The sequence below is a fragment of the Gordonia metallireducens genome (genome assembly GCF_021245825.1).
GTDB lineage: Bacteria > Actinomycetota > Actinomycetes > Mycobacteriales > Mycobacteriaceae > Gordonia > Gordonia namibiensis.
In genome coordinates this window covers 1-57,671 of the sequence record NZ_JAJQJP010000021.1, presented here as the reverse complement: position 1 = coordinate 57,671, position 57,671 = coordinate 1, and the positions used below count along the sequence as shown (strand labels likewise).

The window sequence follows — 57,671 nt, the reverse complement described above, 5'->3', positions numbered from 1 at the left end:
AGACCGCCCTGCGCGAGTTCCGGAAGCGGGAGGGCAAGGGCCTCAAGCGATTCGCCACCTGGTGTGCTCTGGCCGAGCGCTATGACGCCGACGACCCCCGCTGGCAGGACAAGTTCCTCGATCCGGCATACCTGAAGAAGAAGCGCCGGAAGCTGGCTCGGCGCATCGACTTCCACATCTGGTTGCAGTGGATCTGCGACGAGCAGCTCGCCACCGCGGCACATGCCGCGGAGTCCGCGGGGATGTCCATCGGCGTGATGGCCGACCTCGCCGTCGGCGTCGGCCGGCACAGCGCCGACGCCTGGGCGCTCGGCCACGTGCTCGCCTCCGGTGCGACGGTGGGCGCACCGCCGGATGGTTTCAATCAGCAGGGCCAGGGCTGGGATCAGCCGCCCTGGCATCCGCGCCGACTGGCCGAGGCCGGTTACGAGCCCTACCGCGACATGATCCGCACCGTGCTGCGCCATGCGGGCGGCGTCCGCGTCGACCACATCCTGGGACTGTTCCGGCTGTGGTGGATTCCCGACGGCATGGGCCCGGCCGGCGGCACCTACGTGCACTACGACAGCGAGGCACTGATCGGCATCCTGGCCCTCGAGGCCCAACGGGCCGACGCGGTGGTCGTCGGCGAGGACCTCGGGGTCTTCGAACCGACGGTGCAGGACACGTTGCGCGAGCGCGGAATCCTGGGCACCTCGATCCTGTGGTTCGAGCAGGACCGCAAGGCGGCGATCGCGCCGGAACGCTACCGGGAACTGTGCCTGACGTCGGTGACGACCCACGACCTCCCGCCGACGTCGGGTTACCTGGCCGGGGACCACATCGCGCTGCGCGCACGGTTGGGTCTGCTCGAGACCGGGGAAGAGGCCGAACGGGAGCGCAACGAGCGCGAACGCGACGCCGTCCTCGAACTCGCCTATGAGCGCGGACTGCTGTCGCGGGACACCCCGCTGTCGGAACCGGAGGTCGTCGACGCCCTCTACGCCGTCATCGCGCACACGCCGTCGGTGCTGTTGAGCGTCGCTCTTGTGGACGCGGTGGGGGAGAGACGGATTCAGAATCAGCCCGGCACGAGTGCCGAGCAATACCCGAACTGGTGCATCCCGCTCGCCAACGCCGACGGTGAGGTGGTGCTCGTGGAGGACCTGGTCAGCAGCGTGCGCTTCCGGCAGCTGGTGAACGTGCTCAACGAGAACGGGGTCCCGAGCGCCTCACCACGATGACCGTCAGGATCAATGCCACCAGCGCGAGCACCGCGACGCCGATGTTGAAGGCGATGCCGGCCGGCCGCAGTCCCCACTGTTCTGCGGCCACACCCTGCCCGACGATGGGCAGTGAGATCGCGACGTAGGCGACCACGAAGTAGGTGGACGTGACCTCGGCTCGCCGATCGGCCGGGCTGGCCGCGACCACCGACGCGAGTCCCTTGCTGAACGACATGCCCTGCCCCACCCCGCACACCACCGCGCCGCCGAGCAGAGCTGCGGTCGACACGGCGCCCAGGCCGACGACGGACAGGCAGGTGCCGCCGATCAGGATCGCGCAACCGGCGATCAGTGCGGGCTCGGTGGGAATGCGACGCACCACGATCTGCGTGACCGCCGAGGAGGCGAACAGTACGAAGACGAGCAAGCCGGTGAACGCACGGTCGTCGACGCCGAAGACCTGCGTGACGAACGAGGGCATCACGCCGGTGAACGTGCCCATCACCGCGAAGCCCGCGAAGGCGGCGATCGACGCGCGGAGGAACACGCCGCGCATGTCGGCCGGTACGGAGAGTCGTTGAACACCGAGACGGGCACCGGGTTTGACGTCGACCGTCTCCTGTAGTCGCCAGATGCCGGCGAAGGCGAGTGCCAAGAGAACGAGGTCGAGGAAGAACGGGGTGTGCAGGGGATCGGGCGCATACTCGGCGAGCACGCCGGCGATCAGCGGCCCCATCCCGAGTCCGCCGATGTTGGCCGCGGTCGCGACGGCGGGCGCCCGGCCCCGCCACGACGGCGGTGCGAGTTCGATGACCGCGGTCGTCGCGGCGCCGGCATAGATCCCCGCCGACAACCCGGACAGCACCCGGCCCACCAGCAGCTGCCATACCGGTCCGGCGGTGAGGAAGACGACGGCGCTGGCCACCGAGAGCAGGGCGCCGGCGATGAGCAGCTTGCGTCGCCCGATCACATCGGACCAGCGACCGAAACCGATCAGTGCGGCGATGACGCCCGCCGCGTAGACACCGAAGATGACCGTCGTCGTGGCGACACCGAAGCCGAGCTTGTCGCCGTAGAGCGAGTAGAGGGGTGTCGGCAGCGTGGTCCCGAGCATGACGACGGCGAAGGCGTAGACCGCCGCCACGAAGGAGGGGGTGGTCGAACGGGGCGCGGCCGCTGCCGATGCACCTCGGGTGGGACGGGGCGACGGGGTGCCGGATCGGTCAGTCATGAGACTGCCAAACTACCCGCCGGACCGGTCGGGAGTGCCCATCGGGAACAAATCCTCGCCATCTGTCCGTCATCACCGGGCCGGAAGCCTTCTCGTCGCTTATCGTCTGCAGCCATGCAGGCCTCTGAACCGCACATCCTCGTGACCACATCCCGGATGCCGTTCGCCGTCGACGAGATCCACAAACTGGGGGAGACCGGGCGGGACGTCACCGCCGCGGACACCTTCGCCTCGGCGCCGGGGAGTCACTCGCGCGGCGCGCGGCGGCATCTCGTGCTCCCCGCACCCACCCAGCAGACCACCGCCTTCGTCGACGCGGTGATCGACGCGATCGGCGAGCACGACATCACCTGGCTGCTCCCGATGTTCGAGGAGGTCTTCTACCTCGCCAAGCACCGCGACCGCATCTCCGCGGCACATCCCGACGTCGAGTTGTTCTTCCCCGATTTCGAGACCCTCGCCCGCGTTCATGACAAGGTCGGGTTCACCGCCCTCTGCCGCGAACTCGGGCTCCCGACCGCGGAGTCGGTGACGACCACGAGCCGTGAGGAGCTGCGCGAGGCCACCGGGCGGTGGCCGCACTGGTTCGCCCGGGCCGCCTTCGGTCGCGGCGGACTCGACATCCTCACCAACACCGGGCCGCTGGCCGGGGAGTCCTCCGTCGAGGACATCACCCCGACGCCCGACGACCCGTGGCTCGTCCAGGAGTACCTCGCCGGTGTCGACCGATGCAGCTGGAGCGTCGCCCATCACGGCGAGATCGTCCTGCACTCCTGCTACGAGCACCCCCTCGCGATCGACGACCGCGGCGGCATCGTCTTCCAGTCCGTCGACTCGCCGGAATCCCTCGCGGCAGCCCAGACCATCGCGCGAGAACTCAACTGGCACGGGCAGATCAGCTTCGACTACCTCGTCACCGATGACGGGGTCCACCACATGGTCGAGTGCAATCCGCGACCGACCGCCGGTTGCACCGTGGCGACGTCCGAGGAGTTCGACACCGCCCTGTTCGACCCGGGCGAACTCGTCGTCGTCCCGGCGGGCCGCAAGAAGATGATCAAGGCGGCGGTGCTGCGCGACGCACTCAAGCACCCGTCTCATCTCCGCCGGAACCTCGCCGCGGCCAAGGGTGCGAGCGGTGTCTACGACCAGCCGCACGACCACCTGCCGCTGGTGTACTCGGCGTTGTCGTTGCAGCACATCCTGGCCTACCGCAAGGAACTCGGGTTGGATCGCAACAAGAGCGAGGAGCTGATGGCCACACAGTTCTTCGACGTGCTCTGGGACGGCACCGCGATCGCCTGACCAGGGCATTACGCACGCCCGAGGTGTGTGCTAGGTTACAGTAACTGTCGGTTACAGTTATTGGGGTCTCTCATGCAACCTGCACATGACGCGCCTGCGCACGAGGTGCTGATCGTCGGCGCCGGATTCGGCGGAATGGGTGCCGCCATCGCCTTCAAACGCCTGGGCATCGACGACATCGCGATCCTTGAGCGAGAGGACGATCTCGGCGGGACCTGGCATGTCAACCACTATCCCGGTCTCGCGGTCGACATCGCCTCGGTCACGTACTCGTACTCCTTCGAGCCCAACCCGAACTGGTCGCGACTGTTCGCCCCCGGCCCCGAGCTCAAACGCTACGCCCACCACGTCGCGGACAAATACGACCTCAAGCGGCACATGGAGTTCGGGACCACCGTCGACTCCGCCGAATGGGACGACGCCGCGCGGCTGTGGCGCGTACGGACCGGTGACGGAACGCCGCGCACCGCCCGCTACCTCGTCACCGCGACCGGCTTCCTCTCCCAGCCCCATGTCCCGGACTTCCCGGGGATCAAGAACTTCCAGGGGAAGATCCTGCACACCGCGGCGTGGGAGGACGGCTTCGATTTCACCGGTAAGAAGGTCGCGGTCATCGGCACCGGGGCGACGGCGGTCCAGCTGATCCCGGAGGCGGCCGAGCGTGCCGATGCGCTCACCGTCTTCCAGCGGACCCCGATCTGGGTCGTCCCCAAGGTCGACTTCGCGATCCCGTCGGCGGTGCAGCAGCTGTTCCGGCGGGTCCCGTTGACGCAGCGGGCAGCCCGCCTGGTCAACACCTCGCTGCTGGAGCTGCTGATGGTCTCCGGCGTCCTGCATTACAAGCAGCTCAAACCCGGCAACAAACTGGCGGCCCGATTGGCCAAGGCCCACCTGCGGTCCCAGGTCCCCGACCCGGAACTGCGTCGGAAGCTGACGCCGGACTACGACTTCGGCTGTAAGCGGCCGACCTTCTCCAACACGTACTTCGCCAGCTTCACCAAGCCGAACGTGACCTTGCAGACCAGCGGCATCGCCCGCCTCGAGGCCGATGGGATCCTGGCCGGCGACGGCACGAAGACCGAGATCGACACCCTCGTGCTGGCAACCGGATTCAACCTGTGGGACGTCAACTTCCCGGCCTTCGACATCGTCGGGCGGGATGGCCGCAACCTCGGTAAGTTCTGGCGCGAGGGCAGGTTCCAGGCCTACGAGGGCGTCACCGTGCCGAAGTTCCCCAACTTCATCTCACTCAACAGTCCGTACTCCTACAGCGGGCTGTCGTACTTCACCACGATCGAGGGGCAGATGAAGCACATCAGCCGGCTCTTCGGTGAACTCCGACGCCGCGGGCGGGACACCTTCGAGGTCACCGAGACCGCCAACGACGCCTTCCTCGACGAGGTGACCGATCGTCTGCAGTCGTCGGTCTTCTACAACGGCAACTGTGTGAGCTCGCGGAGTTACTACTTCAACCAGCACGGGGAGGCCACGCTCCTGCGGCCGGCCTCCACGTTGCGGACCCTGCGGGAGATGGACTCGTTCCCGCTGGGCGACTACGCCTTTCACTGAGAGGGGGCGTGGTCGCCGGCGTCAGGCGTCGGCGAGCCCGAGGTAGCTGCCGATCAGGCGGCGGATCATCGCGGTGATCTCCTGAGCACTCCCCTCGGGGGGCGGCTGTGCCGAGGTCTCGGAGTGCTCGCCCCCGAGGGATCGACACGCCTGGACGATCATCGAGTCGATGAGCTGGGCGACCTCGAGTGGCCGCGGTTCGCCGTGCGCGACGAGGGCTTCGACGAGCGGTTCCTGGAGTTCGCGATGGAACCGCTGCATCGGCTCCTGCAACACGCTCGGGTCGACCACGCGGGTCAGCGCATTCGCCACGTCCTGCTCGGAACCGACGAACAGTTCGACATTCGCGCCGATGTAACCCCAGATCTGTTGTCCGGGTTCGCTTTGTGTCGTGACCCGATCCCGGACGAACCGGACCCAACTGGGGAAGAGGTCGGCCACCACCGCGGCCAGGAGCTCTTCGCTCGACGAGTAGTACTGGTAGACGCTGGAGCGGGCCAGCCCGACGCGCTTGCCGACTGCGGCGAGGGTCGGCACCTGGCCGGTCTCGGCGAGAATCGCCTTCGCGCCGGCCAGGATCGCCTGCTCCTGCTGTCGCCGGTGTTCGGCGACGGTGGGCGCTTGGATGCGTGGCAAACGCCCACCTCCTCAGCTCAGCTGGACGCCGGGGAGCCCGGGTTCAGTTGTCCGTCGATCATCTCGTACACCTTGTCACAGTGTATGAGAACGTCCTGGTCATGGGTCACCATCACGGTCGCGACGCCGTGCTCGTGCGTCTCGCGCGCGAGCAGTTCGACGATCTCGTGACTGCGCCGGCGGTCGAGGGCCGCGGTGGGTTCGTCGATCAGGAGGACATCCGGTCGCGTCATCAACGCCCGCGCGATACCGACGCGCTGCCGTTCACCGCCGGACAGCTGATGGGGACGACGCTTCGCCTTGTGCGACATCCCGACTCCGGCGAGCAGTTCGGCCGGTGAACGGGATTCGGCGACGCGACCGAAGGTCAGTGGCAGACGCAGTTGGTCCTCGACGGTCAGCGCGTCGAGCAGGTTGCCGCTCTGGAACACGAACCCGATGTGTTCGCGACGGATCCGGGTCAGATCGCGCTTCGACGCGGTTCCCAGGTCGGCGTCGCCGACGGTGACCTTCCCCGACGTCGGGGTGATGAGGCCGCCCGCAACCGCGAGCAGGCTGGACTTGCCCGATCCGGACGGGCCGACGACGGCGACGAATTCGCCGGGGGCGACCTCGAGGTTCACCGCGTCGAGGGCGGTGACCACGTCTTCCCCGTCGCCGTGGACGAGAGTGACGTCGTTGAGTGCGAGCGCGGTCATCGGTTGCCTCCCAAGGCGGTCAGGGGGTCGACCCGGGTGATGCGGAGCACCGCGACGGCGGCGCCGATCATGCCGAACAGGATCAGCAGCCCGCCGGCTGCGGCGACCGAACCGGTCTCCAGGGCGAAGGGCATCGGGGTGGAACCGATGGCGGCACCGAGGCCGACGCCGATCCCGATACCGATGCCGGCAGAGACGAGCAGCAGGATGAACGACTGCATCAGCGAGTCACGCAAGAGGTAGCCGGTCGAGGCGCCCATGGCGCGCATCACGGCGATCTCCTGCCTGCGCTGGATGGTCCAGACGGTGAAGAACGCGCCGACGACGAGGGCCGAGATCGCGTACAGGAAGGCCTGGATCAACGAGAGGGTCGAGGTCTCGGCGGTGTAACCCGGTGAGGCGCCGAAGGATTCGTCGAGAGTCAGCGAGGTGGTGTCCGCGGCGGCGTCGCCGGCGGCGAGGTCCACGGACTTGTCGGCCTTGACTGCGACGGCGGTGATGTCGTCGTAGACGCGCGGCGGCACCGGCTCGCCGGGACGGGCTCCGGCGCGGATCTCCTGCCACGTCTTCAGCGGCACGAACGCCACGTCGACGTGACCGAAGGTGCTCTGGCCGTCGAGGATCCCGACGACGCGCAGCTCCGTGCCGAGCGGCTCGACGGTGACCGTGTCACCGATCGACAGTCCGTCGTCGGCGGCGGTCTGGCTGATGACGAGTTCACCGGGGGTGTTCGACAGCGACTTGCCCTCGGAGGCGGTGGGGCTGACGAAGCTGCCCGGTTCCACGCCGAAGAGGGCGAGGTCGATGTCCACGCCGGTGTTGGTCCGGCCGTTGATCAGGGTGTTGCCGAAGGGCGCGGCGTCCTCGACGCCGGGCTGCTCGGCCCATTTCCCGACCGCCGACGTCGGCACCAGGGAGCGGGAGAAGGCGGAGTCGGTCGCGATGTCCTTCTGGAAGGAGAAGGAGGTCACCGGCAGTTTCTTCAAACCGGAGACACCGTCGTTGACCAGACCGACCGACAGGCCGCTCAGCAGCACCATCAGGATGGCGATGAGTGCGACCACCGACCCCATCAGGGCGAATCGACCGCGTGCGAAAGAGAGTTCTCGAAGGGCAAGGAACATGTCACTGCCCTCGCATGTTTACCGACACCATGTCGGCAACGATACCGACACTGTGTCGGGAAGGTGTAGTCCGATCGGTGTGAGACCGGTCATGTGCAACACCACGCCGCACTGCGCGAGCGGGTTTAGCCTGAGGTACATGCGCGCTTGGGCGGTGAGCGAGCCGGGGCCGATCGACACCCGACCACTGCGGCTCGTCGACAAACCGGAACCGCGGCCAGGGGCCGGCGAGTTGCTGGTCCGGGTCCGTGCCTGCGGTGTGTGCCGGACCGATCTCCACGTCGCCGAGGGTGATCTACCGGTGCGCCGTGCCGATGTGACGCCCGGACACGAGGTCGTCGGGGAGGTCGTCGAACTCGGTCCGGACGCCGACGGCTTCTCCCTCGGAGACCGCGTCGGCGTCGCCTGGCTGCACCGCACCGACGGGACCTGCGATCGCTGTCTCCGCGGTTCCGAGAACCTCTGTGCGGCATCGGTGTACACCGGATGGGACGTCGACGGCGGTTATGCCGAGCTGGTGACCGTGCCCGCGGCCTTCGCCTATCCGCTGCCGGCCGGGATCGACGACGTCTCGATCGCGCCGCTGTTGTGCGCCGGCATCATCGGCTATCGCGCGCTCCGGCGGACCGGCCTCCTCGACGACCTCGGGGCAGAGCCCGGCCGTCCGAAGAGGCTGGGACTCTACGGTTTCGGCGGTAGTGCTCACCTGTGTGCGCAGCTGGCGATCGCCCTCGGGATCGAGGTACACGTCCTCACCCGCGGAGAACAGTCCCGGCGCCTGGCCGGTGATCTCGGTGCGGCGTCGGTCGGCGATGCCACCGACGTGCCGCCGGTGCTGCTCGACGCCGCGATCACCTTCGCCCCGGTCGGCGAACTGGTCCCGGTGGCGATGCGCGCACTCGACCGCGGCGGCGTCTTGTCGATCGCCGGCATCCACCTCACCGACGTACCGCCGCTCAACTACGAGCGGGAACTGTTCTACGAGAAGGAGATCCGCTCGGTCACCGCCAACACCCGCGCCGACGGTGCGGAGTTCCTGACGCTGGCCGCCCAGCACGGGGTCCGGGCGACCACCCACGAGTACCCGATGTCGCAGGCCGACCGTGCCCTCGCCGACCTGGCTGCGGGACGCTTCGACGGGGCGGCGGTCCTGGTCGCCGACCTCTGACTCAGAGAGGGTTGAGCAGCTCCGGCCCGTTGTTGGCGACGCGGTTGACCAGTGGGGCGATCTCGCGGATGTCGATCGCCTCGGCGAGGGGTTCGGCGGGCGGCGCGAACAGGTGGTCCGGCGCGCGGTGGTCCGGATCGAGCCAGGCCTCCCAGTTGTCGTACGGCATGATCAGCGGCATCCGGTCGTGGATGTCGCGCAGTTTGCCGACCGCATCGGTGGTGAGGATCGAACAGCTCAGCAGCGGTGGGGCGTCGTCGGAGTTCTTGTCGTGCCACACCGACCACAGCCCGGCCATGAACAACCGGGTGCCGTCCTGCGGGGACATGTAGAACGGGATCTTGGTGGGCTTGCCCTTGCTGTCGAGCGGACCTTTCTTCCACTCGTACCAGCCGTCCATCGGCACCAGGCAGCGCTTGGACTTCACCGACGCACGGAACGAACTCTTCTCCGCGGCGCTCTCGGCTCGGGCGTTGAACAGCAGCGGACCCTTGCCGATCTCCTTGGTCCACGGCGGTACGAGCCCCCAGCGCATGGCGCGGATGCGCAGCAGCGGATCGTCCTCGGGATCCTCCGGGGAGTGCCGCTTGACCACGGTCATCACCGTGGTCGTCGGCGCGACGTTGTAGTTCGGGCCGAGGGCGCGAGGTGCAGGGGTGTCGAGGTCGAGGGCATCGGGATCGGCAGGTTCCTTCGTCGGCTCGGGTACCTCGTTGACCGCGTCGATCTCCGCCGCCAGCTTCGCCGGATCGGTGGTCACCGCATAGCGTCCGCACATGGTCACCATGCTGCCATTCGCCTGCGACAGAGGGGCCTCACACGGCGATGTCGGCGACCACGGCCTTCGTCACGGCGACGAGATCGGCCGGTGCCAGGGCGATCTCGAGACCGCGCTTGCCCGCACTGCAGAGGATCAGGTCGAACTCGAGTGCCGAGGAGTCGACCACCGTCGGCAGGGCGGTCCGCTGGCCGACGGGGGAGACGCCGCCGAGGACGTAACCGGTGCTGCGGGTGACGGCCTTGGCCTCGGCCATCTGTGCCTTCGACGCGCCGAGTGCGGCGGCGGCCGCCTTCACCGACAGCTTGCGGGGGACCGGGACCACGGCGACGGCCAGACCCGGGCGGCTGCCACCGGACAGCTCGACGACCAGCGTCTTGAAGACCTGCTCGCCGACCACCCCGAGCGCGTCGGCGAGGGCCTCGACCGCCTCGGCCCCGTAGGCCTCCGATCGCGGGTCGTGGTCGTAGCGGTGCACGGTGTGGGCGATCTTCGCGCGTTCGAGGGCAGCGATCGCGGGTGTTGCCGCCATGGTCGGGTGCCTCCCGGTGGGACTGGGGCCGGATGTGACGTGGTGAGCGTATGCGACGCCGCGGGAACAAACTGCCCGTCCCACCCTGTTGTGACTGGTTGCGACAGAAAGATCGGGAGCGCATGCGAGGAGGTAGAACCGAGATGAGCACAGCGGCGGTACTCGAGCCACCGGTACTCGTGGAGGCGACGCACCTCCTGTCCGGGCCGGGGTCGGTAAGCTTGACCGGCAACGTCCCAGTGACGCCTCTCATCGAAGGGATCGTAGTGGCCGAAGCCGAGTCAGCCGACACCGAAGCAGCCGGTACCGGGTCCACCGCGACCGGTTCCGCTGCGGGCGTGTCCGCCGAGAAGGGTGCGCCGAGGCGCGCCGATCCGAGCGAGTCCCCCGAAGAGCTCACCGAACGGTTCGAACGCGACGCCCTGCCGTTGCTCGACCAGATGTACGGTGCTGCGCTGCGGATGACCCGCAATCCCGCCGATGCCGAGGACCTGGTCCAGGAGACCTACATCAAGGCGTTCACGGCTTTCGCGTCGTTCCGGGAGGGCACCAACCTCAAGGCGTGGCTCTACCGGATCCTGACCAACACCTACATCAACGGCTACCGCAAGAAACAGCGCCAGCCGGCGCAGTACCCGACCGACGAGATCACCGACTGGCAGCTCGCGTCGACAGCCGAGCACACCTCCCAGGGGCTGCGCTCGGCGGAGATCGAGGCCCTCGACGCCCTTCCGGACGACGAGATCAAGGCCGCGCTGCAGGAGCTTCCGGAGGATTTCCGGATGGCCGTGTACTACGCCGACGTGGAAGGCCTGCCGTACAAGGAGATCGCCGAGATCATGGACACCCCCATCGGCACCGTCATGTCCCGACTGCACCGAGGACGCCGTCAGCTGCGTGAGCTGCTGGCCGACGTCGCCCGGGAGCGTGGTTTCCACCGGTCCGCCACGGCAAAGGGTGCGGAGGTGGCGCGATGAGCGACATCGATCCGGAACTCACCCAGCTCGACTGCTCGGCGGTCATCGCCGACGTCTGGCTGCTGCTGGACAACGAGTGCGACGAGAACGCCCGCAAGCGGCTCCAAGGTCACCTCGACACCTGCCCGTCGTGCCTTGCCCACTACGGCATCGAGCGGCAGCTGAAGACGCTGGTCAACCGTAAGTGCGGCGGCGACCAGGCACCCCAGGGCCTGCGTGATCGTCTGCGGGTGGAGATCCGCAAGACGGTCATCATTCAAGAGGTCGCCGAGACCGACCGCTGAAACCCTCGTCACCCCCGGCTGATCCGGGGGTGACGACATGAAAAAGCCCGGGTGGCCATGATGGCCGTGCCCGGGCGTTTCTCTTGGTGCTCGTTCGCCGAACCCCGCCGTGAGGCGAAGATCAGGCGTTCGGACGCTTGCCGTGGTTGGCAGCGTTCTTCTTACGAGCGCGCTTCTTGCGTCCGCGCTTTCCCATGACGCATCTCCTTTTGCCGGCGGATGGGGACATCACAGTGTCTCAGGCATTCTCCCACGTGCCAAAACCCGGTCGGCCACCGACCGGTCGCGATCGGTCCCGACCCGGCCCCGACCCGTCGTCGCCGGTCACCTCGTGGGCTAACTTATGTGCATGGCTGAAGACGTGGTGGCAGAGATCGTCGCGAGTGTCCTCGAGGTCCTGGTCACACCCGGACAGCAGATCGAGGTCGGCGACACACTCGTGCTGCTGGAGTCGATGAAGATGGAGATCCCCGTTCTCGCCGAGGAACCGGGCACCATCGCCGACCTGAAGGTGAAGGTGGGCGACGTCATCCAGGCCGGCGACGTCATCGCCACCTACCGGTAGCCCGACAACGCCCAACCGTCGGTCCGCGACCCCGGAGCCTGCCCCATGTCGACCCTTGCCGACCTGCTCGCCGAGCACACCACGCTGTCCGACGCAGCCGCCGCACACCTGCAGCGCCTCGTCGCCGAGTGGCAGCTGCTCGCAGACCTCTCCTTCGCCGATTTCCTCCTGTCGGTGCGCACCGACGAGGGGGACGTGGTCACCGTCGCGCAGTGCCGCCCCAACACCGCGTCGACCGTCTTCCCCACCGACGAGGTGGGCCGGGTCATCGACACCTCCGTCCATCCGCAGGTGCTGCGCGCGTTCGATTCCGACAAGGTCCTCCGCGACGAGGACCCGACATGGTTCGGGGCCACCGCGATGCGGCAGGAGGCGGTCCCGGTCGGCTTCGAGGGGGAGGTGATCGGCGTGCTGACACGCGCTGTCGACCTCACCCATCCGCGACTGCCGTCGCCCCTGGAGCTCGCATACCAGGACTCGGCCGACGATCTGTGCCAGATGGTCGCCGACGGCACGTTCCCGCACGAGGAGGGCAATCCGCGGGGATTGTCGACGCCTCGCGCCGGCGACGGTTTCATCCGGCTCGACCGGACCGGCACGGTCACCTACACGAGCCCCAACGCGCTCTCGGCGTTCCACCGCATGGGCTGGACGGCGGAGCTCAACCACACGCGGCTCTCCGATGTGGTGAAACAACTCGTCACCGAGCCGTTCGAGGCCGACGACGTCGCGATGATGCTCGACATCGCGGCCGGGGTGGCCGAGGTGCCGACCGGCCCGTACCGCGACATCGGCATGCGGGTGGAGGCCGACGCCCGGCGCGCGACGGTCCTCATCCGGGCGGTTCCGCTCCGCCCGAAGGGGGAGGAGTCGGGGAGCGTGGTGCTCATCCGCGACGTCACCGAGGTCAAACGGCGCGACCGCGCGCTGATCAGCAAGGATGCGACCATCCGGGAGATCCACCACCGGGTGAAGAACAATCTGCAGTCGGTCTCGGCGCTGCTGCGGCTGCAGGCCCGGCGAACCTCGAACACAGACGCGCGGGAGGCGTTGAACGAGGCCGTCCGCCGCGTGGCGTCGATCGCACTCGTCCACGAGCTGCTGTCCGGCAGCGTCGACGAGGAGGTCGATCTCGACGAGGTCGTCGACCGTCTCGTCCCGATCCTGGTCGATGTGGCGTCCAACGAGTCACGGGTGACGGTGCGTCACCGCGACCGGCTCGGCGTTCTCACCGCAGAGCTGGCGATGCCCTTGGTGATGGTGCTCACCGAACTGATCCAGAATGCGATCGAGCACGGCTTCGACGGTTCGCCCCGATCCGACGCAGAGATAGCCGTGATTGCCGAACGTGACGTGCGCAACCTCCGTATCGCGGTGCGCGACAACGGCTCCGGACTCCCCGAGAACTTCGACCTGGCGACCTCCGATCACCTCGGACTGCAGATCGTGAAGACACTGGTGTCGATCGAACTCGGCGGCGAACTCGACGTCCGGCCGAACCCGGAAGGTGTGGGAACCGAAGTCGGAGTGCACATTCCGCTGCGTTCCTGACGCGGCGTCCCTGACGTGGCGCGGACATCCGCGTGCCGAAACCGTTGCCGGACACGAAAAAACCCGGCCGTGGCCGGGTATTTTCGAATCCGGGCGAGCGCCGGCTCGGAGGAGCCTAGACGCTGCTACGGGTGCGGGTACGCGCGGTACGACGCTTCAGCGCGCGACGCTCGTCCTCGCTCATGCCGCCCCAGACGCCTGCATCCTGGCCCGACTCGAGGGCCCACGAGAGGCAGTCGGCGGTGACAGGGCACCGTGCGCAGACGAGCTTCGCGTCGGCGACCTGCGCGATGGCCGGACCGCTGGTTCCCACGGGGAAGAACAGCTCCGGATCCTCGTCGCGACAGATGGCCTTGTGACGCCAGTCCATTCCACTACTCCTTCAGGCGCGTATCCGCGCACCACTCGATTAGTTGATTGCTTGCTGATTGTTTGGCTGGTAACTCTCAGTTCACGCGGCCGCACCAAATGTTTCCGCGTTGTTGCTTGTGAATACTTTCACGAATCCAGCCGAAGTCAATGGTTCTTGGTTAACACGTGGGCAACATCACGTCCCGCGCCTACCACTTCAGCCAAAGCCGACCCCATGGGGGGTACGGACAGCAGGTTCGCTACCCGTGTAGTAGCCTACGCGCACTCTTGGGGGCTGTCGATGAGTTTCCGCAGGTGACGACCCTCACGCTGCCACAAAATCCCTCGTGACGTGGAGAGACGTGTCGCGTATTCTTGCTCACATGCGACGACGATGTTGATCCACCTCACGCCGATCCGGCGCTCGCGGCCGGGGTTCTGAGCGGCGTCTGGCGGGCTGCGCCGTAGGTGCCGCCCTGCTCGAGGATCTGATCCCGCTCTACCCGGTTTACGCGATTCTCTTCGCCGACCCCACGGTCCCCGGGGCTGGTTTGTCGCCTGCCGAGATCAGTGCGTTGTTCGTCCTGTGGTCGCTGTCGACGGTGATCGTCGAAGTGCCGACCGGGGTCCTCGCCGACCGGTTCTCGCGACGCCGCATGCTGGTGGCGGGGCCTCTGGTCACGGGCGCCGGTTTCGCGCTCTGGACCTTCGCTCCCTCCTTTCCGTCTTTCGCCGCGGGCTTCGTGCTGTGGGCGATCGGCGGTTCGCTGCGTTCGGGTACGAGCCAGGCGCTCGTCTACGACGAACTGGCGAATCTCGGCCGTTCACACGAGTACGCAAGGCTTTCGGGTGCGATGCGGGCCGCGGCTGCGATCGGGGTGATCGGCGGCACGGCCCTGGCGGTGCCGCTCCTCTCGTGGGGTGGGTACACGGTGGCGGGCGCCGCGAGCGTCACGGCCTGCGTGCTCTGTGCGCTGGTCTCCGCCGGTTTGCCGGAGTCGGGCCGCGCTGGAGTGGAGACCTCCGAACAGAATCCCGCCCCGGGCGCCGGCACCACTGACCTCGACGAACCCGACGGGTGGCTCGCGATCCTCCGCGGTGGGCTGCGCCACCTGCGCGACCAGCCGATCGCGCGCCGGCTGCTGATCCTGGTCATCGCCCTGACCTGGGTGGCCGCGCTCGACGAATACCTGCCGTTGTTGATGGAGTCGTTCCTGGGCGGTCCATCGGGTGCCGTGACCCCGAAGGCCGTCGCACTGCTCATGATCGTGGTCGCCACCGGCGACATCTGCGGTTCCCTTGCGGCCCGGCGCGTCCGGAGTCCCGCTGCGATCGGCCCCGCGGTGGGCCTCGGGGCGTCGGCGCTGATCGCGGCCGCCCTGTGGGGTCACCCGGCGGGCGTCATCGGCGTGGCCATCGCCTTCGGGGTCTTCGGGTGGGCGTTGGTCGTCGCCGACGCCGCGTTGCAGGACCGTCTGGACTCCGCGTCGCGGGCGACGGTCACGTCGATCGCGGGCGTGGGGGAGGAGGTGGTCGCGATCCTCGCCTTCGCCGGATGGGCTGCGGGATCGGTGCATCTGGGGCCGGCTGCGTTGTTCGCGATCGCCGCGCTGCCCTATGCGGTCGGGGCGGGTGCGATGACGGTCAGGGCGTCGCGACGATGGCGAAAACGTATGTCGCGGAACGCGCCGATGTAGTCACCGTCCATCTGCACGTCGATCGGGGCCTCCGCGATGAACCGGATGTCGTCGACGTCGTCGTCGCGGAAAAGGTGATGCGCCTTGGGATCTGCCTGGGCCAGCAGTCGCGTGGCGAGAGGAAGGTTGCGCAGTACGCCGGTCGACGTCGCCACGAACACGCCGAGTCCGGTGTCGAAGCCGGTGGTCGGATTGGTGCGGATCTCGCGTGGCCCGAGGTAGGTCCACGGACTGGTGTTGGAGACGAAACCGAAACGGGCACCGACGATCCGGTCGCGGCCGGGGATCTCGACGTCGAACGTCGCCGAGCTGCCGGCCTGCTTGAGGAAGCTGCTGACGGTGGTCCACAGGTACCGCGCGGGAGTGGCGGCCTTGCCCGCATGACGCTTGTCCTCCATCGCGTGCACCACGACGGCGTCCATGCCCATGCCGGTGTTGAACAGGAACCAGCGATCGTCGGTGTGCCCGAGACCGATTCGACGGCTCTCCCCGGCGTCGAGCAGCGAGATGATCTGCTGGGTCGCGAGCAGCGGGTCGGGGTCGATGCCCAGGGTCCGGGCGAAGACGTTCGCGCTGCCGCCCGGGATCACGGCCAGGCTCGGCCGGCGCCGCGAGGGGTCGCTCGTCCCCGGAGGATCGAGAAGACCGTTGGTGGCCTCGTTCACCGAGCCGTCGCCACCGTGGACGACGACCGTGTCGAAGTCCTCGGCGGCCGCGCGGGCGGCGAGTTCGAAAGCGTGCCCGCGGTGAGTGGTGAGTTCGACGTCGAGGTCGAAGTGAGCGCTCAGTGTGTGCACGAGAGCATCGCGCCCGGCCGGACTGGTCGCGGTGGCGAAGGGGTTGACGATGAGCATGACGCGCACGACACCCGAGGATATGGGGTAGGTGGCACAACCGCGCAATCCGCCCTGGATCGGCGAGGCCGTGGCAGGCGCCGTGGGGTGCACAGGCACCTCCCGATCGGCGCCGAATACCCTGGACGTGTGAGCACGGAGAAGGACCGCCCGGAGCAGGACCGGCTTGAGATCGACGTCGATCCGTCGGTGACGCCCACCCAGATCAAGGTGGCCGGCGCGGTGACCACCGTGGAGGGCCTGATCGGCGTCACGGTGGCGGTGATCCTGGTGATCCGCGGCCTCGCCGGACACGAGGAGACGGCCATCAGCGGTTACGGCACCGCGGGTTGGTTCGGCATCATCGGCGGCGGTGTTCTCGTCGGCGGGCTCGCCCTCCTGACGGGCCGGCGCTGGGGACGCTCGATCGCGATGGTCGCCCAGATCCTGCTGCTCCCGGTCGCGTACTACCTGTACACGAGCGGTTGGCCGGTGTTCAGCGTGCCGCTCGCACTGGCGGCGCTCGTGGTGCTGGTCATGCTGTTCAGCCCGGCCGCCGTCCGGTGGCTCGCCGGGGACCTCGAACCCGACCACTGAACCCCGGCGCAGGTCGTGGAATCGGGCATTCCGATCAGTTGATCCAGTTGTTACCGCAACCCTGACTCCAATACGTCGACGTCGGGGCGGTCGCCCGTACAGTGGGGCGCATGACGCGCATCCTCGCGATTGCCAATCAGAAGGGTGGGGTCGCCAAGACCACCACGGTCGAGTCCCTCGGAGCCGCTCTCGCCGACCTCGACGTGTCGGTGCTGGTCGTCGATCTCGACCCGCAGGGCTGTCTCACGTTCTCCCTGGGGCACGACCCCGACCAGCTGCAGTCGTCGGTACACGATGTCCTCCTCGGCGACGAGGAGATCGCCGACGTGCTCCTCGACACCGAGGACAAGGTGACCCTGCTGCCCGCCACCATCGACCTGGCCGGCGCCGAGGCGCTGCTGCTGATGCGGCCGGGACGCGAGTACGCCCTCAAGCGGGCACTCGCCGAGATCGGGCAGGACTTCGACGTCATCATCGTCGACTGCCCGCCGTCGCTGGGTGTGCTCACGCTGAACGGGCTCACCGCCGCCGACGAGGTGATCGTTCCCCTGCAGTGCGAGACACTCGCCCATCGCGGCGTGGGGCAACTGCTGCGTACGGTCCGCGAGGTCCAGCAGATCACCAACCCGAACCTCAAGATGCTGGGTGCGGTGGCGACGCTGTTCGACGCCCGGACCACGCACAGCCGCGACGTGCTCTCCGACGTCGCCGACCGCTACGACCTCCCGGTGCTGAGCCCGCCGATCCCGCGCACGGTCCGGTTCGCGGAGGCCTCCGCGTCCGGAACATCGGTGATGCGTGGTCGAAAGAACAAGGGCGCCACCGCATATCGCGAACTCGCGGAGAACCTGTGGAAGCACTGGGACGCGGGGGAGGACGTGCGGACCGTCGACTTCTGAGGCGTCGAACCGACGGGGTCAGGCCGGTCGGAAGGCCTCGACCGTCGTACCGCGCTGTTCGACGACCGTGTCGCCGATGACCCGCAGGCTCACCACGCCGTCCGGTGCGCTGCTGCGGTCGAGTGGGATCGAACGGATCTCACGACCGCCCGCGACGTCGCGTACGCTGATCCCCGACGCACTAGGCAGCAGGAGTTGCCCCGCCATCACCTGACCGGGACCTAGCGTCGCCGGTACCTGGTAGATCGGCTTGAGGCTCTGCGCATCCAGCACCACGGTGGCCTTTCCGGTCCAGTACGTGACGATGCCGTTGCCCTCGAGCGGGACGCTGCCCTTCGGCGGCGCGGCATCCCCGGCGACGGTGTTCGAACCGGTGGCCACGCCCTCGGAATCGAAGCGGCGGATCGACGGTCCGCTGTCGCCGCCGAGCGCCGGCGGTTCGGCAGGACTCGCCCCACCGTCGTAGACGGCGATACCCGTCGACGACATCGCGATCACCACCGGCGGAGGTCCGCTGACGTCACCGGTGATCAGCGTCGAACCGTACTGCTCGACCCGTTCGTCGTCGTCGAGGAGGGCGCCCAGCACGGTCAGCCGGTAGCCCGGGTCGTCGGCACACCGTTCGACGACGGACATGCGATCGCCGGTGATGGCCGAGGAGTAGATGACGCAGTCCTTGCGCTTCGCCTCGTCCTCCGGGCGCACGGGCGCCTCCACACGGCCGTACTCGACGCCGCGGACCAGATTCGAACCCCACGTCTCCAGTCGCCCGGAGCCCTGGGCGACCACGTACCCGTAATCGCTGACGAGTCGTAGCTCGTCGTCGGCGTCGCTGGTCCGGGAGCCCTTGCGGGCACCGGTCTTCGCGTCCAGCGCGGTGACCTCGGAACAGCCCCGCGAATTGCGATAGACCGCGAGCGCGAGATCGCTGCTGGCGGTCCATGCGGTGTCGACGACGCAGAGGTCGAGGTCCCGGCGGTAGGACCACAGTTCGGCCCCGGACGACGGGTCGTGACCGACGACGGTGCCACCGTCGCCCGTCACGACCACCGAATCGGCGATCGCCGGGGCGACAGTGGCACCGGAGGAGGCCTGCCAGCGCGGCGTGAAGGCGTCCGGGACCGCCGCGGGCTGTTCGACCTGGGGTGGGGCGGACTGCGCCTGGACGCTGGTCGTCCCACGTACCGGGCTCACCAGCCAGGCGATCAGCCCGGCGACGGCGACGAGCACGATGATGGTCGCGGTGGCCGCGAGATCGATCGGCCGGCGCCGCTCCGGTTTGACGCGTGCCACGCGTGGACTCGTGGTGGGTTACTCGGCTGCGGACTGAGCAGAGACGGGGGTCGCGTCGCCGGCGCCCGAACCCTCGCCCGCGGGCTTGCGGTTGGCCCCACCGCGACGGCGGCGACGACGACGCGGCTTCGAGGTGCCGTCGCCGTTGTCCTCACCGGAAGCCTTGGTGTCGTTGCTCGCCGACTCGCCGCTCTCGGCGGTGGCGGTGGACTCCGCGGTGTTTGCGGACTTCGCGGTGTCGCCGGCCTCGGAACCCTGGCCGCCGCGGGTACGACGACGGGTGCGGGTCGACCGCTTGCGCGGTTCCCGGTCCTCACGTGTCTCGCGGGTCTCGTTCGGGTCGCGGGCGGGCTTGGCGGCCACGATGCGGCCGGTGGCCGACTCGGGGATCGACAGGTCCTCGCGCAGGTTCTCCGACGTCGAGTAGGTCTCGACCGGCTCGGGGATGCCGAGCCCGAGGGCCTTGTCGATGAGCTCCCAGCGGTGCAGCTCGTCCCAGTCGATGAGGGTCACGGCGATGCCGGTACGGCCCGCACGACCGGTGCGCCCGATGCGGTGCACGTAGGTCTTGTCGTCCTCGGGGCACTGGTAGTTGATGACGTGGGTGACGTCGTCGATGTCGATGCCGCGGGCGGCGACGTCGGTGGCGACGAGGACGTCGATGGTGCCGTCGCGGAACCGGCCGAGGGCCTTCTCGCGAGCCACCTGACCGAGGTCGCCGTGCACGGCGCCGACCTTGAACCCGCGCTCGGCGAGGTCGTCGGCGACCTTCTGCGCGGTGCGCTTGGTGCGGGTGAAGATCATCGTCGCGCCGCGGCCCTCGGCCTGCAGGATGCGGGCCACGAGCTCGGCCTTGTCGAGAGCGTGCGCACGGTAGGCGTACTGCTTGGTGCGGTCGTGCACCGCCGAGTCGTTGGCGTTCTCGGCCCGGATGTGAGTGGGCCGGTGCAGGAAGGTGCGGGCCAGGGTGACGATCGGGCCCGGCATGGTCGCCGAGAACAGCATCGTCTGGCGCGGGGTCGGCAGCGCGGACATGATGCGCTCGATGTCCGGGAGGAAGCCGAGGTCGAGCATCTCGTCGGCCTCGTCGAGGACGAGGATCGAGACCTTGCCGAGCACGAGGTGGCCCTGCTGGGCGAGATCGAGGAGGCGACCCGGGGTGCCGACGACGACGTCGACGCCCGACTGCAGCTCGGCGATCTGCGCCTCGTAGGGTCGGCCGCCGTAGATCGAGGTGATCTTCAGCATGCGGTTGGTGCCGTCGGCGAGGGTGACGTCGGTGTTCTTGGCGGCGATCTCGAGGTCGCTGGTCACCTGCACGCAGAGCTCGCGCGTGGGCACGATGATCAGGGCGCGGGGGGTGTTGTCGAGGGGCCGGACACCCGAGGCCTCGGCGTTGGCGAGGCGATGGAGCAGCGGGATGCCGAAGCCGTAGGTCTTGCCCATGCCGGTACGGGCCTGACCGATGAGGTCGTCTCCGCCCATGGCGAGGGGGAGGGTCAGTTCCTGGATGGCGAACGTCTGGGTCTTGCCGTCCTCGGTGAGTGCCGAGACGATACGCTCGTCCACGCCGAGTTCGGCGAAGGTGGGGGCGGTGTGGGTTTCGTCGACGATGGTCGTCTGCACGGCCGAATCGCTCATGTGCGGTTGTTGCCTTTCTGGCCAGTTCTCTTGCGCGCGTGTGATTCCTGCGCGCACGAGGAAAAAGCTCGAAAGTGCGCGCGCAAATGTCGTGGTGGTACCGGGGATTCGGCCGGGCGTCGGGCGACGAACTCTTCGATTCCGCGTGGAACTCGCTGTCTCGATCCCGTGTACATCACGGGGGTTCGTCGTCGGAACCAATCGGCCGCATCCACACGCTCGCGCCGGGGAGCAAACGATGATCACGCAGCTCGGCGGGCAGGCGCCGGGGGGTCCCGTCGGGGTGCACCGAGGTCGAGTGTACTTGGTGCTTCCTGAGAGGCCGCTACCATCACCTCATGGCGCCTGTTTCCGAACCCTCCGACATCACCCCGGTAGCTGCGATCGAGACCCAGGACCGCGTGGTCGGGAAGCTGTTCGCGGTGCTGCTGGCCGGCGAGTTCGCCGCCTTCCATCGCCTCATCGAGGAGTCGGCGATGGCTCCCGACGTGCCGAGCAAGATCGCGATTGCGCGCATGGCAGCCTCCGAGGTCGGCCACTTCGACCGCCTCGCCGAGCGAGTCGAGACGATGACGGGGCTCACCGCGGCCGAGGCCGTCGAACGCTACCGCTCGGTCTTCGATCAATACCACCGGGCCACCACCCCGAAGACATGGTACGAGGCGTTGGTCAAGGCCTACGTCGGTGACGGCCTGGCCTCCGACTTCTACGTCGAACTGTCCGACATGCTCCCGCCCGATTCGCGCACCGTGATGGCCGAGGTGATGGCGGAGACCGCCAATTCGGCGTTCGCGCGTGAGCAGGTCCGGGCGGCCGTCGAGGCCGATCCGTCCATCAAGTCCGCGCTGGTCCTGTGGGGTCGTCGTCTCCTGGGTGAGGCCATCACCCACGCGCAGTGGGTGCTCGCCGCCGAGGAGGAGGTCACCGACCTGCTGTTCTCCGGGGCCTCCTCGCTGTCCGGGGTCGCCCACTTCTTCGACGCGGTCGCGGCCAAACACGCCGAGCGCATGGCCGATCTCGGACTCGACTGACCTCCTGCTCGTTCCCGCCGCTTTTCGCTGTCAGCGGAGCGGCTGTCCGGCCCCATGACCGCTGGACTAGCCTTGTGCGGCAAGCGTTGTTGACACCGGAGGAGGGCGGCACATGGCCGTGGAAGTGAAGATCGGCATCACCGACAGCCCGCGTGAGCTGACCGTCGCGACGTCGCTGACCAGCGACGAGGCCTACGCCGAGGTCGAGGCGGCACTTGGCGGCAAGCAGCAGCTGCTGGCCCTGGTGGACGAGAAGGGCGCCCGTTACCTGATCCCGGTCACCAAGATCGCCTACGTCGAGGTCGGGGCGTCGGAGAACCGTCGCGTCGGATTCGGTTCCTGAGGCGGGACACAGACCCACGAACAAGGGCCCGGCGCGCACCGTTGCGAGTGATCGCGAGGTGCGCGCCGGACCCTTGTCGTATGTCCGGGACCCGTCGTCGGGGTCTCAGGCCGGACCGGAGTCGGTGTCCTCCGCCGGCGACTCGGCGTCGGCCTGCGGTGCGGCCTGGCGCGGGAAGTGGGACAGACCGCCCCAGAGCAGTGCGACGGTGGTGTCGACGGCCGTCTGCTTGTCGACGGGACGCTTGGCCTCGAGCCAGTAACGCGCGTTGACCTGGCTGGCGCCGACGAGCCCGGAGGCGAGCATACGCGAGCGATACGGGTCGAGGCCGGAGTCGTGCATGACCAGGCCGTACACCGCGTCGACGCACGCCTCGGTCGCACCTTCGACGCGACGGATGACCGCCGGGTCGGAGGCGTCGGACGAGAAGATCAGCCGGTAGCCCGAGTTGTCCTGGTCGATGAAGTCGAAGAAGGCCTCGACCGCGGCCCGGACACGCTTCCGGTTGTCGGTCGTGGTGCGCAGGGCGGTGTTGACGTCGCTGACCAGCTTCTCGGCATGCGAGTCGACGACCGCGATGTAGAGGTCCAGCTTCGACGGGAAGTGCTGATACAGGACGGGTTTGCTCACTCCCGCGTGCACGGCGATCTCGTCCATCCCCGCAGCGTGGTAGCCGCGTTCGACGAAGATCTCACTGGCCGCATCGAGCAACTGCATGCGCCGTGCGCTGCGCGGCAGGCGCGTACTGCGTCCGGGTACCGAGGACGCGTTGGTTGCGGTCGACATGGCGAAGATCGTACTCGGGAGACCTTCCTGCGCAGTATCTGCGGTCCGCTGTGAGAAAGTTGTTTCGTGAGCCGCACAGAGGATGGCGGCACCGGCCTCGACGAGGGACCGGTGCGCACCAAGGATGTCGGCCCGAGATCGTCGGGGCGTCCCAAGCCGGACCAGCCGCTTCGGGCGCGCTGGGACCCGACCGATGACAACGGCCGTCCCCGCGTCGACCGCGATGCGCAGCCCGAATACAAGAAGCAGTCGGCTCTCGGCCGGTTCGTCTCGACGTATGGTTGGCGCGCCTACGCCATCCCGGTTCTGACGATTCTCACGATCGCTCTCATCGTGGTGACCATCCAGGACGGACGGGGTTCCGATCTGGCCCCGACCGCCGCGGTCAATCCCGACTCGGCTGCCCGCAACACCGACATCAGCACCGAGACACGCCCGATCGGTGCGCCGACCGGTGACATCCAGGCCGCGGCACTGCCCGCCGGCACCCTGCCGCAGGGCGGCCCGTTCACCACACAGGGCAAGCAGACCTTCCGGGTGCTGCGCGGAGCGGGTCCGAAGGTCGGCACCGGCGGCCAGGAGTACACCTACACCGTCGAGGTGGAGAACGGCCTGAATCCGCAGGACTACGGCGGCGACCCGACCTTCGCGAAGATGGTCGACATGACGCTGGCCAACCCGCGCAGCTGGATCGGCGACGGGCGCGTGAGCTTCCGCCGCATCGACCGCGGCGAGCCGGACCTGCGCATCACCCTGGTCTCCACCGGCACGACCCGCGAACTGTGCGGATACCAGATCAAGCTGGAGACCTCCTGTTACTACCCGCCGCAGGAACGGGTGACGCTCAACGAGGCCCGCTGGGTGCGCGGTGCTCTGTCCTATCAGGGTGACGACATCGCCTACCGCCAGTACCTCGTCAATCACGAGGTCGGACACGGACTCGGCTACGCATCGCACGAGCCGTGCCGCGAGAACGGGGCGCTCGCGCCGGTGATGATGCAACAGTCCTTCGGCACCGCGAACTCCGAGATCATGGCCCTCGACCCGGACATGAAGGCCAATCGCACGTTCGTCTGCCGCCCGAATCCCTGGCCGTTCCCCAAGCGCTGACCCCGGGAATGAGCGGGCGACTCCGGTGGTTGTGCCAAGAGTCCGTGTACTCGCCGATTACTGGAGGCGTTCGTGTCGTCGCAAGGGTCGCTCACCGGGTCGCTGCCACCCCTCGTGGAGCCGGCAGCCGAACTGAGCAATGAAGAGGTGGCCCGTTACAGCCGCCATCTGATCATCCCGGATGTGGGGATGGACGGGCAGAAGCGCCTGAAGAACGCGAAGGTGCTCGTCATCGGCGCCGGTGGACTCGGTTCTCCGACGCTGCTGTACCTTGCCGCGGCGGGTATCGGCACCATCGGCATCGTCGAATTCGACATCGTCGACGAGTCCAATCTGCAGCGCCAGGTCATCCACGGCCAGTCCGACATCGGACGCCCGAAGGCCGAGAGCGCGCGGGACTCGATCCTCGAGATCAACCCGTACGTCACCGTGAACATCCACGATCAGCGACTCGAACCCGAGGGCGCGATCGAGTTGTTCTCGCAGTACGACCTCATCCTCGACGGCACCGACAACTTCGCGACCCGTTATCTGGTCAACGACGCCGCGGTGCTCGCGCACAAGCCGTACGTCTGGGGATCGATCTACCGCTTCGAGGGCCAGGCGTCGGTGTTCTGGGAGGACGCCCCCGACGGCCGCGGCATCAACTACCGCGACCTCTACCCGCAGGCCCCGCCGCCCGGGATGGTGCCGTCGTGCGCCGAGGGCGGTGTCCTCGGCATCCTGTGCGCCTCGATCGGATCGATCATGGGCACCGAGGCCATCAAGCTCATCTGCGGTATCGGTGAACCGCTACTCGGTCGCCTCATGGTCTACGACGCCCTCGACATGACCTACCGGACCATCAAGATCCGCAAGGACCCGGAGGGCGAGCGCATCGCCGGCCTCATCGACTACGACGACTTCTGCGGTGTGGTGTCCAACGAGGCCTCTGACGCCGCGGCCGGCTCGACGCTCACCGCCGCCGAGCTCAAGCAGAAGATCGACGCGGGAGAGAAGCTCGCGATCATCGACGTGCGCGAGCCGGTGGAGTGGGACATCGTGCGGATCGAGGGCGCGACCCTCATCCCCAAGGGCGAGATCCTCTCCGGCGAGGGCCTGGCGAAGGTCCCGCAGGACCGTCCGACCGTCCTGTATTGCAAGACCGGCATCCGGTCGGCCGAGGCGCTCGCCGCACTCAAGCGAGCCGGTTTCGCCGACGCCACCCACCTGCAGGGTGGGGTGACCGCCTGGGCCAACCAGGTCGACAAGACGCTGCCGGTCTACTGAGCACCTTCTCACCGCAGTGGGGGCATCCGTTCCCGGGTGCTCCCACCGCGTGCCTTCTCGAATCGGTCACCGGCGCTCGGTAATCTGACCTGGTGAATACCGTCGAGCCGCCCGAACACGTGCTGAACACGTTCGGGCTCACCTCCCATCCGCCCGTCGCCATGGGCGAATCATGGATCGGTGGCTGGCGCGTCGGTGAGGTCGTGCTGTCGCTCGTGCCCGACCACGCGCGCGCCGCCTGGTCGGCAGCCGTCCGCGAGACGCTCTACGTCGAGGGCATGCGGATCGCACGGCCGTTCCGTGCCACCGACGGCCGATATGTCGTCTCGGGGTGGCGGGCCGACACCTATATCGCCGGAACACCCGAACCACGCCACGACGAGGTCGTCCTCGTCGCCGACCGTCTACACGAGGCGACTGCGTCCCTCGAACGCCCGCGGTTCCTGCTGCAGCCGCCCGCGCCGCCACACACCGACGTCGACGTCTTCACCGCCGCCGACCGGGCCGCGTGGGAGGAGGTGCCGCTGCGCTCGGCACGTGCCGCGGGCATGGTCGAGCCGACCGCACCCGACGGCGTGCAGAGCGTCGAGATGCTGAGAACGCTGGCGAAGCTCCGCAAGCCGGTCGACCTGCCGTCTCAGGTCGTGCACGGCGATCTGTTCGGCACCGTGCTCTTCGCCGGTGCCGCGGCACCGGGCATCACCGACATCGTCCCCTACTGGCGGCCTGCCCCGTGGGCGGCCGCGGTGGCCGTGGTCGACGCCCTAGCCTGGGGCGGCGCCGACACCGAACTCGTTCAGCGGTGGTCGGATCAACCGGAGTGGCCGCAGATGATGCTGCGGGCGACGATGTTCCGTCTGGCCGTCCACGCCCTGCACCCGCGCTCGACGGCCGGCGCACTGCCCGGGTTGCAGCGGGTCGTCGAGCTGGTACGTTTGCTCGTATAACCGCAGCTCACAGCCCTGATCGCGGTTTGTCCGAGTTCTCACACGGCCTGCGTGCCGAAGTGAGAACAACGTGACGGTCCGGTCACCTCGCGGAAAATCCGCGCAACACGTCCCCGGGATGCTTGGTCTCAGTCGCACGACATCGGTGTCGGCGTCCGATATGACAGCGCGCTGTCGTGTCGAGAAGACAGCCCGCACTGCTCGTGCAGTGACCACCAAGCATCGGAAGACGGGGACGCATGGCATTCGCAGACCTCAGAGCACAGCTCAAGCGTGACCACACCATCACCGACTGGGACCCCGAGGACCGGGTCGCCTGGGAGAACGGCAACGCCGCGATCGCCAAGCGCAACCTCGTGTGGTCGGTGATCTGCGAACACGTCGGTTTCTCGATCTGGTCGCTGTTCTCCGTGATGGCCCTGTTCATGGGCCCGGAGTACGGCATCAGCATGGATCAGAAGTTCGTCATCGCCGCGACCGCGACCCTCGTCGGCTCGTGCCTGCGCATCCCCTACACCCAGGCCACCGCGAGGTTCGGCGGACGCAACTGGGCGATCTTCTCCGCCATCGTCCTCCTCGTCCCCACCGGCCTGACGATGATGCTGATGATGAACCCGGGCGAGTTCGGGTTCGGCTGGTTCCTCGCGGTCGCGGCCATCACCGGCTTCGGCGGCGGCAACTTCGCCTCCTCGATGACCAACATCAACGCCTTCTACCCGCAGCGACTCAAGGGCTGGGCGCTCGGCCTCAACGCCGGCGGCGGCAACATCGGCGTCCCGGTCGTCCAGGTCATCGGCCTGCTGGTCATCTGGCTCTTCGCCGACCAGCCGGAGATCGTCTGCGCGGTCTACCTCGTGGCACTCGCGGTCGCGGGCATCGGCGCGGCGATCTACATGGACAACCTCGACCACCAGACCGCCAGCGGCAGGGCGATGATCGACTGCCTCAAATACCGCGACACCTGGCTCATCTGCCTGCTCTACATCGGCACCTTCGGCTCGTTCATCGGTTTCGGTTTCGCGTTCAGCCAGGTCCTCAACATCAGCTTCACCTCCGCCGGTGCCTCCAAGCCCGCGCTCGCGGCAGCGCAGATCGCTTGGATCGGACCGCTTCTCGGTTCGCTGGCCCGCCCTTACGGCGGCAAGCTAGCCGACCGTATCGGCGGCGGCAAGGTCACGCTGTACTGCTTCATCGCGATGGCCGCCTCGGCCTCGATCCTCGTGATCGCGGGTATGTCGGCCGACGCCAACGGCAAGGTGATCAGCGGCGGTGTCCTCGCGGCCTTCATCACCGGCTTCATCCTGCTGTTCCTGATCTCCGGCATCGCGAACGGATCGGTGTACAAGATCATCCCGACGATCTGGGAGCACAGGGCGCAGACGCTGTCGGGGCTGAACGCCTTCGGCAAGTCGACCTGGTCGCGCAGCATGTCCGGTGCGCTCATCGGCATCGCCGGTGCGGCAGGCGGTCTCGGCGGTGTCGGCATCAACCTGGTGCTGCGGTCCAGCTACAAGTCCAATCAATCGGCGACGCAAGCCTTCTGGGTGTTCCTCACCTTCTACGTGGTGGCCGCGGTGGTCACCTGGTGGTTCTACGCACGACGCCCGATCGTCGTCGGCGAGACCACCGATCTGCCGGTCGCGGAGGCCGCCGGAACCACCGCAGGTACCGGCGAGCCGGCCACCAGGGAAGCACTGGCCTGAGTTCGCCCGCGGCGCAACTCGACCATCAGGCAAGGCACAGGGAGTAGACAATGAGCAGCGAGACCAACACCGGCCGCAACACCGTCGTCGTGGTGGGTCACGGCATGGTCGGCCACCGCTTCGTGCAGGAGATGCGCAAGCGTGACACCGAGAACCGGTGGCGCGTCGAGATCGTCTCCGAGGAGCGCGATCCGGCCTATGACCGCGTGGGTCTGTCCTCCTACGTCGGTGCGTGGCAGCGTGATTCGCTCGCGCTGGACGGCAACACCTACGACGGCGACGATCTCGTCGTCACGCATCTGGGAGAGGCCGTCACGGGCATCGACCGCGTGCATCGACGCGTGGTGACCTCCGGTGGCCGTGAGATCGCCTATGACGCACTCGTTCTCGCGACGGGTTCGTACGCCTTCGTGCCGCCGGTGCCGGGTCACGACAACTCGAAGTGCTTCGTCTACCGCACGCTCGACGACCTCGACGACATCCGGGCTGCCGCCGACGCGGCCGGCCCGGGGGCGACGGGCGTCGTGGTCGGAGGTGGTCTGCTCGGGCTCGAGGCGGCCAACGCGCTCAAGCTGATGGGCCTGAAGCCGCACGTGGTCGAATTCGCACCGCGGTTGATGCCGATGCAGGTCGACGCCGGCGGCGGCGCGATCCTGAAGAACCTCGTCACCGACCTCGGCCTCGAGGTCCACACCGGCGTCGGCACCTCGGAGATCGCCGACGCGGAGAACGGCGGCCTGCGTGTCACGCTCTCCGACGAGTCGCTGATCGACGCCTCGCTGGTCGTCTTCTCCGCGGGCGTCCGGCCCCGAGACCAGCTCGCCCGCGACGCGGGCCTCGCGGTCGCCGAGCGCGGCGGTGTCCTCGTCGACACGAACTGCGTCACCGACGACGAGCACATCTTCGCCATCGGTGAGGTCGCCGCGGTGGAGGGCCGCTGCTACGGACTCGTCGCCCCCGGCTACTCGACCGCCGAGGTCGTCGCCGACCGTCTCCTCGGCGGCTCGTCGACCTTCCCCGGCGCTGACATGTCGACCAAGCTGAAACTGCTCGGCGTCGACGTCGCCAGCTTCGGCGATGCGTTCGCGACCACCGAGAACGCCCTCGAGATCACCTACCACGACGCGGTCGCGGGCAAGTACGCCAAGATCGTCGTCAGCGACGACGCGAAGACCCTGCTCGGCGGGATCCTGGTCGGCGACGCGTCGGCGTACGCCCTGCTCAAGCCGATGGTCGGTCGCGAGATCCCCGGCGACCCCGCGGCCCTGATCGCCCCGGAGGGCGGCACCGGCGTCGGCATGGACGCGCTGCCCGACGATGCCGAGATCTGCTCCTGCAACGGGGTGTCGAAGGGCTCGATCTGCTCGGCCATCGCCGACGGCGCCTGCGACATCGCCGCGATCAAGGGTTGCACCTCGGCCGGCACCACCTGCGGCGGTTGTGTGCCCAGCATCAAGCAGCTGCTCTCCGCGTCGGGCGTCGAACTCAGCAAGTCGCTGTGTGATCACTTCGCCCAGTCACGCGCCGAACTGTACGAGATCGTCGCTGTCACCGGCATAAGGACCTTCTCCGATCTCATCGACCGTTACGGCACCGGCCAGGGCTGCGAGATCTGCAAGCCGACCGTCGCCTCGATCCTCGCCTCGACGTCGAGCGATCACATCCTCGACGGCGAGCAGGCCGGACTGCAGGACACCAACGACCACTTCCTCGCGAACATGCAGAAGAACGGGTCGTACTCGGTGGTGCCCCGCATGCCGGGCGGTGAGGTCACCCCCGAGCAGCTCATCGTGATCGGCGAGATCGCCCGTGACTACGGGCTGTACACCAAGGTCACCGGTGGCCAGCGCATCGACCTGTTCGGTGCCCGCGTCGACCAGCTGCCCGAGATCTGGCGACGCCTCGTCGACGCCGGGATGGAGTCCGGGCACGCCTACGGCAAGAGCCTGCGCACGGTGAAGAGCTGCGTCGGTTCCACCTGGTGCCGCTACGGCGTTCAGGACTCGGTCGGCATGGCGGTCTTCCTCGAGAAGCGGTACCGGGGCCTGCGGTCGCCGCACAAGATCAAGTTCGGCGTCTCCGGGTGTGCCCGCGAATGCGCGGAGGCCCGCGGCAAGGACGTCGGCGTGATCGCCACCGAGAACGGCTGGAACCTCTACGTCGGCGGCAACGGCGGTCAGAGCCCCAAACATGCGCAGCTGCTGGCCAGCGGAGTGGATGACGACACCCTGGTCGCCTACATTGATCGGTACCTCATGTTCTACATCCGTACCGCCGACCGGCTGCAGCGCACCGCGCCGTGGCTGGAGTCCCTCGAAGGCGGTCTCGACCACCTCAAGGCGGTCGTCTGCGACGACAGCCTGGGACTCGCCGCCGAACTCGAGGACGCGATGGCCCGGCACGTCGCCGGATACCGGGACGAATGGGCGGCGGTGCTCGACGACGAGGACAAGTTGAAGCGGTTCGTGTCGTTCGTGAACGCACCCGACGTGGTCGACCCGACCATCCGGTTCGCCGAGTACGAACGTAAGGTGCCGGTGCTGCTCGACATGCCGCAGGTGCGTCCGGGAGCGGAGGAGAACACCGGGTCGGTTGTGACCGCAGCGCCGGTGAAGGAAGGAGTGCCGACATGACCATCGCACCAGACGAGACCGGGCAGCGGTCGGGAGCCGACGCGTCGGGGCCGGTCGAGGGAGCCTGGGTGAGGGCGTGCCCGATCGACGACCTGATCATCGGACGCGGAGTAGCGGTGCTCGGACCACGCGGTGAGCAGGCGGCGCTGTTCCGTCTGCCGGCCGCGGAGACCGATCGGGAGGCGGCTCCCGGCCGCTCGCGCCTGTACGCCATCGGCAACATCGACCCGTTCGGTCGCGCCGCGGTGCTCTCGCGCGGACTCACCGGTGACCGTGCCGGCGAGCCGACGGTGGCCTCGCCGCTGGGCAAGCAGGTCTTCGCGCTGCGGACCGGTGTGTGCCTGGACGACGAATCGGTCTCCGTGCCGAGCTACGGCGTACGCGTCGTCGAGCGGATCGTCGAGGTGTTCTTTCCCGCGTGAACACCATCAATCTTCCCGGTGATGCGGCCGAGTCCGACCCGTTGCCACTCACCGGATTCACCATCGGCATCACCGCGGCGCGTCGTGCCGAGGAGTTCGCCGTACTGCTGGAACGACGCGGTGCCCGGGTCGTCCAGGCTCCGACGATCCGCATCCTGCCGCTCGTCGACGACACCGAACTCGAGCGGGTGACCGAGGAGATCATCGCCTCGCCGCCGCAGATCATGGTGGCGACCACCGGCATCGGATTCCGCGGCTGGATCGAGGCGGCCGACGGTTGGGGCAACGCCGAGGACGTGCTGCGTTCGCTGTCGCAGAGCAGGCTGATCGCGCGCGGCCCCAAGGCGAAGGGCGCGATCCGCGCCGCGGGCCTGCGGGAGGAGTGGTCGCCGGAGAGCGAGTCCTCCTCGGAGGTGCTCGATCACTTGCTCGCCGAGGGCGTCGAGGGTGTGCGGATCGCCGTACAGCTCCACGGTGCGACGAGCGAGTGGGAACCGTTGCCGGACTTCTGCACCGTCCTGCGGGCCGCGGGCGCCGAGGTCGTGCCGATCCCGGTCTACCGGTGGAACATGCACCCAGACGTGGCGCGCATCGACAAGATGATCGCGCAGGTTCTGCGCGGCGACCTCGACGCGATCACCTTCACCAGCGCACCGGCCGCGGCGTCGATCCTCACCCGCGCCAAGGAACTCGGCAAACTGCAGCAGTTCGTGCACGCACTGCGCACCGCGGTCCCGGTGATGTGCGTGGGATCGGTGACCGCCAGTCCGCTGGAGGCGCTGCAGATCCCGACGACGTATCCGCGCCGGTTCCGGCTCGGAGCGCTCGCGCGCCTGATCACCGACGAACTACCGCGCCGCACCCACGTGCTGCGGGTCGCCGGACACGACACCGCGATCCGCGGCCAGGCCGTCGTCGTCGACGGCGAGCTGAAGGACCTGTCGGCGACGGGTCTGCTGCTGCTGAAGCTGCTCGCACGCAACCCCGGTCGGGTGGTGTCGCGGCAGGAGATGCTCGCGGTGCTGCCCGGCGACAGCTCCGACACCCACGCCGTCGAGGTCGCGGTCGCGCGACTCCGGGCGGCACTGGGGGATTCGAAAATGGTCCAGACCGTCGTCAAACGCGGTTACCGCCTGGCCGTCGACCTCGAGTACGACGCCGAAGACGAATGACCACGTCCAGGGGAGGACACATGCGAGACAACGCCCTGCAAGATGGCACTGTTCGACTCCCGCACGGCGACCGCCTGCGCGACGTCAGTCCGGTGCTGGTCGCTCACGGCACCCGTAACCCGCACGGCGTCAACGTGATCGCCGAGATCGCCGAGGCCGTCAGCGCGCGGATCGGACTCACCCGCACCGCTTTCGTCGACGTGCTCGGGCCGACACCCAGCGAGGTCATCGCCGACCTCGACAAGCCCGCGGTCCTGGTGCCGGCCTTCCTCGCATCGGGGTACCACGTCCGCAAGGACATCCCCGAACACGTCGCGCTGGCCGGCCGCTCCGACACGGTCGTGACCCGTGCACTCGGCCCTGACCCGGCGATCGCGGCGGTCGCCCGCCTGCGGCTCGCCGAGGCCGGCTGGGAGCCGGGCGACGCGGTGGTCCTGGCCGCCGCCGGGTCGTCGGACTCCAGTGCCTGCGGCCAGGTGTATCTGGCTGCGCGGCAGCTGGATTCCCTGATCGGCGGTCGCGTGGAGGTCGGGTTCATCACCACCGCGCAACCGTCGGTGCCGGAGGCGATCGAGAAGGCGCGCCGCACCGGACGCCGCGTCGTGGTCGCGAGCTACCTGCTCGCACCGGGACTCTTCCACCAGCGTCTGGAGACCTACGGCGCCGACGCGGTCGCCGCACCGCTCGGTCCGGACCCGCGCATCGTCGACCTCATCGTCACCCGCATGCGGGCCGCGATCAGCCCGTACCGACGCACCCCGGTGCCGCGTCTCGTGTGAGCTGCGTCGGCTGGCTTCGATACGGCTCGTCGCAAGCTCCTCGCCTACTCAACCAGCGGGGGTGGCTCGTTCTGTTGGCCGGGTGGCGACGGCCGGGCCGGCGGGTGGTTCGTTCTGCTGGCCGGGTGGTGACGGCCGGGCCGGCGGGTGGTTCGTTCTGCTGGCCGAGTGGTGACGGCCGGGCCCGCGGGGGTGGCTCCTTCTGTTGGCCGAGTAGCGACGGCCGGGCCCGCGGGTGGTTCGTTCTGTTGGCCGAGTAGCGACGACCGGGCCGGCGGGTGGTTCGTTCTGTTGGCCGGGTGGTGACGGCCGGGCCGGCGGGTGGTTCGTTCTGCTGGCCGAGTAGCGACGACCGAGCGAAGCGAGGACGCCGCGTATCGAGGTCACGCGATCGCCCACCGGCACTCGCGCAACCGGATCCGTCCGTCGGCGATCGGGACCCCCTCCGCCGCAAGCCGTTCGAGCTGACGATTCGCGAGATGCGGTGCGGGACGGCCGCTCGCGGGGACGACCCGATGCCACGGCAGGTCGGCGGTGTCGGTGCGCATGATCCAGCCGACGATCCGGGCGCTGGACAGTCCGGCCGCGCCGGCCAGGTCGCCATAGGTGCTCACCTGGCCGACCGGGATCGCCGCGACCAGGGCGCGGACGGTTTCGACCTGCTCCTCGGTGATCGCAGCCATCGGGGCCCTAGAGCAACGAGCGGATCAGCGACGCGGACAGTTCGGGTTCGAGGAACGGCACCATGTGCGCACAGTCGACGTGGTGCACGGTCACGTCGTTCCCACGTTCGCTCGCGCAGGCCTCCAGGAACGCCGGCCGCACGAAAGGCGGCTGCACCTGATCGGCGACGACGACGTGCGTGGGCACGCCCGGCGGCGGAAGCACTGCGGGCCTGGCCATCTCGCTCCACGATGCGGCGGCCGCAGGTGCACTGACCCGCCAGCCGACCCGGCCGTGCGGGCGGGGGATGAGGTGCTCGGTGAGCTCGGCCTCGAGGATGTCGTCGGGAACGTCCGCCCAGCCCTCGGCGCGTTTGGCCGAGCGCGCGGCGTCGGCGCTCGCGTAGTCCCAGTTGTCGAGACTGTCGGTGGCGACCTGGAGCGCGAACTCGGGGTCGAGGCCCTGCGCGGGGTCGAGGAGGACGAGTCCTTTGACGGCGTCGGGCCGGCGATTCGCCAGGTGTAGTGCGAGTGCACCGCCGTACGAGTGACCCACGAGGACGATCGGCCGCCCGGCCGGGACGTGGTCATCGAGCACGGCCGACAGTGCACGCACATGGTGCTCGATGCTCCACGGCGGGCGCCAGGGGGAACGGCCGTGGCCGATGAGATCCGGTGCGACGATGCGGACACCGCTCAGGTGCTGTGCGAGGGGCTCCCAGCGACGACCGTGGCCGGTGAGACCGTGGACCGCGAGAACGGTGTCGCTCTCCGCCGAGTCGCCGCCGAAGACATACGTGTTGAGAGCTGTCACCCGTCCATCCTGCCGCATGCGCGGGTCGCGAGCCCGACCCACCCGCACCGACACCGCGGGGCGCAGGACTCGTCGGTGGCACATGATTCGATGGAGCCCATGAGTCGAAAACCGGGCACCCAGGCGTCACGCAGCGCCCTGCGCGCACGGCTCGTCGCGGCGCCCGAGGCCGCGGACCGTCCCCGGGAGTGGCCGCCGGCGATCGCGCAGGTCATCGACCCGGCGGCGAGCATCCCGGCCGGCGAGGAGGAGCAGGCCTGGCGTCCGGTGCGGGTCCACGGCGGACCGGGCAGCGGCAAGACCTCGCTGATCGTCGACGCCGCGGTCGCGCGCCTGCTCGACCCCGCGACCGATCCGGAATCGGTCCTCGTCCTGGCGTCGAGCCGCCGGGCGGCGGTCGCGTTGCGCGAGGAGATCACCCGGCGCGTGCTCTCGGCCAACGCGGCCGGGAGGCGTGTGCTCGGCGGCGCACTCCGCGAGCCCCTCGTCCGGACCGTGCACTCCTACGCCTTCGCGATCCTGCGCCTGCAGGCGAGTGCACACGGCAACCCGCCCCCGCGGCTGATCACCGGATCGGAGCAGGACGTCGTGCTGCGCGAGCTGCTCGCCGGCGACATCGAGGACGGCGCGGAGTACTGGCCGGCACATCTGCGGCCGGCGCTGGGTACCGACGGCTTCGCGCAGGCACTGCGCGACCTGATGATGCGGGCCGCCGAACGCGGCGTCGGACCGGAAGAACTCGCGGCCCTCGGGCGCGAACACAAACGCCCCGAGTGGACGGCCGCGGCCCGTGCGTACGCCCAGTACGAGCAGAACATGCTGCTGCGCGGCGCGGTCGGACTCGAGACGCCCGGTGCGTCGGCACCGGCCGTCGACGCCGCCGAGCTGATCGGTTCGGCGTTGTCGGCCTTCGCGACCGATCCCGACCTGCTCAGCGGCGAACGCCGCCGCATCCGCCACCTGCTCGTCGACGACGCGCAACATCTGGATCCGCAGGCCGCACAGCTGATCCGGCTGGTCGGTACCGGCACCACCTCGACGATCATCGCGGCCGACACCGATCAGTCGGTGTTCGGATTCCGCGGGGCCAGTCCACGATTCGCCGACGGGCTCGCCGAGCCGGGGTCCGAGCGCGACATCGTGCTCGAACACGACTTCCGCTCCCACCCCGACCTCGCCCGCCTGGGCCGCGCGATCGCGGCGCGGCTCCCCGGGGCGCGCCCACACGCGTATCCGCAACCGGTGCAGGCCGAGTCCGACGCGGCCGTGCCACGCGACGTGGCGGCCGTGCGCGTGTACGGCTCGGCGGCCAAGGAGGCCACCGCGATCGCCGATCTGCTGCGTCGAGCGCACCTGTTCGACGGCGTGCCGTGGTCGCAGATGGCCGTGATCGTGCGGTCGGTGTCCCTCGCCCTGCCCCCGCTGCGCCGTGCGTTCCGCTCGGCAGGAGTCCCGGTGACGACCCCCGCCAGCGACCTGCCACTGCACCGTCAGCGTGCGGTGATCGCACTGATGCTGGTGCTGCGTGTGGTCGCCGCCCGCCGCGAGGACCCGACGACGCGGAGCGAGGCGATCCCGGAGTCCGAACTGTTCACCACCGAGGACACGCTCACGCTGCTGTCGGGGCCGGTCGGTGCGGCCGATCCCGGTGCGATGCGACGCCTGCGTCGCGGCATCCGGCGCCTAGACGAGAAGAACGACCCGACGGCACAACCGGATTCGCTGACCTCCTTGACCCGCGCCCTCCTCGACCCCGAGCTCGGCGCACGGTACCGCCGGGCCCTCACCGAGACCGAGGCGGCGCCGCTGGCCCGCGTTCTCGACGTCGTCGCCGCCGGCCAGCGGGCACACGATGCCGGACGCGGCGTCGAGGAGACGCTGTGGGCGGCTTGGCAGGCCACCGGTCTGGAACGGCGCTGGGCGGCGTCGGCGGTGCGGGGCGGACCGGCCGGGGAGCAGGCCGACCGTGACCTCGACGCGGTGATGGCGATGTTCGAGGCGGCGGCCAACTTCGCCGACACCCTGCCCGCCGCCGGGCCGGCCGGGTTCGTCCACTACCTCTCCCAGCTGCAGATCCCGCGCGACAGCCGAACCGCCACGGCAGCAACCGAATCGGTGACCGTCCTGTCGGCGCATGCCGCGGTGGGACGCGAGTGGGAGGTCGTCGCGGTGGCCGGGGTCCAGGACGGCCTGTGGCCGTCGTTGCGCAGCCGGGGTGGTGTGCTGTCCACCGGTGCGCTCGTCGACATTCTCGACGGCATGGACGCCGGCGCGGTCGACACCGTCGCGCGCGGCGCCACCGCACTGGCCGACGAACGGCGACTGTTCCTGGTCGCCTGCACGCGTGCACGCAGCAGGCTGCTCGTGACCGCGGTCGAGGACGGCAGCGGCGACGCCTCGCCGTCGCGCTTCCTCACCGAACTCGCCGATCTCGTCGACGATCCCGACGACGAGGCGCCCCGGGCCGAACTGCAACTCGATCCGGGTGTGGACCGCGTCCTGTCGCTCCCGTCGCTGGTCGCGACCCTGCGTTCGGTGGTCATGGCCGGTGCCCACGAACCCGATGAGCGGACCCGGGCCGCGGCGCGGTTACTCGCCGAACTCGCCGACTCCGACATCCCCGGCGCCCACCCGCGCGACTGGTTCGGACTCGCCCAACCCAGCACCGATGCGCCGCTGTGGACACCGGACAACGGGCCTGTCGTGCTGTCGCCGTCGAATGTCGAGGCGCTGAACCGGTGTTCGCTGCGCTGGGTGCTCGAACGCAACGGCGGCCGCGACGGCGACGGGACGCCCGCGCTCACCGGTAGCCTCGTGCACACACTCGTCCAGGCCGTTGCCGGACAGCTGGATCCGGCCGAGGTGACCGCGGCGCTGCGCGGGATCTGGGACCGGGTCGACACCGGCGCGGGTTGGTACTCGGCCCGCGAACTCGAACGTGCCGAGAGCATGCTCGGCCACTTCCGCGACTGGCTGCGGATCTCGCGTGCCGACCTCGAGGAGGTCGGTGTCGAATTGCCGGTCGACGCAACCGTTCCCGGCGGTCCCACCGGCGATCCCGACGAAGAGGATGCGCCCGACGTGCGGCTGCGCGGCCGCGTCGATCGCCTCGAGACCGATGCGGCCGGCCGGCCGGTGGTCGTCGACGTCAAGACGTCGAAGAACGCGATCACCAAGGCCGAGGCCGACGAGCACGCCCAGATGGCGGCCTACCAGGTCGCGTTGGCGCATGGGGGAGTGCCACAGTTCGGTGATGTCCCGCCGGGTGGTGCGCGCCTGGTCTACGTGTCCACCGCGAACCGCAATTCCGGTGCGGCCGAACGCGTCCAGTCGCCGTTGACGCCCGAGATGCTCGACGAGTGGATCGGCGTGGTGCGCCGGGCCGCCCGCGCGAGCATCGGCCCGACCTTCACCGCGACACCCAACCCGGGCTGCGTGCACTGCAACCTCACCACCAGCTGCCCCGCGAAGATCCCCGGAAAGGCGGTGACCGATGACTAGCGGAACCCAGACCGGTGGACTCACGCCCGGCCGGACGATGATCGGCGCGAAGTCGCTGGCCGGGGCGCTCGGCCTTCCCGACCCGACCCCCGAACAGGTGGCGGTGATCGAGGCGCCGGTCGAGCCGATGCTCGTCGTCGCCGGAGCCGGTGCGGGCAAGACCGAGACGATGGCCTCGCGGGTGGTGTGGCTCGTCGCCAACCAGATCGTGGCACCCGACGAGATCCTCGGACTCACCTTCACTCGCAAGGCCGCCAGCGAGCTCGGCGCACGTATCCGGCGTCGCCTGTCCATGCTGTCGGGCGCGCCCGCCCTGCGCACCTGGGACCCGGACGGGACGCTCGCCGCAAGGCTGCGCGGCGCCGACCCGGAGGTCAGCACCTATCACGCCTACGCCGGCCGCTTGATCGCCGACTACGGTCTGTTGCTGCCCGTCGAACCGTCGTCGACGCTGCTCACCGAGACCGAACTGTGGCAGCTCGCCTTCTCGCTCGTGTCGTCGTGGCCGGGGGAGCTGAACACCAAGAAGGTTCCGGCCAGCGTCACCGAGTCGGTCCTCAAGCTGTACGGCGAGATGTCCGAACACCTCGTCGACATCGACGATCTCGCCAAGGCGGGTTCGCGACTCTACGAGCTCATCGACACCCTGCCGAAGGGTCCGAAGCAGCGCGACAAGCCCACGCAGGCGCTGCTGAAGGTCAAGGAGGTCATCGACGAGCGGCGCGAACTGATCCCGATGGTGATCGCGCTCGGCGAGACGATGCGGGCGCAGTCCTCGCTCGACTTCGGCAGCCAGATGTCGCTCGCCGCGAAGCTCGTCGTGTCCAACCCGGAGGTCGTGGCCGCCGAGCGCACGGCGTTCCGCGCGGTCCTCCTCGACGAGTACCAGGACACCGGCCATTCGCAGCGCGTGCTGCTGTCGACCCTGTTCGGCGGCCACGACCCGTCGCGGGAGTCGGTCGCCGTCACCGCGGTCGGTGACCCGATCCAGTCCATCTACGGCTGGCGCGGTGCGTCGGCGGCCAACCTCCCGCGGTTCGCCCGCGACTTCCCACGACCCGACGGCACGCCCGCCGAACGTCGCGAACTCCTCACCAGCTGGCGCAACGCAGCTCAGGGCCTCCGCCTGGCCAACCAGATCTCGGAGGAACTGCGGCGCCGCGGGATCCCGGTCTCCATTCTGCGGCCCCGCCCCGACGCCCCGCACGGCACCGCGGCCATCGCCCTCACCGAGACCGTTCTCGACGAACGGAACTGGATCGCCGACGAGGTCGAGCGGCGCTATCGCGCGGCCGAGACCGCCGGCGAGGCTCCGCCCACCACGGCGATCCTGGTGCGGCGCAACGAGGATTCCGCCCCGCTGGCCGCCGAGCTGGAGAGCCGCGGCATCCCCACCGAGGTCGTCGGCATCGGCGGACTGTTGCACGTCCCGGAGATCGAGGACATCGTCGCGACCCTGCGCGTGATGGCCGATCCGATGGCCGGCACCGCCGTCATGCGACTCCTCACCGGTGCCCGCTGGCGCCTCGGCGCCAAAGACCTTGCCGCGCTGTGGCGTCGGGCCACCACGCTGGCCGCCGAGAGCTACGCCGAGGCGGGTGGCGTCGTCACCAGCCGCGAGGAACTCGACGCCGCGCTCGACGCCGTACTGCCCACCGAGATCGTCGATCGCGCCGGGATCGCCGACGCCGTGGTCGATCCGGGTGACCCCGGCGACTACAGCCCGGAGGGATACGCCCGCATCCGGGCGTTCGGTGCGCAGCTCGAATCCCTCCGCCGCCGCATCGGACAACCACTGCCCGAACTCGTCGCCGATGTGGAGAACACCATCGGCGTGGGCGTCGAGGCGCAGATCCGGGCCCGGCGCATGCGCGGCGCGATCACCGGCCGCGAACACCTCGACGCCTTCGCCGACTACGTCAGCCACTACGCCGACCGTCCCGGCGCGAACCTTCCCGGGCTGCTGGCATTCCTCGACGCCGCCGAGTCCATCGAGAAAGGCCTGGAGCCCGGCAAGATCGAGGTCGCCGAGCAGCGCGTGCAGATCCTCACCGTGCACGCGGCCAAGGGGCTCGAGTGGGACGTCGTGGCGATCCCGCACCTGGCCAAGGGAATCTTCCCGAGCGCCAAGGCCGACACCACGTGGCTCGGCAGCGCGCGCGAACTCCCCGCCGACCTGCGCGGCGACCTCGCGATCCCGGCCGAGTCGGCGGACGGCACGCCCGAGGGCTTCCCGCTGCTGAAGATCGACACCGTCGGCGACCGCAAGCAACTCGAGGACGCCCTGTCCGACCACAAGGCGGCGATCAGCGAACGACGCCTCGAGGAGGATCGGCGCCTGCTCTACGTCGCCCTTACCCGTGCACGGCACGACCTGTTGATCTCCGCCCACCACTGGTCGGAGACCGGTGACAAGCCGCGCGGCGGTTCGGATTTCTTCGACGAGCTGATGGTCGCCATCGACGAGGCGATCACCGATCCCGCCGTCGACTCGACCGGCCTGTCGATCGCGGTCCGCACCCCGCCGCCCGCCGAGGACGCGACCAACCCGCTGGCCGAACGCGTTGTGGCACAGCCGTGGCCGCGTGATCCGCTCGCCGGTCGCCGCGACGCCGTGCAGGCCGCCGCCGACCTCGTGCTCGACGCCATCACGGCCCGCGAAGCGCCTGCGCTGTTCGAGGCGCCCGACGCCTCGGACGATCCGGAGACGTTGCCGATGCCGCCCGACCCGGAGGACGAGGTTGCGGCGTGGGAGGCAGAGGTCTCGGCGCTGCTGGCCGAGCACCATCAGTCCAACCAGGCCCTCGTCGAGGTGACACTGCCGACCCACCTCTCGGTCAGCCAGCTCGTCGAACTCGACGCCGACGAGGCCGAGTTCGCCCGCCGGCTCCGACGCCCCACACCCTTCCGTCCCAACCCGATGGCCCGGCGCGGCACCGCATTCCACGCCTGGGTGGAACGCTGGTTCGGCGCCACGCGGCTGCTCGACATCGACGAACTGCCCGGTGCCGCGGACGCCACGGCGAGCCCCGACGCCGACCTCGACGCGTTGCGCGAGGCATTCCTCGCGTCCCGCTGGGCCAATCGCAGCCCCACCGAGGTGGAGGTGCCGTTCGAGACCGTGATCGGCGGCATCGTCGTGCGCGGCCGAATCGACGCGGTCTTCGCCGAGAAGGACGGCTCGTGGACGGTCGTGGACTGGAAGACCGGCGTCGTCCCCGAACCGGCGAAACGGGAGTCGCTGTTCATCCAGCTGGCCGCCTACCGGATCGCCTGGGCGCAGCTCGCCGGTGTCCCGGTGGAGAAGGTGCATGCGGCCTTCCACTACGTGCGTGACGGACACACCCTCGAGGCCGACGACCTGCCCGACGAGGCGACCCTGGCCGCCAAGCTGGCCAAATGAGCCCTCGTGCCGCCGGGTGGGTTACATTTCAGCGTGTGAGCGAACTCCAGGAGCGCAAACGTGGCAGTGCGTAACCGCTTCCGCGGCCGCTTCGGATCCGACGCCGAACTGGCCAACCGGCCCGACCATGCTCTGGTCGGCGTCGTCCGCATCCCCGAACTGCAGCAGAGTCCCAGCCGTGCGATCGGACGCCGCGTGTTCTGGGCGTGTCTCGCGCTGTTCTTCACCTCGGTGGTCGTCTGGCTCGACCGCGACGGTTACCGCGATCTGCAGGGCAGCGAGCTGTCCTACCTGGATTCGCTGTACTACTCGGCGGTGACGTTGTCCACCACGGGATACGGCGACATCACGCCGGTCAGTCCCTTCGCTCGATTCATCAACCTCGTGCTCATCACGCCGCTGCGCGTGCTGTTCCTGATCGTGCTGATCGGCACCACCCTCGAGGTGCTCACCGAACGGTCCCGACAGGCGCTCAAGATCCAGCGTTGGAGGAATACCGTGCGCAATCACACCGTCGTCATCGGCTACGGCACCAAGGGCCGCACCGCGATCGACGCCATGCGCGGCGACGGCATCAAGCCGTCGGAGATCGTGGTCGTCGACTCCGACCCGACCGTCCTGGAGTCGGCGGCCTCCAACGGTCTGGTCACCGTCCGCGGCGACGCCACCAAATCCGACGTGCTGCGTCTGGCCGGAGTCGCCCACGCCTCGAGCATCGTCGTGGCCACCAGCCGCGACGACACCGCCGTCCTGGCGACGCTCACCGCACGTGAGATCAACCCCCGGGCCAAGATCGTGGCGTCGATCCGCGAGTCGGAGAACACCCACCTGATGCGACAGTCGGGCGCGAACTCCGTGGTGGTGTCCTCGGAGACGGCCGGCCGCCTGCTCGGCATCGCGACGATGACCCCGTCGGTGGTCGAGGTGATCGAGGACCTCCTCACCCCCGACGCGGGTTACGCCATCGCCGAACGCGAGGTCGACCCGACCGAGACCGGCGGCTCTCCCGCGCACACCCGTGACATCGTTCTCGGTGTCGTCCGCAACGGGGTGCTGCATCGCGTCGACGACAGCGAGGTCGAGCAGATCGAGGTCGGCGACCGCCTGCTGTACGTCCGCAAAAGCCCCGGCGACGACTAGACCCCGTCGACGAGAAACACGGTCGACGAGAACTCCTGTCGACGAGAAGCCCTGTCGACCACCGGAACACCCCGCACCGACCACTGAAAAGGGACACACCGACGTGCACTTCGAACTGGTCCACCAACCGCTGCTGTCGCGCGCGACCTTCCACCGCGCCGACGAGGTCCGCGACGACGCCGAGCGCATGCTGGCGGGATGGCCACAGGCGAAGGTGCTGCTGATCGACTCCAACGGTCGGTATCCGGTCGGCGACGCCGGTGCGCTGCACTGGGTTCCGGCGACCACCGTCGCCGACGAACCGCCCGCCGACGCGGTGATCCTCGGTGTCGTGGACGGTGTCGACCGGTGGGCGCGCCGCGTCGATCACATCGACGGACCCACCGACGACGCACGGCGTGGCGCCGTGCATCTGACGCCGGACGAGGCGGGACTGCTCGTCACCGCACTGGGAATCCTCAATTGGCATGAGACGGCGAGTCATTCGCCGGTCGACGGATCGGCGACCCGGCCGGCGCGGGGCGGCTGGGTGCGTCGGAGCATCCAGTCGGGCCGGGACGAGTTCCCGCGCACCGATCCCGCGATCATCACCGTGGTCCACGACGGCGCCGACCGGATCCTGTTGGGACGCCAGGCCGTCTGGCCCGACGGCTGGTACTCGACCCTCGCCGGGTTCGTCGAACCGGGGGAGTCGCTCGAACAGTGTGTGTTGCGCGAGGTACACGAAGAGGTCGGCATCGTGGTGCGCGAACCGCGCTATCTGGGCAGCCAGCCGTGGCCGTTCCCGCGGTCGCTGATGCTCGGCTTTTCGGCGATCGGCGATCCCGCCGACGAGCTCGCCTTCCTCGACGGTGAGATCGGCGATGCGCAGTGGTTCCATCGCGACGAGGTGCGTGAGGCGTTGTCGCGGGACGGGTGGACGCGTGCCGATCCCGGACCCGACGGCGGGGCACCCCGTCTGCAGCTGCCCGGATCGATCTCCATCGCACGCACGCTGATCGAGTCCTGGGCCGCAGCCGGGTGACGGCGCAGCAGACCCGGTAGACGAGAAAACCCGGGTCCGGCGAGGGCCGGCCCGGGTGTTCAGGTCACGAGATCAGACGCCGAGTTTCTTCTTGACGTCGGCGATCGAGGGGTTGGTAGCGGTCGTGCCGTCGGCGTAGAGCACGGTCGGGACGACGTGGTTGCCGCCGTTGACACTGCCGACGAATTCGGCGGCATCCGGGTTCAGCTCGATGTCGATCTCCTGCCAGGGGATACCGCTGGCCTTCAGCCCGGTCTTCAGGCGGGCGCAGTAACCACACCACGAGGTGGTGTACATGGTCAGTTCGCCGGTGTCGGAGTTGCGGGCGCCGGCCTCGTCGTCGATCACGTTGCTCATGACTGCCATAACACCACGCATGCGCAGGCTGTTCCCACTGGCGCCGCGATCGCCGACGTGTGGCGCGTCACCCACAGCCCGATCGCCGGTCCGGAGAGCGTCGGTGGGTGGTGACATAGTGGAGTCCGTGCGCCATCCGACCTCCCCCGCGAACCCCGATGCCCGCTTCCGCGATGCCGGCGCGGTCGAGGGACTCGACCCGGAGCAGTCCGCTGCCGTCCTCGCGCCGCGCGGCCCGGTCTGTGTGCTGGCCGGCGCGGGTACGGGCAAGACGCGCACCATCACGCGACGCATCGCCCACCTCGTCGACACCGGTCAGGTGAATCCTGGCCAGGTCCTCGCGGTCACGTTCACCGCTCGCGCGGCCGGCGAGATGCGGACCCGGTTGCGGAGCCTCGGCGTCGGCGGGGCCACCGGCAACGTCGCCGCCCAGACCTTCCACGCCGCGGCGATGCGGCAGCTGCGCTACTTCTGGCCGCGTGCCTTCGGCGATGCCCGGTGGGAGCTGATCGACAACAAGTTCCCGCTCATCTCGCGCGCCGCACGCCGCGCCGGACTCGACACCGCGACCGACACCTTGCGCGACCTGTCGTCGGAGATCGAGTGGGCGAAGGCCACCCTCATCTCGCCGGAGAACTACGTCGAGGCGGTCGGCCGCCTCGGACGCGAGTCGCCCGCACCGCCGCAGAAGGTCGCCGCGGTGTACGGCCACTACGAGGACTCCAAGGTCTCGCCGGACGGCGATCGCCTCCTCGACTTCGACGACATGCTCATCTACATGACGCAGATCCTCACCATCGAACCCGGTGCGGCCGACGAATTCCGTTCGCGCTACCGGTGTTTCGTCGTCGACGAGTACCAGGACGTGACGCCCGTCCAGCAGGGCCTGCTCGACGCCTGGCTCGGCGAGCGCGACGATCTGACGGTCGTCGGTGACGCCAATCAGACGATCTACACGTTCACCGGCGCGTCCCCGAACTACCTGCTCGACTTCAGCCGCCGCTTCCCGGAGGCGACGGTCGTCCGGCTGGAACGCGACTATCGGTCCACACCCGAGGTCGTCGACCTCGCCAACCGCGTGATCGGTGCCGCGCGCGGACGCATCGCCGGGACCCGGCTCCGCCTCATCGGACAGCGGCCATCCGGCCCGCAACCGCAGTTCGCCGAATACGACGACGAGCCGGCTGCCGCCACCTCGATCGCGATCGAGATCAAACACCTCATCAGGTCGGGTGTGGCGCCGTCGGAGATCGCGATCCTCTACCGCGTCAACGCCCAGTCGGAGAACTACGAGCAGGCACTGACCGAGGCCGGCATCCCGTATCAGGTGCGCGGTGGCGAGGCGTTCTTCGCGCGCACCGAGGTACGGCAGGCGATGCGGCAGATCGCCACCGTCGCCAACCGTGAGGTGAAGCCCGGTGTCACGACGATCGAGGTCGTGGGCGCGGTCCTCGCCGAACTCGGACTCACCGACGAGGAACCATCGGGCGCCCAGGCGCGCGCCCGGTGGGAGTCGCTGAAGGCGCTGGTCCAGCTGACCGAGGACATGGTCGCCGAGAACCCCGACCTCACGCTGCCGCAACTGTCCGCCGAACTCACGACCCGATCCGAGGCACGCCACCCGCCGACGGTCCAGGGCGTCACCCTGTCGTCGCTGCATGCGGCCAAGGGACTCGAGTGGGATGCGGTCTTCCTGGTGGGGCTGACCGACGGATCACTGCCGATCAGCCAGGCCATCAAGGGGTCCTGGGAGGACGTAGAAGAGGAGCGCCGACTGTTCTACGTGGGCGTGACGCGTGCCCGCGAGCACCTGCATCTGTCGTGGGCCCTCGCGCGCAACGAAGGCGGCCGAGCCCGTCGTCGCTCCCGATTCCTGACCGATCTCGTCCCCGACGACTCGCCGGCGTCGAAGATCGCCAAGGAACGCACGCCCCGCAAGGGACCCACCTGCCGCGTCTGTGGCTCGCGGCTGATGGATTCGACCGCAACTCTGCTCGGTCGGTGCGCAGGATGCCCGTCCGACCTCGACGAGGACCTCCTGGTCGCGCTCAAGGAATGGCGCCGGTCGCGCGCCCAGGCGAAGAAGGTCCCGCCCTTCGTCGTCTTCTCCGACAAGACGCTGACCGCGATCGCCGAACAGCGCCCCACGGATACCGCTGCGCTGGTGTCGATCTCGGGGATCGGCGCGCAGAAACTCGACGAGTACGGCGAGGATCTCCTCGAACTCGTCAAAACCGCAGGTCAAAAATAGGTTGTGCGCTTTCTGGCGCACCGTTTAGGCTGATCTCCGTCAGCACACGGGTGGGAACATTCATGTGCCCACCAGGAACCCCATCGCATGTGGGAGCGATCGAGACGAGGAAGGAGCGGATCAGTGAACGGAAGCACCGTGAACCAGGCCGGCATCGCCGTGTCTGCGGCCAAGCCGAACCAGGCACACGCCGTCGTTCTGCGCGCCCGTCGCACCCGCTCCTGGCTGCCTGCCGTCTGCGCACGCCCGGTCGCCGCTCGAGCGACGATCCCGGCAATGCCGGCCGTAGCAGCGGCACTCCCGGCGATCGCACCGCCGACCGCGGCAGCGCATCCCGCAGTGGCAGTGCATCCGGCAGCAGCGCACGTAGCGCCGGCAGCAGCCGCAGCAGCAGCCCCCGCGCCGCATGGGTTCCCCGTACCGACACCGATTCTCCGGAGTTAGACCTCCGAGAACTTCGGGCCACGGGCGAATCGCAGAGGCGAAACCCGTGGCCCTCTTTTTTGTCACCCGATCATCAGCCCTCTTCGGGGCTCTCGGACCGGCAACCACATCGAGGACATGGGTCACCAATCCCAAACGAGCAGATGTGGAGAAACCCAATGACCGTCGATTGCGTACTCGAGTCCTGTATCTCGGCGGACCGCGCAGCGACCGCCCGGCTCGACCTGCCCTGCCAGGTGGCCGACGCCGACCTGTGGTTCGCCGACAACCCGCGTGACCTCGAGCGTGCCAAGGCGATGTGCGCCGAGTGCCCGCTCCGGACCCAGTGCCTGCAGGCGGCCCTGGATCGCGCCGAGCCCTGGGGCGTGTGGGGCGGCGAGATCTTCGAACGCGGCACCGTGATCGCACGCAAGCGGCCCCGTGGCCGGCCGCGCAAGAACTCCGCGGCCTGAGAAACACAGACAGCGACGCCGCGAGCAGGTGCTCGCGGCGTCGCTGTTCGCTGTTCGTCCTCGGGGATCAGTCGCCCAGACCGGGCACCCATTCCTCCATGATGGCGCGGTACGGCGCGTGCGCCTCGAGTTGCGAGGCGATGCCGACACAACCGCCGAGCACACGGAACACCATCACGAACCGCTTCGGAACGTTGAGGTTCCGCGACGTCTTGTAGACCTCGCCGCGCACGTCGGTGGCCTTGCCCGCGGCACGCTGCATCCATTTGCGTGTGAAGTGGAACGACTCGGAGTAGAGCGGATCGACGTACGGCCGCAGGTATGCCTCGAGGTCGGCGCTGGTGACCTTCGACGCGTGCGACGGGCGGATGAACTCTGCCTCGACCATCAGCTCCTTGAGCTCGTCGTACTTCTGGTCGCGGGCGAGCCGCAGGATCGGCCCGGTCTCCGGGGGCAGTCCGCCGGGGTAGTGGCCGACCGCGCCGAAGTCGAGGACCCCGAAACGGCCGTCGTCGGCGATGAAGAAGTTTCCCGGATGCGGGTCGCCGTGGAGCAGGCCGACCCGGTACGGCGAGCTCACCTCGAACTCGGCCATCTTCGCGGCCGCGTTGTCGCGGGTCTCCTGGTCGCCGGTCGTGATGATCTTCGACAGCGCGACACCGTCGACCCACTCCGAGACCACGACCTTGGGTGCGCTCGCGACCACCTTGGGGATCAGGAAGTTCGGATGCCCGTCGTACGCCTTGGCGAAAGCGCGCTGGTTCTCGGCCTCGCCGAGGTAGTCGAGTTCGGCCTCGGTGCGGTCGATGAGTTCGTCCATCATCGCCTTGACGTCGGTGCCCGGCGACAACCGCTGCAGCAGTCCCGACATGCGCGACAGCGTCTTCAGGTCGGCCTTGAGTGCGTGGTCGGCGCCCGGGTACTGGACCTTGACTGCGACCTCACGCCCGTCGGACCACACACCCTTGTGTACCTGGCCGATCGATGCCGACGCCGCCGGCTCGTCGGAGAACTCCTTGAAGCGCTCACGCCAGCGGGTGCCGAGCTGCTGGTCGAGGACCTTGTGGACCTTGTCGGCCGACATCGGCGGTGCCTCGGCCTGGAGCTTGGTGAGTGCCTCACGGAACGGTTCGCCGAATTCGTCGGGGATCGCGGCCTCCATGATCGACAGCGCCTGACCCACCTTCATGGCGCCGCCCTTGAGCTCACCGAGGACCGCGAACAGCTGTTCCGCGGACTTCTCGAGGAGTTCCTGGTTGACCTCGTCCTTGTCTCTGCCGACCATGCGCTTGCCGAGCCCCGCCGCCGCACGTCCGGCCATACCGATGGGGAGAGAAGCCAACTTCGCGTTGCGACGACCCTGCCCCCGAGTGATGTCGGTCATAGCATCCTTTCCGCGTCACACAATAGACGACTTGAGCTGTTCGTCTCGCACCAGACGACAATCGCAGCTCGGGTGGGGTGACCATTCTCGGCGGTCCACTCGCACAGGATCATCGCGGAACTCCAACACCTGATTCAACAACTGAGGCGCGGCCCGTGGTGCGGCGGGGGAGGGCCCACGCAGCGCGGTCACGAGACGCTCGATCTGCCCGTGCGCGATCGCGGCGGTCGGCCGCACGATCGCGGGATCGGGGTCGCCGGGCGCGCGGATGAGCTGCACCGCCATCGTCGGCCACTCCGGATCGGCGTCGGAGCGATGGTGGTCGGCGCACATCAGACAACTCGAGAGTCCCGGCAGGACGAGCGGGCCGACGATCCCGACGCCGTCGCGGACCCGCACCAGTAGGTGCGGAATCCTTGCCCTCGTCAGGGCGAAGACGACCCGTGGGTCGTGGACGAGGAAGTCGCTCAGGATCACGAGTCTGGTGTCGACGGTGTCGAGAGAGCCGTCGGGGCGCCGGCGCATCGTCCGATGGACCTGCAGGCCCTGCGCTCGCAAGGAGGCGACCAACAGGTCCGACATCGGCCCCTGACCGTGGATCTGTATGCGGAAGTCGGCGAGATCCGAACTCGCCGAGAAGGTTTCGGGTTCGACACTCGGGACCGTCCGCCCGGCCGCGGCCAGACCGTCGAGGAGCGTCCGGATCTCGTCGTCGGCGAGCCCGGTGGCCGACGCCCGACGGATGAGCAGTTCCGGGGTGCACGGGTGTTCCAGCGAGCGCAGCATCGTGGCGACCGAATGCGCCGAGATCGCGTCGTCGAGCTCGATGATCACGCTGCCGGCCGGATCGATCCCCACGTGCACCCGGTTGCCCGGTCGGACCAGGATCGGTGTTCCCGGCCGGATGCGCGGGACCGTGATGGACATGGCGCAACTCTGCCAGCGAAAACATCTCGCCGGAGGCGGGCGGGCCGGTTATCCACAACATGGGCGCGTGCAGCGTCGACTGTGGAGTTACGAGCCGGCCTGCCCGCTCTGTCCGTTCGGCCCGTCGTCTCCGGACTCGGTGTCGTCCTGTTCGGCGAGCGACTTCTCGAGCTGCGCGATGGCGTCGTCGAGATCGGTGTCCTTGTGCAGGAGTCGGTCGATGAACGCCGCCGGGTTGTCCAGGTCGTCGGAGTCGGGCAGCAGGTCGGGGTGTGCCCAGACGCCGTCGCGGGTCGACAGGTCGGTGGCCTCGAAGACCCGACGCCACAGTTCCGACGCCTCGCGCACCTTGCGCGGGCGCAGTTCGAGTCCGACGAGGGTCGCGAAGGTCTGCTCGGCGGGGCCGCCCGAGGCGCGGCGCCGGCGGATGGTCTCGGTCAGTGCCCCGGTGCTCGGGATGCGGTCGCCGAGCGCCCGGGTCACGACCTGCTCGACCCAGCCCTCGATGAGGGCCAGCAGCGTCTCGAGACGGCTGAGCGCCGCCTTCTGCTCGGGCGTGGTGGTCGGTTCGAACGACGTCGACGAGCTGATGAGTTCTTCGAGCTTCGACGGATCCGACAACAGTTCGGTGGGATCGATGTTCGACGTGGCGTCGGTGATCCCGCTGAAGTCGATGCTGATCCCGCGCGCGTACTCCTCGACCGTCGACAGCAGACGCTGACGTAGCCAGCCGACGTGCGTGAAGAGCCTCACGTGCGCGGCCTCGCGGGCGGCGAGGAAGACGATGATCTCCTGCGCGGGCTGCTCGAGACCCTCGGCGAACTTCGCGATCGCCTCGGGGAGCAGTACCGCGATGCCCTCGGGCGCCAACGGCAGACCGATGTCGGTGGAGGTGAGCACCTCCTTGGCGAGCTGGCCGAGCCCTTGCCCGAGCTGGGTGCCGAAGGCCATCCCGCTCATCTGGGTCAGCATGCCCAGCATCGGCCCGGCGAACTGCGCGGCCTCGGCGGGGAGGTTGTCCTGCCAGGTGCGCGCGAGCTGTTCGGCGACCGGGTTGCACAGGCCCTTCCAGGTGTCCATCGACTCCTCGAGCCACTGGACCGGGGTCCACGCGACGGTCTGGGTGACGCCGCTGGGGAAGGTCGTCGCGTCGTCGAGCCAGACGTCGGCCAGTCGCACGGCATCGGCCGACGCCGAGATCTCCTTCTCCAGGATCGGTGTGAACGAACCGATCTGCTGGCGGGCGAGATTCGTGGCGACCTCATAGTTCACCGGACCGCCGCCGCCACCGGCCATCCCGGCGCCCATACCGCTGAACATGTTGCCGAGTTGGGAGAACATCTGGCCGAGCATGTTGGGGTCGAAGTTCGACGGGTCGAAGTCGCCGAAGCCCTGTCCGCCGCCGGAACCCGGTCCGCCCATTGCGAATCCGAACGGGTTGGCACCACCGAAGGGGTTGCCGGGGTTGTCGCCCGGCTTGTCCTTGTCGCCGCTGTTCTTGTCGCGGTCGTCGTCGCCGTTGCCGGACGCCGAGAAGCCGAAGGGCAGATCACTCATACGTCCACCGTACCGCCCGGACAGGCGCGTTCACGGCGTCGGATGTTCGCCGTGCGCGTAGCGACGCCGGGACCGTCCCCGGAGGTCGGGGCACTATCGTGTGCGGAATGAGTTCGAGCCCCCGCTTCCGCCGGATCGCCACCGCCGCGGTCAGTGCCCTGGTGTTGCTGGCGTTGCTCGTCGTCGGCACACAGGTGCAGGTTCCCTATGCCGCGCTCGGTCCCGGTCCGACGCTGAACACGTTGGGCACGGCGAAGGTCGAGCAGGACGGCAAGGTCGTCGAACGCAAGGTCGTGCAGATCGACGGTGCGCCCCTCGACAAGACCACCGGCAACCTCAACCTGACCACGGTGTCGGTCAGCGACGGGCTCACCCTCTTCGACGCACTGGGCATGTGGCTGTCCGGGAAGTACGCGCTCACCCCGCGCGATGAGGTGTATCCGCCGAACCGGACCACCGAGCAGGTTCAGCAGGAGAACGCCCAGCAGATGACCGGTTCGGAAGAGAACGCCACCGTCGCTGCGCTGCGTTTCCTCGACCGTCCCACGGTCCTGCGGATCGCCGGCGTCGGCGCCGAGGGCCCGTCGGCCGGTGTCCTGCAGGCCGGTGACGAGGTCACCAGGGTCGGGGGCGTCGAGGTCGAGACGAGCAAACAACTCCGCGACGTCGTGTCGAAGAACCCGCCGGGCACGGTGCTACCGCTGGAGATCGTGCGCCAGGGCACCCCGCAGACGGTGACCGTCACGCTCACGGAGCATCCCGACGACGCGAAGGCCGGCTTCCTCGGGGTCGCGGCGGAGGTCGCCAACGCCGACCCGTCGCTGAAGGTCACCTACACCGTCGGCGACATCGGCGGACCGTCGGCGGGCATGATGCTGGCGCTGTCGGTCATCGACCAGCTCAGCCCGGGCGAGCTCACCCACGGCAAGTTCATCGCGGGAACCGGCACGATCACCGTCGACGGGGACGTCGGGCCGATCGGCGGCATCACCCACAAGACCCGAGCGGCGCACGACGCCGGGGCCACGGTGTTCCTGGTCCCCGCCCGCAACTGTGCGGAGGCCGTCTCCGACCGTCCCGACGGCCTCGAACTGGTGAAGGTCGAGACGCTCGACAGCGCGGTCGACGCACTGGATGCCATCGGCGAAGGGCGCCCGGCCCCGACCTGTTGAACCGGTCGAAACCCGGTCCGGCGGTTCAGGCCCCGGGTTCGTCGGGTGTGAAGGTGCCGGCGAGCGCCGCGCGCAGTTCGGTCCCGAGCTGCGGATGCGTGAGGGTCTCGATCTCCTCGCCCGCCTGACGACGTAACCGCAGGAGCGCGAGGTCCTTGCCGGAGCGCAGCACGCCCACCACCAGACGCGCCTGCTCCGATGCGTCGTCCGGATCGCCTGCGGCCGAGCTGCTCTCGCTCGCGACATAACGCGGCGTGCCGTCGTCGCCGGGAGCCGGGGGAGCCACCACGATCTCGGTGGCCACCGCGGCGCCGACGACGGCGTCGGGCCAGATCGCCGATGCCAGGAAGGCGTCGAGGTCGGGGCACTCCTGCTCGATCGGGGTGAGGGGCGAGTCCGCGTCGTCGCCGAGGACGTCCGGTGCCTGCTCCGCGAGGACCGCGGTGGGGACGAGGGCGAACACCGACGGCGCCTGGCCCCAGTCTGCGGCGTCGACGTGGTCGAGGATCTCGCTCAGTGCGCTTCCGAGGTCGTCGGTGGAGAAACCGCGGGGCGTCGTCGGGGGTGTCTTGGGGTCGGGCACCCGCCCATCTTGCCCCGACGAGGCCGTCGTCCACGACCCCGGGGAACCCGGATCGACCCCGGATCGTTGTCCCGGCGCCCGAGTGTGATCAGCACCCGGGTGGTGCCAGTACAGTGGGCACCACGCCCAGGCTTGCTCGTCACGCAGGGCGTTGTCCGGATTGAGAGCTTTGGAGAGTGGGTCTGGTGGGCGTCCGAGGGCCGGCAGGAATGCCGACACTGTCACGCAGGAGCAAGATCGTCATCGGACTCGGCGTCGCCGTGCTGGTCCTCTTGCTCATCGGACCACGACTGATCGGTCTCGCGACCGACTGGCTGTGGTTCGGCGACGTCGGGTACTCGAGCGTGTTCAGCACGGTCGTCTGGACCCGCGTCATCCTCTTCCTGATCACGACGCTGGTGGTCGGCCTGATCGTCTTCGGCGCGGTCGCCCTCGCGTACCGGTCCCGGCCGGTCTTCGTGCCGACCGCGGGGCCCAACGACCCGCTCGCGCGCTACCGGACCGCCATCATGACCAAGGTCCGCTGGTTCGCGGTGCTGCCGGCACTGATCATCGGCGCACTCGCCGGTCTCGTCGCGCAGGGTTCCTGGGCCACGGTCCAGATGTTCCTGCACGGCACCTCGTTCGGTCAGAAGGACCCGCAGTTCAACCTCGACATCGGCTTCTACGCCTTCGACCTGCCGTTCTACCGGTTCGTGCTGAACCTGCTGTTCGTCGTGGTCGTCGTGGCGTTCCTGGCCAACCTGGTCACCCACTACATCTTCGGCGGCATCCGACTCGGGCAGGGCGGGGGATCGGTCACGATGGCCGCCCGCATCCAGCTCGCGGTCCTCGCCGGAACCTTCCTGCTGCTCAAGGCTGCGGCCTACTGGCTCGACCGGTACAACCTGCTGTCGAGTTCGCGGAAGTCCGAGATCTTCCCCGGTGCCAGTTACACCGACATCAATGCGGTCCTGCCGTCCAAACTCATCCTGATGGCGATCGCGATCATCTGTGCCGTCGCCTTCTTCGCCGCGGTCGTGCTGCGCGACCTGCGGATCCCCGCCCTGGCAACCGTGCTGATGCTGTTCTCGGCACTGCTGATCGGCGTGGGCTGGCCCCTCACCATGGAGCAGTTCTCGGTGAAGCCGAACGCCGCCCAGAAGGAGGCCGAGTACATCCAGCGGGCCATCAACTCCACGCGGGAGGCCTACGGCATCGGGCCGGACAAGGTCATCACGCAGAAGGACTGGACGGCCCAGCCGGCGAACCCCGCACTCGTCAACAGCGACATCCCGACGCTGTCGAACGTGCGCATCCTCGACCCGAACGTGGTCTCGCCGACGTTCATCCAGCAGCAGCAGCGCCAGAACTTCTACGGCTTCCCGACCCAGCTCGCGGTGGACCGCTACAAGATCGACGGCGAACTGCGCGACTTCGTGGTCGCGGTTCGCGAGCTCGATCCGAGTCGCTACCTCGAGAACCAGCAGAACTGGCTGAACAAGCATCTCGTCTACACGCACGGCAACGGCTTCGTCGCCGCGCCGGCGAACCGGGTCAACGAGTCGGCCGACGAGAACGACATCGACGGTGGCGGCGACCCGTTCTACTACGTCAGCGACACCACGAACTACCAGACCGAGGCGTACAAGCGCGACGCCCCGATCAAGGTGACCCAGCCGCGCATCTACTTCGGTGAGCTGCTCGCGAAGATCGATCCCGATTACGCGATCGTCGGTTCCGAGGGCGGCGAGCCCCGCGAGCACGACATGGGCGATGCCAAATACACCTACCAGGGGCCGGCCGGCGTCCCGCTGAGCAACTGGTTCAGCCGCCTGCTCTATGCGGGCAAGTACGCGGAACGCAACTTCCTGCTGTCGGGCGAGATCACCTCGGCGTCGAAGATCATCTACAACCGCGACCTCCGAGACCGCGTCAAGCAGGTTGCGCCGTGGCTGACCGTCGACTCCAAGACCTATCCCGCGGTGATGGATGACGGCTCGATCAAGTGGGTCGTCGACGGGTACACCACCCTCGACAACTTCCCGTACTCGCAGCCGATGTCGCTGCAGAGCGCGACCGCCGACGCCCAGGACCTCAATCCCGGGCAGACCGGTCGCACGCAGGTCAACAAGACCGTGTCGTACGTGCGCAACTCGGTGAAGGCCACCGTCGACGCCTACACGGGCGAGGTGCAACTGTACGAGGTCGACACCGAGGACCCGGTTCTCAAGACCTGGATGAAGGTCTTCCCGGATTCGGTTGCCCCGCGTGCCGAGTTCGACAAGCAGACCTCCCTGCGGGAGCACGTCCGGTACCCGGAGGATCTGTTCAAGATCCAGCGGGCGCTCCTGACGCGCTACCACGTCGACACCCCGGGAACGTTCTTCCAGGCGAACGACTTCTGGTCGGTACCCTCCGATCCGACGAGCCCCGACGCCGAACAGCGCGGACTCGATCAGCCGCCGTACTACTTCGTGGCCTCGGACCCGGAGAGCAAAAAGGCATCGTTCCAGATCACCTCGGTGCTCACCCGCCTCAACCGGCCGATCCTCGGTGCCTACATCACCGTCTCGTCGGACCCGTCGAACTACGGGCAGATCACCGTCAAGGAGCTGCCGGGCAACAACCAGCGGTCGGGACCCAAGCAGGCCTTCAACCCGATGAAGACCGATGGTCGGGTCGCGGAATCGTTGAAGGCACTCGAGAACACGGCGAAGGTGACGTTCGGCAACCTGCTGACGCTGCCGGTCGGCGACAACGGAATCCTGTACGTGGTCCCGATGTACGCACAGGCCCAGGGCGAAGAAGCCTTCCCGCGGCTCTTCCGGGTGATCACCCGATACGAGCCGAAGGAGCGCGAGGCCCGGATCGGTTACGCCCCGACGACGGCCGAGGCGTTGCGCCAGGTCGGGATCACGCCGGCCGCCGGTGTGGTGCCCGGTGAGCAGCAGTCCGAGGACACGGCGGACCAGTCCGAGCAGCAGGGTGGGACGACCAACCCGCAGCAGCCCGCGCCTCCGCAGGGTGGATCGCCCGAACGTGACGCCGCGGTGAAGGCGATCGGGGATGCGCTCGGCGCGCTGCGAGATGCGCAGACCAAGGGCGACTTCGCCGGCTACGGCCAGGCCCTCGATCGGCTGAACAAGGCTGTCGCACAGTACGAATCACTGCCCGAGCAGAACTAGCCGGACAGAACCCGATCGATGCGCCCGATGAGGGGCGCATCGATCGGGGAGAAGGAATCCGAGCGCTACGTGCGTCGGGTACCGCTAGCCGCGGTACTTACGCACGTAGCGCTCTTTCTCGTCCGGGGTGTTGTCCGGCAGAACCGGGCTGTGGTGATACCGGTGGCCGATCGTGAAGAAGATCGAGACGGCCACGCCGAACGCCGCGACCATGAGCACCGCGGACACGATCGCGTGCCCCGTGTTGCCGGAAGCCATGTGGACCAGCCACAGTGCCGCGGCCACGAAGCCGCCGAGTGCGAGTACGAATCCGATGAAACTCATCGGGTGGTTGCCATGGCTCTCATGGTGGAGATGGGCGGACATGGTTCCCTCCTCGGTAGTGGGTCAGCCCGGATCGGGTAGCGCCGAGTCTACGCCCGACAGTGATCCAGCTCACAACAGTCGGACGCCCTTGGGGTGGGATGATGCATCGTCGTGACCACGCCTTCATCGCCACGGTGACCGCAATCGCGAGCATCGGTCCTGGTCAGAGGTGGTTGCGGCACCGATTTGCGTCGCTGACGAACGCGTGTGTAACGTTGTGTTCACCAACGCGGGGTGGAGCAGCTCGGTAGCTCGCTGGGCTCATAACCCAGAGGTCGCAGGTTCAAATCCTGTCCCCGCTACCAACACGAGAACCCCCGCCCGGAAAACCGGGCGGGGGTTCTTGCATTTGGTAGTGAAGGTTCATGCTCGCCGGCCAGGGTGTCGGCTCGAGCTCCCCGGGTTGTGTTCTGAGAACCGTCGCCGAGAACCGCCCCTGAAATCCGCCCCCCTCAGAACTATCGGCGACGTGGTGTCTTCGGCCGGCCCGTGGAGGGCGGATACAGGGGGCGGTTTCCAGTGGGAGTGGTCCGGAGGACGGGTCGGTTTCCGCTCGGTGTGCACGCCTACGTCGGGTTTGGTCTCAAGACGTAGCCTCTGACCAGGCGATTTGACGCTGGGGGGCCACGTGCGTAACTTATGTCGAGTCAGCGCGCCACGGCGCCGCCCCGGCCGGCCTGAGAGGGTCTGGATGGGGAGTGGAGATCGGGCTTGCAGCTGACCGCCCCTGAACTTCTGGTTCGAGTCCTTGTGTCTCGGATGAGGGATTCAGGGTTGCCAGGTCCCTTGTGAGTCGCGAACTTCGGGTTTGCGGGTCGCGGTGAGGGTCTGGTAGGCTGGAAGAGTTGCCCCGGAGACGGGGTTAGCGTGGAAAGTCAGAACAAGTCTGCTGGTGACGGCCCTTGTGGGGTTGGTAGCTGGTGGGTGTGTGTTCTTTGAGAACTCGATAGTGTGATGATGAATTGTCTGATGCCATTTTGTGGCATCGAGCATTCTTTATGGATGTAGATGTTTATTTTTTGTGTGGCGCTCGGCCCCGTCTGGGTGTCACATTAAGCTAGTTTTGGATTGGTCAGGTTTGCTTTCCTGATTGTGTTGAAATAGCCGGCCTTTCGGGGTTGGTGGTTTTCACTATTTTTTCATGGAGAGTTTGATCCTGGCTCAGGACGAACGCTGGCGGCGTGCTTAACACATGCAAGTCGAACGGAAAGGCCCAGCTTGCTGGGTACTCGAGTGGCGAACGGGTGAGTAACACGTGGGTGATCTGCCCTGGACTCTGGGATAAGCCTGGGAAACTGGGTCTAATACCGGATATGACCTTACGTTGCATGACGTTTG

The 57,671-nt window shown here is 68.5% G+C and carries 50 protein-coding genes, 1 tRNA gene and 1 rRNA gene (1 of these 52 running past the window's edge); 32 read left to right on the top strand and 20 right to left on the bottom strand.

Translation table 11 applies throughout. The features are described from left to right. Positions 1-1,223, top strand: the 3' portion of a protein-coding gene (gene malQ / locus LQD00_RS06840; RefSeq protein WP_406566972.1) for a 4-alpha-glucanotransferase. It extends 928 nt beyond the left edge of the window; the window shows 1,223 of its 2,151 coding nt (coding positions 929-2,151); its start codon lies beyond the left edge, outside the window; the stop codon is at positions 1,221-1,223. Here malQ and LQD00_RS06835 read toward each other — a convergent pair. Beyond that, complete coding sequence (locus tag LQD00_RS06835; protein ID WP_232716298.1) at positions 1,186-2,436, bottom strand: MFS transporter; 1,251 nt, start codon at positions 2,434-2,436, stop codon at positions 1,186-1,188. The genes malQ and LQD00_RS06835 overlap by 38 nt on opposite strands. 114 nt (positions 2,437-2,550) lie before the next feature. On the opposite strand from LQD00_RS06835, the gene LQD00_RS06830 reads away from it, so the two are divergent. Together LQD00_RS06830 and LQD00_RS06825 are read left to right on the top strand one after the other, a co-directional pair. Then, the gene (locus LQD00_RS06830; RefSeq protein WP_232716296.1) at positions 2,551-3,741 is read left to right on the top strand and encodes an ATP-grasp domain-containing protein; all 1,191 of its coding nucleotides are present in this window, start codon (positions 2,551-2,553) and stop codon (positions 3,739-3,741) included. A gap of 72 nt (positions 3,742-3,813) precedes the next feature. Beyond that, positions 3,814-5,310, top strand: coding sequence for a flavin-containing monooxygenase (locus LQD00_RS06825; RefSeq protein ID WP_232716294.1), 1,497 nt, complete (start codon positions 3,814-3,816; stop codon positions 5,308-5,310). 21 nt (positions 5,311-5,331) lie between these two features. Here the strand turns inward: LQD00_RS06825 and LQD00_RS06820 are convergent, their stop codons facing one another. From LQD00_RS06820 to LQD00_RS06810, 3 genes are read right to left on the bottom strand one after another with little or no spacing between them, the layout of a single operon-like run. Continuing rightward, entirely contained in the window at positions 5,332-5,946 is a 615-nt protein-coding gene (locus tag LQD00_RS06820) for a TetR/AcrR family transcriptional regulator (RefSeq protein ID WP_232716293.1), read from the bottom strand. A gap of 17 nt (positions 5,947-5,963) precedes the next feature. Next, the gene (locus LQD00_RS06815; RefSeq protein WP_232716291.1) at positions 5,964-6,644 is read right to left on the bottom strand and encodes an ABC transporter ATP-binding protein; all 681 of its coding nucleotides are present in this window, start codon (positions 6,642-6,644) and stop codon (positions 5,964-5,966) included. Continuing rightward, complete coding sequence (locus LQD00_RS06810) at positions 6,641-7,768, bottom strand: ABC transporter permease (RefSeq protein WP_232716289.1); 1,128 nt, start codon at positions 7,766-7,768, stop codon at positions 6,641-6,643. The genes LQD00_RS06815 and LQD00_RS06810 overlap by 4 nt, the downstream gene beginning before the upstream one ends. 139 nt (positions 7,769-7,907) lie before the next feature. On the opposite strand from LQD00_RS06810, the gene LQD00_RS06805 reads away from it, so the two are divergent. Then, entirely contained in the window at positions 7,908-8,936 is a 1,029-nt protein-coding gene (locus LQD00_RS06805) for a zinc-binding alcohol dehydrogenase family protein (RefSeq protein WP_232716287.1), read from the top strand. A gap of 1 nt (position 8,937) precedes the next feature. On the opposite strand, the gene LQD00_RS06800 is transcribed toward LQD00_RS06805, so the two are convergent. Together LQD00_RS06800 and ybaK are read right to left on the bottom strand one after the other, a co-directional pair. Beyond that, a complete protein-coding gene (locus LQD00_RS06800) occupies positions 8,938-9,714 on the bottom strand; it encodes an SOS response-associated peptidase (protein WP_232716286.1) in 777 nt (258 codons plus the stop codon). Positions 9,715-9,751: 37 nt separating this feature from the next. Next, entirely contained in the window at positions 9,752-10,246 is a 495-nt protein-coding gene (ybaK, locus tag LQD00_RS06795; RefSeq protein ID WP_232716284.1) for a Cys-tRNA(Pro) deacylase, read from the bottom strand. A 266-nt stretch (positions 10,247-10,512) separates the two neighbouring features. On the opposite strand from ybaK, the gene LQD00_RS06790 reads away from it, so the two are divergent. Beyond that, complete coding sequence (locus LQD00_RS06790) at positions 10,513-11,223, top strand: sigma-70 family RNA polymerase sigma factor (RefSeq protein WP_406566971.1); 711 nt, start codon at positions 10,513-10,515, stop codon at positions 11,221-11,223. Continuing rightward, on the top strand, positions 11,220-11,507 hold the full coding sequence (rsrA, locus tag LQD00_RS06785; protein WP_232716283.1) for a mycothiol system anti-sigma-R factor: 288 nt from the start codon (positions 11,220-11,222) through the stop codon (positions 11,505-11,507). Before LQD00_RS06790 ends, rsrA begins: the two co-directional genes overlap by 4 nt. Before the next feature lie 121 nt (positions 11,508-11,628). Here rsrA and LQD00_RS22880 read toward each other — a convergent pair whose 3' ends face one another. Beyond that, on the bottom strand, positions 11,629-11,703 hold the full coding sequence (locus tag LQD00_RS22880) for a 50S ribosomal protein bL37 (RefSeq protein ID WP_369758845.1): 75 nt from the start codon (positions 11,701-11,703) through the stop codon (positions 11,629-11,631). A gap of 153 nt (positions 11,704-11,856) precedes the next feature. On the opposite strand from LQD00_RS22880, the gene LQD00_RS06780 reads away from it, so the two are divergent. Next, the gene (locus LQD00_RS06780) at positions 11,857-12,072 is read left to right on the top strand and encodes a biotin/lipoyl-binding carrier protein (RefSeq protein WP_232716281.1); all 216 of its coding nucleotides are present in this window, start codon (positions 11,857-11,859) and stop codon (positions 12,070-12,072) included. 45 nt (positions 12,073-12,117) lie between these two features. Further along, positions 12,118-13,623, top strand: a complete 1,506-nt coding sequence (locus tag LQD00_RS06775) for a sensor histidine kinase (RefSeq protein ID WP_232716280.1) — start codon at positions 12,118-12,120, stop codon at positions 13,621-13,623. Positions 13,624-13,738: 115 nt separating this feature from the next. Here LQD00_RS06775 and LQD00_RS06770 read toward each other — a convergent pair whose 3' ends face one another. Further along, positions 13,739-13,993, bottom strand: coding sequence for a WhiB family transcriptional regulator (locus LQD00_RS06770; protein WP_004023450.1), 255 nt, complete (start codon positions 13,991-13,993; stop codon positions 13,739-13,741). A 496-nt stretch (positions 13,994-14,489) separates the two neighbouring features. Here LQD00_RS06770 and LQD00_RS06765 point away from each other — a divergent pair, with 496 nt between their 5' ends. Further along, the gene (locus tag LQD00_RS06765) at positions 14,490-15,671 is read left to right on the top strand and encodes an MFS transporter (RefSeq protein ID WP_232716320.1); all 1,182 of its coding nucleotides are present in this window, start codon (positions 14,490-14,492) and stop codon (positions 15,669-15,671) included. Here LQD00_RS06765 and LQD00_RS06760 read toward each other — a convergent pair. After that, positions 15,590-16,525, bottom strand: coding sequence for a diacylglycerol/lipid kinase family protein (locus LQD00_RS06760; RefSeq protein ID WP_232716319.1), 936 nt, complete (start codon positions 16,523-16,525; stop codon positions 15,590-15,592). The two genes, LQD00_RS06765 and LQD00_RS06760, sit on opposite strands and share 82 nt — an antisense overlap. A gap of 129 nt (positions 16,526-16,654) precedes the next feature. Between LQD00_RS06760 and LQD00_RS06755 the strand changes: the two genes are divergently transcribed. Together LQD00_RS06755 and LQD00_RS06750 are read left to right on the top strand one after the other, a co-directional pair. Next, the gene (locus LQD00_RS06755; protein ID WP_232716278.1) at positions 16,655-17,101 is read left to right on the top strand and encodes a hypothetical protein; all 447 of its coding nucleotides are present in this window, start codon (positions 16,655-16,657) and stop codon (positions 17,099-17,101) included. Between the two features lie 110 nt (positions 17,102-17,211). Next, positions 17,212-18,000 (top strand): ParA family protein, encoded by a 789-nt coding sequence (locus LQD00_RS06750; RefSeq protein WP_232716276.1) that lies wholly within the window; start codon positions 17,212-17,214, stop codon positions 17,998-18,000. Positions 18,001-18,018: 18 nt separating this feature from the next. Here LQD00_RS06750 and LQD00_RS06745 read toward each other — a convergent pair whose 3' ends face one another. Then, on the bottom strand, positions 18,019-19,293 hold the full coding sequence (locus LQD00_RS06745) for an Rv3212 family protein (protein WP_232716274.1): 1,275 nt from the start codon (positions 19,291-19,293) through the stop codon (positions 18,019-18,021). Positions 19,294-19,311: 18 nt separating this feature from the next. Next, a complete protein-coding gene (locus tag LQD00_RS06740) occupies positions 19,312-20,934 on the bottom strand; it encodes a DEAD/DEAH box helicase (RefSeq protein ID WP_232716272.1) in 1,623 nt (540 codons plus the stop codon). Positions 20,935-21,272: 338 nt separating this feature from the next. On the opposite strand from LQD00_RS06740, the gene LQD00_RS06735 reads away from it, so the two are divergent. Continuing rightward, positions 21,273-21,965: a ferritin-like fold-containing protein gene (locus LQD00_RS06735; protein ID WP_006866914.1), complete on the top strand. Its 693-nt coding sequence runs from the start codon at positions 21,273-21,275 to the stop codon at positions 21,963-21,965. A gap of 112 nt (positions 21,966-22,077) precedes the next feature. Continuing rightward, positions 22,078-22,308, top strand: coding sequence for a DUF3107 domain-containing protein (locus LQD00_RS06730; RefSeq protein ID WP_232716270.1), 231 nt, complete (start codon positions 22,078-22,080; stop codon positions 22,306-22,308). 105 nt (positions 22,309-22,413) lie between these two features. Here LQD00_RS06730 and LQD00_RS06725 read toward each other — a convergent pair whose 3' ends face one another. Continuing rightward, positions 22,414-23,094, bottom strand: coding sequence for a TetR/AcrR family transcriptional regulator (locus LQD00_RS06725; protein ID WP_232716269.1), 681 nt, complete (start codon positions 23,092-23,094; stop codon positions 22,414-22,416). Positions 23,095-23,160: 66 nt separating this feature from the next. On the opposite strand from LQD00_RS06725, the gene LQD00_RS06720 reads away from it, so the two are divergent. From LQD00_RS06720 to LQD00_RS06685, 8 genes are all read left to right on the top strand, one after another. Then, positions 23,161-24,204 carry a DUF3152 domain-containing protein gene (locus LQD00_RS06720; RefSeq protein ID WP_232716267.1) on the top strand — a complete coding sequence of 348 codons (1,044 nt, stop codon included), beginning with the start codon at positions 23,161-23,163 and terminating at the stop codon, positions 24,202-24,204. 72 nt (positions 24,205-24,276) lie between these two features. Further along, complete coding sequence (moeZ, locus tag LQD00_RS06715; RefSeq protein WP_232716265.1) at positions 24,277-25,473, top strand: adenylyltransferase/sulfurtransferase MoeZ; 1,197 nt, start codon at positions 24,277-24,279, stop codon at positions 25,471-25,473. 92 nt (positions 25,474-25,565) lie between these two features. Beyond that, positions 25,566-26,420 (top strand): TIGR02569 family protein, encoded by an 855-nt coding sequence (locus tag LQD00_RS06710; protein WP_232716263.1) that lies wholly within the window; start codon positions 25,566-25,568, stop codon positions 26,418-26,420. A gap of 239 nt (positions 26,421-26,659) precedes the next feature. Further along, complete coding sequence (locus LQD00_RS06705) at positions 26,660-28,123, top strand: nitrate/nitrite transporter (protein ID WP_232716261.1); 1,464 nt, start codon at positions 26,660-26,662, stop codon at positions 28,121-28,123. Positions 28,124-28,173: 50 nt separating this feature from the next. Then, positions 28,174-30,756, top strand: a complete 2,583-nt coding sequence (gene nirB, locus LQD00_RS06700; RefSeq protein ID WP_232716259.1) for a nitrite reductase large subunit NirB — start codon at positions 28,174-28,176, stop codon at positions 30,754-30,756. Further along, a complete protein-coding gene (locus LQD00_RS06695) occupies positions 30,753-31,178 on the top strand; it encodes a nitrite reductase (NAD(P)H) small subunit (protein ID WP_232716257.1) in 426 nt (141 codons plus the stop codon). Before nirB ends, LQD00_RS06695 begins: the two co-directional genes overlap by 4 nt. Then, positions 31,175-32,350: a uroporphyrinogen-III synthase gene (locus tag LQD00_RS06690; protein WP_232716255.1), complete on the top strand. Its 1,176-nt coding sequence runs from the start codon at positions 31,175-31,177 to the stop codon at positions 32,348-32,350. The genes LQD00_RS06695 and LQD00_RS06690 overlap by 4 nt, the downstream gene beginning before the upstream one ends. Positions 32,351-32,370: 20 nt before the next feature. Beyond that, a complete protein-coding gene (locus LQD00_RS06685) occupies positions 32,371-33,129 on the top strand; it encodes a sirohydrochlorin chelatase (protein ID WP_232716254.1) in 759 nt (252 codons plus the stop codon). Between the two features lie 383 nt (positions 33,130-33,512). On the opposite strand, the gene LQD00_RS06680 is transcribed toward LQD00_RS06685, so the two are convergent. Continuing rightward, entirely contained in the window at positions 33,513-33,812 is a 300-nt protein-coding gene (locus LQD00_RS06680) for an MGMT family protein (protein WP_232716253.1), read from the bottom strand. A gap of 7 nt (positions 33,813-33,819) precedes the next feature. Further along, a complete protein-coding gene (locus tag LQD00_RS06675; RefSeq protein ID WP_232716252.1) occupies positions 33,820-34,605 on the bottom strand; it encodes an alpha/beta fold hydrolase in 786 nt (261 codons plus the stop codon). 99 nt (positions 34,606-34,704) lie between these two features. On the opposite strand from LQD00_RS06675, the gene LQD00_RS06670 reads away from it, so the two are divergent. The 4 genes from LQD00_RS06670 to nudC all read left to right on the top strand — a co-directional run bounded on the left by LQD00_RS06670 (position 34,705) and on the right by nudC (position 43,673). Continuing rightward, on the top strand, positions 34,705-38,106 hold the full coding sequence (locus LQD00_RS06670) for an ATP-dependent helicase (RefSeq protein WP_232716251.1): 3,402 nt from the start codon (positions 34,705-34,707) through the stop codon (positions 38,104-38,106). Then, positions 38,099-41,509: an ATP-dependent helicase gene (locus LQD00_RS06665; protein WP_269784735.1), complete on the top strand. Its 3,411-nt coding sequence runs from the start codon at positions 38,099-38,101 to the stop codon at positions 41,507-41,509. Before LQD00_RS06670 ends, LQD00_RS06665 begins: the two co-directional genes overlap by 8 nt. 60 nt (positions 41,510-41,569) lie before the next feature. Beyond that, positions 41,570-42,649 (top strand): potassium channel family protein, encoded by a 1,080-nt coding sequence (locus LQD00_RS06660; protein ID WP_232716250.1) that lies wholly within the window; start codon positions 41,570-41,572, stop codon positions 42,647-42,649. 103 nt (positions 42,650-42,752) lie between these two features. Then, complete coding sequence (gene nudC, locus LQD00_RS06655) at positions 42,753-43,673, top strand: NAD(+) diphosphatase (RefSeq protein ID WP_232716249.1); 921 nt, start codon at positions 42,753-42,755, stop codon at positions 43,671-43,673. A 72-nt stretch (positions 43,674-43,745) separates the two neighbouring features. Here nudC and LQD00_RS06650 read toward each other — a convergent pair whose 3' ends face one another. Further along, entirely contained in the window at positions 43,746-44,030 is a 285-nt protein-coding gene (locus LQD00_RS06650; protein WP_005197022.1) for a mycoredoxin, read from the bottom strand. A 118-nt stretch (positions 44,031-44,148) separates the two neighbouring features. Between LQD00_RS06650 and LQD00_RS06645 the strand changes: the two genes are divergently transcribed. From LQD00_RS06645 to LQD00_RS06635, 3 genes are all read left to right on the top strand, one after another. Beyond that, entirely contained in the window at positions 44,149-46,281 is a 2,133-nt protein-coding gene (locus LQD00_RS06645; protein WP_308195937.1) for an ATP-dependent DNA helicase UvrD2, read from the top strand. A gap of 123 nt (positions 46,282-46,404) precedes the next feature. After that, positions 46,405-46,725 carry a hypothetical protein gene (locus LQD00_RS06640; protein ID WP_232716247.1) on the top strand — a complete coding sequence of 107 codons (321 nt, stop codon included), beginning with the start codon at positions 46,405-46,407 and terminating at the stop codon, positions 46,723-46,725. 158 nt (positions 46,726-46,883) lie between these two features. Beyond that, positions 46,884-47,177, top strand: a complete 294-nt coding sequence (locus LQD00_RS06635) for a WhiB family transcriptional regulator (protein WP_232716245.1) — start codon at positions 46,884-46,886, stop codon at positions 47,175-47,177. A gap of 67 nt (positions 47,178-47,244) precedes the next feature. On the opposite strand, the gene LQD00_RS06630 is transcribed toward LQD00_RS06635, so the two are convergent. The 3 genes from LQD00_RS06630 to LQD00_RS06620 form a co-directional block, all read right to left on the bottom strand. Beyond that, entirely contained in the window at positions 47,245-48,561 is a 1,317-nt protein-coding gene (locus tag LQD00_RS06630; protein ID WP_232716243.1) for an ABC1 kinase family protein, read from the bottom strand. Positions 48,562-48,576: 15 nt separating this feature from the next. Continuing rightward, positions 48,577-49,488: a hypothetical protein gene (locus tag LQD00_RS06625; RefSeq protein ID WP_232716241.1), complete on the bottom strand. Its 912-nt coding sequence runs from the start codon at positions 49,486-49,488 to the stop codon at positions 48,577-48,579. A gap of 87 nt (positions 49,489-49,575) precedes the next feature. Next, positions 49,576-51,045 (bottom strand): zinc-dependent metalloprotease, encoded by a 1,470-nt coding sequence (locus tag LQD00_RS06620; protein WP_232716239.1) that lies wholly within the window; start codon positions 51,043-51,045, stop codon positions 49,576-49,578. 107 nt (positions 51,046-51,152) lie between these two features. On the opposite strand from LQD00_RS06620, the gene LQD00_RS06615 reads away from it, so the two are divergent. Beyond that, positions 51,153-52,217: a YlbL family protein gene (locus LQD00_RS06615; RefSeq protein WP_232716237.1), complete on the top strand. Its 1,065-nt coding sequence runs from the start codon at positions 51,153-51,155 to the stop codon at positions 52,215-52,217. Positions 52,218-52,242: 25 nt separating this feature from the next. On the opposite strand, the gene LQD00_RS06610 is transcribed toward LQD00_RS06615, so the two are convergent. Continuing rightward, positions 52,243-52,800, bottom strand: a complete 558-nt coding sequence (locus tag LQD00_RS06610; RefSeq protein ID WP_232716235.1) for a PPA1309 family protein — start codon at positions 52,798-52,800, stop codon at positions 52,243-52,245. Positions 52,801-53,009: 209 nt separating this feature from the next. Between LQD00_RS06610 and LQD00_RS06605 the strand changes: the two genes are divergently transcribed. Continuing rightward, entirely contained in the window at positions 53,010-55,967 is a 2,958-nt protein-coding gene (locus LQD00_RS06605) for a UPF0182 family protein (protein WP_232716233.1), read from the top strand. 84 nt (positions 55,968-56,051) lie between these two features. Here LQD00_RS06605 and LQD00_RS06600 read toward each other — a convergent pair whose 3' ends face one another. Beyond that, positions 56,052-56,333 (bottom strand): hypothetical protein, encoded by a 282-nt coding sequence (locus LQD00_RS06600; RefSeq protein WP_232716231.1) that lies wholly within the window; start codon positions 56,331-56,333, stop codon positions 56,052-56,054. A gap of 228 nt (positions 56,334-56,561) precedes the next feature. Between LQD00_RS06600 and LQD00_RS06595 the strand changes: the two genes are divergently transcribed. Continuing rightward, positions 56,562-56,638, top strand: a tRNA-Met gene (locus LQD00_RS06595). A gap of 833 nt (positions 56,639-57,471) precedes the next feature. Beyond that, a 16S ribosomal RNA gene (locus tag LQD00_RS06590) occupies positions 57,472-57,671 on the top strand; the annotation flags it as partial.

What these genes read in the sequence shown, in the direction of transcription:
- LQD00_RS06835 (WP_232716298.1), bottom strand. Translation starts at nt 2,436, where the DNA reads ATGACTGACCGATCCGGCACCCCGTCGCCCCGTCCCACCCGAGGTGCA.
- LQD00_RS06830 (WP_232716296.1), top strand. Translation starts at nt 2,551, where the DNA reads ATGCAGGCCTCTGAACCGCACATCCTCGTGACCACATCCCGGATGCCG.
- LQD00_RS06825 (WP_232716294.1), top strand. Translation starts at nt 3,814, where the DNA reads ATGCAACCTGCACATGACGCGCCTGCGCACGAGGTGCTGATCGTCGGC.
- LQD00_RS06815 (WP_232716291.1), bottom strand. Translation starts at nt 6,644, where the DNA reads ATGACCGCGCTCGCACTCAACGACGTCACTCTCGTCCACGGCGACGGG.
- LQD00_RS06810 (WP_232716289.1), bottom strand. Translation starts at nt 7,768, where the DNA reads ATGTTCCTTGCCCTTCGAGAACTCTCTTTCGCACGCGGTCGATTCGCC.
- LQD00_RS06805 (WP_232716287.1), top strand. Translation starts at nt 7,908, where the DNA reads ATGCGCGCTTGGGCGGTGAGCGAGCCGGGGCCGATCGACACCCGACCA.
- LQD00_RS06800 (WP_232716286.1), bottom strand. Translation starts at nt 9,714, where the DNA reads ATGTGCGGACGCTATGCGGTGACCACCGATCCGGCGAAGCTGGCGGCG.
- ybaK (WP_232716284.1), bottom strand. Translation starts at nt 10,246, where the DNA reads ATGGCGGCAACACCCGCGATCGCTGCCCTCGAACGCGCGAAGATCGCC.
- rsrA (WP_232716283.1), top strand. Translation starts at nt 11,220, where the DNA reads ATGAGCGACATCGATCCGGAACTCACCCAGCTCGACTGCTCGGCGGTC.
- LQD00_RS06780 (WP_232716281.1), top strand. Translation starts at nt 11,857, where the DNA reads ATGGCTGAAGACGTGGTGGCAGAGATCGTCGCGAGTGTCCTCGAGGTC.
- LQD00_RS06775 (WP_232716280.1), top strand. Translation starts at nt 12,118, where the DNA reads ATGTCGACCCTTGCCGACCTGCTCGCCGAGCACACCACGCTGTCCGAC.
- LQD00_RS06770 (WP_004023450.1), bottom strand. Translation starts at nt 13,993, where the DNA reads ATGGACTGGCGTCACAAGGCCATCTGTCGCGACGAGGATCCGGAGCTG.
- LQD00_RS06760 (WP_232716319.1), bottom strand. Translation starts at nt 16,525, where the DNA reads ATGCTCATCGTCAACCCCTTCGCCACCGCGACCAGTCCGGCCGGGCGC.
- LQD00_RS06750 (WP_232716276.1), top strand. Translation starts at nt 17,212, where the DNA reads ATGACGCGCATCCTCGCGATTGCCAATCAGAAGGGTGGGGTCGCCAAG.
- LQD00_RS06740 (WP_232716272.1), bottom strand. Translation starts at nt 20,934, where the DNA reads ATGAGCGATTCGGCCGTGCAGACGACCATCGTCGACGAAACCCACACC.
- LQD00_RS06735 (WP_006866914.1), top strand. Translation starts at nt 21,273, where the DNA reads ATGGCGCCTGTTTCCGAACCCTCCGACATCACCCCGGTAGCTGCGATC.
- LQD00_RS06730 (WP_232716270.1), top strand. Translation starts at nt 22,078, where the DNA reads ATGGCCGTGGAAGTGAAGATCGGCATCACCGACAGCCCGCGTGAGCTG.
- LQD00_RS06725 (WP_232716269.1), bottom strand. Translation starts at nt 23,094, where the DNA reads ATGTCGACCGCAACCAACGCGTCCTCGGTACCCGGACGCAGTACGCGC.
- LQD00_RS06705 (WP_232716261.1), top strand. Translation starts at nt 26,660, where the DNA reads ATGGCATTCGCAGACCTCAGAGCACAGCTCAAGCGTGACCACACCATC.
- nirB (WP_232716259.1), top strand. Translation starts at nt 28,174, where the DNA reads ATGAGCAGCGAGACCAACACCGGCCGCAACACCGTCGTCGTGGTGGGT.
- LQD00_RS06695 (WP_232716257.1), top strand. Translation starts at nt 30,753, where the DNA reads ATGACCATCGCACCAGACGAGACCGGGCAGCGGTCGGGAGCCGACGCG.
- LQD00_RS06685 (WP_232716254.1), top strand. Translation starts at nt 32,371, where the DNA reads ATGCGAGACAACGCCCTGCAAGATGGCACTGTTCGACTCCCGCACGGC.
- LQD00_RS06680 (WP_232716253.1), bottom strand. Translation starts at nt 33,812, where the DNA reads ATGGCTGCGATCACCGAGGAGCAGGTCGAAACCGTCCGCGCCCTGGTC.
- LQD00_RS06670 (WP_232716251.1), top strand. Translation starts at nt 34,705, where the DNA reads ATGAGTCGAAAACCGGGCACCCAGGCGTCACGCAGCGCCCTGCGCGCA.
- LQD00_RS06665 (WP_269784735.1), top strand. Translation starts at nt 38,099, where the DNA reads ATGACTAGCGGAACCCAGACCGGTGGACTCACGCCCGGCCGGACGATG.
- LQD00_RS06650 (WP_005197022.1), bottom strand. Translation starts at nt 44,030, where the DNA reads ATGAGCAACGTGATCGACGACGAGGCCGGCGCCCGCAACTCCGACACC.
- LQD00_RS06635 (WP_232716245.1), top strand. Translation starts at nt 46,884, where the DNA reads ATGACCGTCGATTGCGTACTCGAGTCCTGTATCTCGGCGGACCGCGCA.
- LQD00_RS06630 (WP_232716243.1), bottom strand. Translation starts at nt 48,561, where the DNA reads ATGACCGACATCACTCGGGGGCAGGGTCGTCGCAACGCGAAGTTGGCT.
- LQD00_RS06625 (WP_232716241.1), bottom strand. Translation starts at nt 49,488, where the DNA reads ATGTCCATCACGGTCCCGCGCATCCGGCCGGGAACACCGATCCTGGTC.
- LQD00_RS06620 (WP_232716239.1), bottom strand. Translation starts at nt 51,045, where the DNA reads ATGAGTGATCTGCCCTTCGGCTTCTCGGCGTCCGGCAACGGCGACGAC.
- LQD00_RS06615 (WP_232716237.1), top strand. Translation starts at nt 51,153, where the DNA reads ATGAGTTCGAGCCCCCGCTTCCGCCGGATCGCCACCGCCGCGGTCAGT.
- LQD00_RS06605 (WP_232716233.1), top strand. Translation starts at nt 53,010, where the DNA reads ATGCCGACACTGTCACGCAGGAGCAAGATCGTCATCGGACTCGGCGTC.
- LQD00_RS06600 (WP_232716231.1), bottom strand. Translation starts at nt 56,333, where the DNA reads ATGTCCGCCCATCTCCACCATGAGAGCCATGGCAACCACCCGATGAGT.